Here is a 52,136-nt window from a genome sequence, read left to right as displayed (position 1 = left end):
GCCAGAATAGACGGGTGCACCAATGCGGGCCTGCTGATGAAGATTCTCGTTCCGCTGATGAAGCCCGCTATCGGGACGGTTACGATCATCAATTTTATCGGGGTATGGAACGAATTTTTCTTCCCTATGATTTTTATTCAAAATGAAGCGAAAAAGACGATTCCTCTCGCCATGCAACAGCTGTTCGGAGAATTTACGACCGATTGGAGCGTTCTGTTCGCGGGACTGACGCTGTCATCCTTGCCGATGATTTTGATTTTCGCGTTTTCTTCCCGCCAGTTTATGGACGGTCTTACGGCAGGAGCTGTCAAATAACGACTCATCCAGATTGACGATTAAGGTGGGATCGCTAGTGCACGGAGGACTTGTCACGATTAAAGAGGCGCTTACGCAGCTTAAGCCCCAGGAAAGAATCGTCGCGGAGTACATTTTGGACCATCCAGAGGGAATTGTACGGATGTCCGTTCAGAAGCTGGCGCAAACGACAGGGGTCAGCGAAGCGACGATCGTCCGGCTATCGCGCTCTCTCCAGTTCAAGGGTTATCAGGATCTTAAAATGCGAATCGTAGCCGATCTGGCCCAGACGTCCCGTACCGCGATGGAATTGGACGCCTATCAGGAAATCCAACTGGACGGCAGGGTCTCTACCTTGATCGACTCCATCTCTCATAACAATATGCAATCGATTCAGGATACGTTGTCGGTGTTATCCGCAGAAGAGGTCGAAAGGGCGATCGAGAAGCTAGGCGAAGCGCGACAAATCTGCATCTTTGGAGTAGGAGCTTCGGCCGTCATCGCGGAAGACTTCATGCAGAAGCTGACGCGCGTTGCTCGTTGGTGCACGGCGGCCTATGACTTCAACACACAGGCCACCTATGCGGCACTTCTGAAGGAAGGGGATGTGGCATTCGGCATTTCCTATTCCGGTCAGACGGAGGACGTCATACGTTCGCTCGGCATCGCCAAGGAGAACGGAGCCTGCATCATTTCTTTGACTAAGTTCGGCAGCAATCCGATTTCCGATCTTGCGGATATCCGGCTGTTTACAAGCTCGATGGAAAAAAGCATTCGAAGCGGGGCGATGGCCTCGCGAATCACGCAACTAAACGTCATCGACATTTTATTTGTCGGGATTGCTCAATTGGATTATGACGAGAACGTCAGAATGCTCGAGAAAACGAGAAAAGCCGTAGCCCTATCGAAGCGCAATGCGTGAGCGGACGGATTTATAGGAGGACATACTGTCATGAAAACACTAGAACATCTCGTTACGGAGCAGCGAAATGCGCGAACGCGCGATCTGAGCGAGTTAAGCATAAAAGAAATCGTCGAAATCATGAATGAAGAGGACCAGACCGTCGCCCTGGCGGTGAAAAGGGAGCTTCCGGCCATTGAGCGGGCGATCGCGGCTATCGTGGCCTCGATGGAAAAGGAGGGCAGGCTGGTCTATGTCGGAGCGGGCACGAGCGGGCGCATCGGCGTGATGGACGCCTCCGAATGTCCGCCGACCTTCGGCGTGGACTTCAATACTGTGATCGGACTTATCGCCGGGGGAGAAGGCGCGTTCGTCAAAGCCGTAGAAGGGGCGGAGGACGACGAGGAGCTTGCGGTGAGCGACCTTAAGCGGATCGGTCTGTCCGCGCGCGACGTCGTGGTCGGATTGACGGCCAGCGGCAGAACTCCGTACGTCAAGGGCGCGCTTCAATACGCGCGGGAGGCTGGCGCGACCGCCATCTCGGTATCCTGCAACGCCGAGTCGGTCGTCAGCCGTTACGCTGACCATGCGATCGAGGTTGAAGTCGGCCCCGAGATTCTAACTGGCTCTACCCGGCTGAAGGCGGCGACCGCGCAAAAGATGATTCTGAACATGATGTCGACGACCGCGATGATTCGGCTCGGCAAGGTGTACCAGAACCTGATGATGGACTTGCACGCAAGCAATCAGAAGCTGAAGGAAAGATCGCTTCGAATCGTGATGGAGGCGACGGGGGCCGATTACGAAGCCGCGAGCCGCGCGATGAAGGAAGCCGACAATCATGTCAAGACGGCGATCGTTATGCTTGAGACGGGACGAGATCGCGAGACGGCCGAAGCGGCCCTGGACGAGGCCGGAGGCTTCGTTAAGCGCGCCATTGAAGCCGTTCGGGCGGCTTCCGGGGAATAAGGACGAATGGAATATGTCATTGGAATCGACGGCGGAGGAACGAAGAGCCTGCTGCATATGGCGGACGGCGACGGAAATCCCATTCTGGAGCTGAGCGGAGGGCCGCTTAATCTCAACGCGACCGGCAAACAGGCCGTGGAGGTGGAGTTGAAGAAGCTGCTCTTCCGGGCGGCGGACAATTCCGGGATGCTGCTGACAGATTGCCGGGCGTTCTGTCTGGGGGCCGCGGGAGCCGACAGGAGCGGGGAGCGCGAAATATTCGAGAGCATACTCAGAGGGCTGGGGGTCCGCGGCGCCATTGAGGTGACCAACGATGCCGAGAACGCGCTGGCAGCCGGAAGCGGAAGCCGGGAAGGCGTGGTGGTGATCGCTGGAACAGGATCGCTGGCATTCGGACGAGATGGGTACGGCAACGTCTGTCGGTCCGGAGGCTGGGGCCATCTCGTCGGCGACGAGGGAAGTGGCTATGCGATCGCCTCCCGCGCTGTCGCCGCTTCATTGCGAAGCTTCGACGACCGCGAGCCGTATACGGAGCTGCTGCCCCGGCTAATGGAGGAAACAGGCATCAACAGTCCAGAGCAGTTTATCCCCTTTATTTATCGGCAGGAGGGAAAGCGGCATATCGCCGCGCTGGCCCGGGTCGTGAACGAGGCTTTCCTCGCGGGAGATCGAAAGGCGGAGTTCATTCTGATCGAGGCGGCTGATGAGCTTGCTCTTATGGCGAGAACGGTGATCGGCAAGCTTCGCTTTGATTCTTCGCGGATCCCCCTCGTCTGCAGCGGCGGCGTCTTTTCCAGCATCGATGCTGTATTTGAGCGATTCGTCCGTCAGGTCACGGCAACCGGCTTGCCGATTGAGGTGATCAAGCCCGTGCACAATGCCGCGTACGGCGCGGCGAAGATCGCCCTGCTGATATCCTCCCGCGAGGGGAACGGTTAATCCGTTCTCCTCGTTTTTCGGTTTACCAGTATCCGTTCAATCCGGTCGGCTCCGTGAACTGATAAACACCATGCTGTCGTACCAGTCGTTCCAGTAGTTCAGCGTCTGAAGCAGTCCGATCGTTGGCAGCGACAGCAGCTTAATAATCTGGGCGTGCAGATGTGCAACTCTTCGGGGCCGTCGATTTTGGCCGACTCGATCAGCGAGTCCGGGATCGCATTCGTAACAAACAGAGAAGCGGATATGAGAGTCATCGTAACCTTGGGCTGCACGGAATGCGGCGGCCGCAACTACACGGTATCGAAAAACAAGAGGACGCATCCGTCCCGGGTGGAGCTCTGAAAATATGGCCCGCAGCTCAAGAAGCATACGATCCATCGGGAAGACAGGTAACCGGCGCGGGGCAAGCAGCTGAAGGACAAGATAGCGCCTTGGCGGAACCCGGAGCTGCAGTCGTAGCCCATAACTCATCAACTGTTGCTATCTTTAATCTTCTTCAGATGGTCAATCACCGTCTTCGGATTCTCCTTCGCGTTGGCTCCGTTGATTCTGTAGCTGTTCGCATCCGCTCGGGAGTTGATGCCCCTTCTGACGGTGAAGGAGAGCTGAATGTCGAGCGATTGCAGGACGTCCATGACGGTGTCGTTGAAAGCGCCGTAAGGGAAGGAGAGGATGCTGTCGGCGTTGCCGAGCTCCTCCTTCAGGCGCTCTTCCGCTTTCGCCAGATCCTCGGCAACCCGCCGCTTGGCCTCCTCCGCCGTCTCCTGACGCTTTTCCTCGACCAGATACTTCCGAGCCGTAAGCGCCGGCTTCTTGCCGCCCTGCTCGTCCTCCTCGACATACACGTGCGAATCGTAAGTATGCGAATAGAAGGTCATGCCGTCCTTCTGCATCTCTCGCATTTGGTCCCAGGTTATCTTCGGCGCGCCGATCCGTTCATCGATATACTTGACGATGACGAAGTTGGTCGCGGGATAGCCGTATTCCTTCAGCACCGGGTACGCCAGCTTGTAGAAGCTTTCATATCCGTCGTCGAAAGTCATAAGCACCGCATTGTCGGGCACCGGCCCTTGATTCAGAATATATTCGGAATACTCCTTCATGCCGATCACCTGGAAGCCGTTTCTTTTTAACAGCTCCATCTGTTTTTTGAAATCTTTCACCGAGAGCGCATTTTTCGACGTCTTGCCTTCCGTAAGGTCGTGGTACATCAAGACGGAGACCTGATCGCTATAGTAGACCTTCCCCTCTACAGGCTCGACTTCGGCTTCGGCATTGCTGCAGGCGCTAAGGATCGTGACGGCAAGCCATACCCATACAAGCGCGGCCGTCCAAGGTTTTCCGCTTAAGTTCATTTCTTGAATCTCCTCCTTCTATTCAGAAGGATTATAGAAATGAAAACTTAATGAATTAGAGGGCCGTTCCTTATCAAATGGGTGGAATAGTCCTTAAAGATCTCTTAACAACGTCAATCCGGAAAGCTCGGCCCGATTAAAAAAACGCAAGAGCCTCCGACTATCGGAGACCCTTGCGCAACGAACCTTTCCGCAAGCATGGAAGGCTGGCGGCGAACCTATTCTGCGGTTTTGTTCAATGGAATAAACACGAGGCTGATCGGAAGATTGCTTCCCGACGCGATGACCAGCGTCAGATCGACGGTCTCCTCCGTAGGGCCGGTCCGGTACAAGACGCCCAGCTCGTCGGGGTCCTTCAGAATGCTCTTCTCAACCATCTGCACCACGCGATCATTGACCAGCAGCGCTCCCGCATAATGGCCGCCCCGCGCGTTAAGCCCGATCAACGTATTTGGCGCCACCTTGACGCGTACCTTGTAGCGGACGCCGGTGTTGCCTTTATTCGTTTCAGGCAGGCCGAGCAGCTTGTCTTCGCCCGCAAGGAAGCTGTCGTTATGATCGCCGATCGCGATCCGCTGCTCCTCGTAACCGAGCGTCCCGTCAATCACAAGCGAACGGTCGGCATCCTGGAACGTTCCGCGGACATGACGGCCGTCGCGGTCCAACCGTTTCAGCCCGGGAAGAATCTCGAAGATGCTTTGATCAGGATGCGCCTCCGCGTCTACTGCGGCAACGGTGAACTGCAGCTCGTCGCTGGTCTCGATCTCGGTGTAGGAGGTCATGATCAGGTTCGGCTTCAGCGGCGTTTGGCTGACCTCCGGCAGGACGACCACGGATTCGCCCGGCTTCAGCACGACCTTGTCGCGCGGTTTTCCGTGGGCCGTATCGTCGAGGAAGCGGGCGACGGCGTTTTTCCCGCTCGTGGAAACATAGGTCGCCGGACCGCCCTTGCCGAACGCGTTGATGTTGTAGGCGACGGGATGGCTCTGGTGATTGGTGGCGACCAGATAGATCGTCAGAGCTTTGCCGGAGCGATTGCCGTTATGGATATTGATGCGGAACTTGCCGGAGATGCTGTCCCGATAGGCGATGCCTTCCTCCAGGAAATATTCCGGGCTGTTGCTGCGAATCAGCTGTATCGGCTGGGATTCGATCGTATACGGCACTTGCGCCATCCGAAGCACGGATTGGCCGGCTATCGGGAATTTGTCGCCCGGCGGAGTGAACAGCCGGTTGAACTCCTCCTCGGTGTGCATCGTTTCTTCCGTGATTTCGATTTTCTGCGTGTAGGAGCCGGTCAAGCCGTATGGATTGGTCACCTTCAACGTAATCTCCACGACGCCGGGGCGGAAGAAGGCTCGCTCCTTCCCCGTCCATTCCGTCTTGACGATCCTGCCGTATTCGTCGTAGCTTTCATCGGAGTATTCGATCGGTTCTCCCATTTTGTAGACGGTCTTGTTCGTGATAAACCTTGCGACAGGAGGCACGTCCTTCACTTCTTCGTTCCAGGAAAGAGAGTACGAGGCGCCGTTTACTTCAAATAAGCTGCCGGTAATTTCCGACCAAGTGCGGATCGGCACCATCATGCTGCCTTTCAGGGTGAACAGCTTGCCTACGGCGAGGCGTTTTTCTCCGTTCAAGGTGTAACGAGCCGTGCCCGCCGCAAATCGGATTTCCGCACCGTCCTTCGATACGACCGATTCCTTGGTTGCGGCATCATAAGAGACGCTGTAGCCGTATAATCCGGCGAATGTGCTCAGCGGAATGTAGTTGGTCCCGTCCTTGTAAGTGACCGGCTGGACGGCCTTCGACGTTTGGCCGTTATACTGGATGCTCGCGCTGTTTGGGTTCAGCAGAATCGTGTTCTTGGAGGCGTCTTGCGCGAACGCCGATACGGCGGGAAAAGGGACGGCCAGAAGCATGGAGCCGATGGCGACCTTCAACAGTCGTGTCTGAATGGATTTTCTCATTGTGCAAAGTTCTCCTTATATTGGTTCGATTTAGGTTGTACCCGCTGAATAAGGACACGAACTAATTAACGCAAACGAATGGAAAATGTTGCGTTATTTAGATGAGGGTCGGCTGTCGATCGAGCTCGGGAAGGCGGAAAAAAAGAAGCCGTTCCCGATTCGAGGGAGGGCTTCCATAAGCTTAGGCTATTCCGAATCGCGAGCCATCTCGCGGAACGATTCCTCCGCAGCGTCCAAGGTCGCGTCGATGTCGGCGTCGGAGTGCGCGGTCGTCAGGAACCAGGCCTCGTACTTGGACGGGGCGAGGTAGACGCCGCGCTCCAGCATGAGCCGGAAGAAGCGGCCGAACCGCTCGCCGTCGGACAATTGCGCCTCCTCGTAGTTCGTGACCGGTCCGGCGCAGAAATGCGTCGAGAACGCCCCGACGATCCGGTTGACCGTCAGCGCAACTCCGTGCCTAACCGCCGAAGCTTGCAGGCTGTCGCACAGCCGCGCGGCCTGCGCTTCCATGCGCGCGTAAACTCCAGGCTCTCGCAGCACCTCCAGGCAGGCGATTCCGGCCAGCACCGAAGCCGGGTTGCCGGCCATCGTGCCCGCCTGGTAGGCGGGGCCTAGCGGCGCGATCATCTCCATCAGATCGGCGCGTCCGCCGTAGGCGCCGATCGGCAGGCCTCCGCCGATGATTTTGCCGAGGGCGGTCAGATCCGGCCGGATCGCCTCCTGATCGGCGAATGCCGGGAACGTCTGGGCCGAGCCGTAGTGGAACCGGAACGCGCTGATGACCTCGTCGTAGATGACGAGCGCGCCGGCGTCCCGGGCCATCTTGCACAGCCCCTCCAGGAAGCCCGGCTTCGGCATCACCATGCCGAAGTTGCCGACGATCGGCTCGACCATGACCGCGGCCACCTGGTCGCCCCAATGCTCCAGCGCCGCGCGCAGCCCGTCCAGCTCGTTGAACGGTACGGTAATGACCTCGCTCGCGATGCTGGGCGGAATGCCCGCGCTGTCGGGAATGCCGAGCGTCGACGGCCCGGAGCCGGCGGCGACGAGCACCAGGTCGGCATGGCCGTGGTAGCAGCCGGCGAACTTGATGATTTTGTTGCGGCCGGTGAACGCCCGGGCGACGCGGATCGTCGTCATGACCGCCTCCGTGCCGGAGTTGACGAAGCGAACCTTGTCCATTGACGGGATCGCGGCTTTCAACGCCTCGGCAAGCCGAATCTCATGCTCCGTCGCCGTGCCGTAGAGCGTGCCGTTATGCGCAGCCCGGACGATCGCTTCGGTCACCTTGGGGTGAGCATGTCCCGTAATGATCGGACCGAACGCGGCCAAGTAATCGATGTAACGGTTGCCGTCGACATCCCAGAAATAAGCGCCCTCCGCGCGTTCCATGAACACGGGGGCGCCTCCTCCGACGGCTTTGAAAGAACGGGAGGGGCTGTTGACCCCTCCCGCGATATGGCGCTGAGCTTCCTCGTACAATTGCGCCGAACGTGCTCGCTGATTCATTTTTCTCCAACCCTCCGCATGCGAATGCCCACAAGGGATCTTGGGGCTGTGTTTCGTTGAGATCGTCTTGGCCGGCCGCTAAAGGCTACTGAGCCGCCGCCGCGCTCGAAGAAGCGCCCGGCTCCGGAGTTTCCGGAACCATATCGTCCGCGACCAGCACTTCCTGCACGTATTCCTTCAGCTTGACGCGGTCCCGCACTCCCAGCATGGCCGAGCCGCTCACGTTTTCGTCGAAGACGAGGTCCATCGGGGGAATTTGCGCGGAGCCGGCCTGATGCGAGTTGTACCCCAGGCTGGCCAGCTTCAGCATATCGTTCGAGGACATGTTCGTCTCGATGTACGGAACGACTTCGCTCAGAATGTCCGGCAGCTTGATCAGGTTCCAGCCGTTCTTCAGCTTGGCCGCGACGGCCTTCAGGAACTCGCGCTGGCGCTCGGTCCGGGTGAAGTCGGACAGCTTGTCGTGCCGGAAGCGCACGTACTGCAGAGCCTTCTCTCCGTCCAGATGCTGCTGCCCCTTCTTCAGGTCGATATCGTACCGGTTGCCGTCCGCGTTGTCCGTCCACTTCATATCCTTTTCGACGTAGAAATCGACTCCGCCCAGCGCGTCCACCAGCTTGATGAAGCCCTGGAAATCGGCATAAACATAATATTGGATATCCAGTCCCATCAGATTGCCGATCGTCTTCATCGCCAGATCCGGACCGCCCAGCGTAATAGCCGTATTGGCGCGGTTGTCCTTGTAGCCGGGAATCTCCACGCGGGTGTCGCGCAGCACGGAGAACAGATGAATCTTCTTCGTCACGGGATCGAAGGAAACGACCAGCATCGTGTCCGAGCGAGCGACCTCGTTGTCTCTCAAGCCGCGATCGTCGCCGCCCATCAGCAGCACGTTGACGCGTTCCGAGCCTTCCCATTCCGGAGGCTGGTACTCCGGTTTCTCTTCGAATTGGCCGAATCGAGACTCTTCCTTCGGCTTCTGAGCCTTATCGATCTCGTTGACGCTTGCCCATACCCACCAGCCGACCGCGCACAAAAAAATAAAAGCCAGCCCCAGTATGGAAAACAGCGTAATCTTCCACTTCTTCTTCATTCCGATAGTCCTCTCAGTAGGCAGTATGTTAAAATTATAAAGTTTCAGTTAAGGCATGCGCAAGTTCATGTCAAAATCCTAATGAACTCGACTTGACTACAGGAGGTTCATCATGTTAGCCATAGACGTACATCAGCTGCGGAAACAGTTCAAAGTTCAGAAAAACCGGGAAGGCCTCAAAGGGGCGTTCAAGGATCTGTTCAAGCGGGAGCATACCGAGGTGACCGCGGTCAAAGACATCAGCTTCCAGATTCCCCAAGGCGAAATCTGCGGCTATATCGGCGAGAACGGAGCGGGCAAGTCGACGACGATCAAGATGCTCACCGGCATTCTCGTGCCGACCTCCGGCAAGCTGCTCGTGAACGGCTTCGTTCCTCACAAGGATCGCGAGAAGTTCGTGCAGGGCATCGGCGTCGTGTTCGGGCAGAGAAGCCAGCTGTGGTGGGATATCGGGGTGATCGAATCCTTTCGGCTGCTGAGAAAAGTGTACCGGGTGGACGAGACGGATTTCCGCAAAAGGCTCGACGAGCTGGTGGAGACGCTGCAATTGCAGGAACTGCTCAACCGGCCGGTCCGCAAGCTGAGCCTGGGCCAGCGGATGCGCTGCGAGCTGGTGGCGGCGCTGCTGCACAATCCTTCGATCCTGTTTCTGGACGAGCCGACGATCGGCCTCGACATTGTCGTCAAGACGGAGATCCGCGAGTTTCTGAAGCGGCTCAACCGCGAGCAGGGCACGACGATTCTGCTGACGACGCACGACCTGCAGGACATCGAGGCGCTGTGCTCGCGCGTCATTATGCTGGACGACGGACGGATCATCTACGACGGAGGGCTGGAGGAGCTGAAATCGCGCTGGGGCAAAGGGCGCGAGGTGCAGTTCCAGTTTACCGACCCGGTGACGCTGGCGAAGGTGTCCGAGCTGACCGGAGAGCTCGAAGTTCGCTGGTCGCTGGACAACGACCTAACCGCCAAGGTGTGGATTCCGCGCGAAATGAACGTCTCCGAGGTGCTGTCCCGAGTCGTCGGCCGTCTTGACATTAGCGACATCAAAATTTTCGAGACGAACACGGATGAAATCGTGCGCGAGATTTACCAGTCGGGCAGCGCCGAGGCTCCGCGCGACTTGTCGGCCCTGACCCTCGGGGATGACCCCGATGCCGCCGAGAAGGAACCGGTTCAAGCGGGGGCGGCCAAACGATGATGAGCATGTACCTGGACTTCGTCCGCATCCGTTTCTTGATGATGCTCGCTTACCGGGTCAACTATTACAGCGGCATCGTCATCTATGCGATCAACATCGGGGCGTATTATTTTCTGTGGAAGGCGATTTTCGGCGAGGCGGAGACGCTGCAGGGGTTCACGGTCATCCAGATGTCCACTTATGTGGCTGTATCGTGGATGGCGCGGGCGTTCTATTTTAACAACCTGGACCGGGAAATTTCGAATGAAATCGTGGATGGCAGCGTGGCGATCCAGATCATCCGGCCTTATTCCTATTTACTCGTGAAAATGATGCAGGGCTTCGGCGAAGGGCTGTTCCGCCTGCTGCTGTTCATGATTCCGGGGATGATCGTCGTGTCGTTTATTTTTCCGCTGGAGCTGCCGACCGACCCGATGCAGTGGATCGTTTTCTTCGTGATGATCTGGTTCAGCTTTCTGATCAATACGCAGCTGAACCTGCTGACGGGCCTGGGCGCGTTCTTCTTCGAGAACAATCAGGGCATTATGTCGATGAAAAGAATTATGGTGGACTTGCTGTCCGGCGTCGTCGTTCCGATCGCTTTTTTCCCGGGATGGGCGATATCGATCATGAACTGGCTGCCTTTTCAGGCGATTACGTATTTGCCGGGCTCGGTGTTCACGGGGCGCATCCAGGGGGCCGACGTGTGGAACGCGCTGCTCGTGCAGGTCGCATGGACGATTGTGCTGATCGTGCCGATTCTACTTGTGTGGCGCGCGGCGCGGCGCCGGCTGTTCGTGCAGGGGGGGTGAGAAAATGAGCCGATTCGCGTTTACATTGGGCTTGTACCGGGATTATCTGGCCAACTATATGAAGACGAAGCTGAGCTACCGCGCGGATTTCTGGGTCGAGGTGCTGTCGGATCTGTTGTTTAACGGGCTGAACCTCGTCTTCATCTTCATCGTGTTCCTGCATACGCCGTCTCTCGGCGGCTGGAGCGAGGCGGAGGTCGTGTTCGTCTACGGCTACTTCATGATCGCTTCCGGGGTGTTCTCGACGTTCTTCAGCGCCTGGAATTTCAGCGAGCGGTATATCGTCAAAGGAGAGATGGACCGGGTGCTGACCCGTCCGGCGCATTCCTTGACGCAGGTCATGCTGGAAAACATGGATCCGCCCGCGATGTTCGGAGCCTTGGTCGGCCTCGCCATTCTGATCTCTTCATGGGCGACGCTCGGGCTGCCGTTCCACTGGTACGATCCGCTCGTGCTGATCGTCATGGTGATGGGCTCTTGCTTCATCTATATGGGCATCTATACGGCGATGTCGGCGATCTCGTTCTATTCGGACGCGCCGACGGGGATCGGACCGCTGATCTACAACATTCAGAACTACGGGCGCTATCCGGTGGAAATCTACAATAAAACGATCAAGTTTCTGCTGACGTGGCTGCTCCCGTTCGCGTTTGTGGGCGTGTACCCCGCGTCGTATTTCCTGGGGCGCCTGGAGGAGTGGTGGATGCCGTGGCTAACGCCGGTCGTCGGCCTCGTCTTCCTGACGCTGGGCGTCGCGTTCTGGAACTACGGCGTGAAGCGGTATCGCGGGGCGGGGAGTTAGCGGACCGAGGGAGAGGCGCGGTCCGGGAACAGCCCGAGAATATAGCTTTTCAGGTCGACCAGCCGATGAACGTTGGGGGCGGAATCCGTGCCGTAAATAATCAGGGGCACCACGGATTCCAGGCGATGCAGCGAACCGTGCCCGCCTCCGCCGATATGGGTCGGAGAACCGGCCCCCGACAACTCGTAACCCGGCAGCGAGGTGACGACGAGAAATTTGCCGGGATGCGAATGCAGGGAGGAGAACAAGCGCTGCAGGGCGTCCGGATAATCTCCGAACGTTATCCGCTTTCGTTCCGTCTTCATATCCAAAGCTTCCGGGCTGCCTTGCCAGGACCAGGTCTGGCCGTAAGGATCGGTCCAATCTCCCTGCTTCTTGAATTTCAGTTCCCCGGAGACGCCGCCGCGCTTGACCCGAATCCAATCGTTCTCCTTCCATGCGACGATTCCGATTCGGGGCTCGGCATGAAGACGCTCGGCCAACTCATCCAGAAAGGGGCCCGAATTTAAGGAGTAGACGTAAGCGGCGGTTTCGTTGACGGCGAGGGCGATCTGCTCGCGATCGGTCGCCGTTCGTCCGGGAGGCAGAATGGCGTAGTCCCGCAGCAGTTCCGTCAAGTCGACGACGGGCTGGCTTCCAGCGCGATGAATCTGCGACATCCCGCTGTCTCCCGCAAGGATAATCGTCGCTCGTTTCTTGGCCTCCTCTTCCGAACCGAAAGCCCGGAGCAGCTTCCGAAGCCGACCGTCCAACCGGCGCAAGCCTTCCTGATCGGAGGGCCCTTTTTGGTGCAGCCGTTGATCCAGATCGGGCAAATACACGTAGAGAAAATCCGGCAGGCGATCGTTCTCGACGAGATACTGCACCGTTTCGATCGCGTAATCGTCGCTGAACCCGAGCTTGTTCGCGATTCCGTCGGGAACCTCCTTCATGCCGTCCAACGGGTTGGACAGCAATCCGAACGTAAACAGATCGGGCCCTTTGATCCCGAGAGTTCGCGGCTTGCCGAGCGGCAAGCGGACGGCGGCGGGCAGGGTCAAAGCATGGTCGGTCTTGCCGCGATAGATGAGACCGTTGACGGAACCGGACTTCAGCCCTCGCGCGGCCAAATCCTCATAAATGGTGCGAAGCTCGGCATTCAGATGCTTACCGTTCAGATGGATCAGCAGATCGTCCAGTACTTGGGCGGCCCCCGTGCGCAACACTTCCATCGGTCCGGTTCCGTAATTGACGACCCGTCTCTCCTCGGCGGAGTACCAGGCCAATCCGGGAATCCGGTGCCGGTCCGGTTGGGCTCCCGTCACGATCGTGCTGTCGATCGTAACGGACATCGTCGGAAACGCGCTGACCACGTCTTTAAAATATTGTCCGTTCTCGATTAGATACTTGAAGGTAGGGAGCTGATTGCTCCGAACGCCGAGATCGATAGATTGGTACATCAGCGAATCCGCGACCAGAAGCAGCACCTTCTTCGCCCCTGAAGGCCGGGCCGACCGGGCCCTCAGCATTTCTTGTCCCTTCGGTCCGTCCGCCTTGCCGGAGCAGCCTCCGACGACGACCGCCAAAATCATGGCCGCGAGCCATAAAGCGGCAAATTTCCTCATATCGATCCCCTCACCTTAACGATTTTTGCGATTCGAAAAGTGCATTCCTTCGTCTGTAGCGCCGCCGGTTGAAGGCCAAGAAAGTGCCTTGGCGGAACCGTGCCCGCGGGTCCAAGGCCAAGAAAGTGCCTTGGCGGAGCCGTGGCCGCGGGTCCAAGGCCAAGAAAGTGCCTTGGCGGAGCCGTGCCCGCGGGTCCAAGGCCAAGAAAGTGCCTTGGCGGAGCCGTGCCCGCGGGTCCAAGGCCAAGAAAGTGCCTTGGCGGAACCGTGCCCGCGGGTCCAAGGCCAAGAAAGTGCCTTGGCGGAGCCGTGGCCGCGACCGCGGGATCGTGGATCAACGGAAATGGCAAATCCATATATTGGTTTGTCCTACATCGGCACGAACCATACGCTAGCGGTTACATTGAACATCTGAGCCGCATCGAAAATTTGTTCTTGCAACCCCTTACAACCCGTGCTATGATGACTTCAGAACAAAGATTCCACAATGAACATATGTTCAGAAGGGGAGGGGGCATGGGGCATTGTGATTGAAGCAAGTCAAGAAAAGAAGAGGCTGCTGGTCAAAGTCAGCACGATGTACTATATGGACGGGTTAAACCAGCAGGAAATTTCGGAGCGTCTCGGCATTTCGCGGCCGCAGATCAGCCGGATGCTCGCCGCGGCCAAGTCGGAGGGGATCGTGCAGATCAGCATTCGCAATCCGTACTCGGAGGAGCAGACGTACGAGAGAGCGATCGCGGAGACGTTCGGCATCCATGACGTCATCGTCGTGCACGTGCCGGGCGGGGATCGCCAGACGATCGACCTGCACGTCGCCCGAGCGGCCGCGGCGTTGCTGGAAAGCGCGATCAAGGACCGCGACGTCGTCGGCATCATGGCCGGCCGCACGATCGCGTCCGTCGCCCGCGAAATTCAATTCGTCGGACGCAAGGAAGTGCAGTTCGTGCCGATGATCGGCGGGTTCGGCTCGGACGGGGGAGCTTGGCACGCCAATACGAACGCGAGAGTGTTCGCGGAGCAGTTCAGAGCGCGCCATCTGCTGCTCAATTCTCCGGCCGTCGTTGCCTCTCCGCAAGCCAGGGAGCTGTTTTTGAACGAAGCGGAAATCGCCAAAGTGCTGGAAGCCGCCCAAAAAGTATCGCATGCGCTGATCGGGATCGGACAAGTATCCGACCAGGCCACCATCGTCAAGTCGGGCTACTTCAGCGACGAGGAGATGAACGGAGTCCGGGGGAAAGGCGCTGTGAGCAACATTTCCACCTCGTTCCTGAACGAAACGGGGGAGCGGGTTCACTATAACGGAGAATCTCGCATGATCGGACTGTCCATCGACGAAATCAGAGCGATCCCGAACGTAATCGCCGTCGCGACCGGAGACGATAAAGTCGAAGCGATCGTCGCCGCCCTGCGCGGCAAATGCATGGACGTGCTCGTCACCGACATGGACACCGCCAAGGGACTGCTCGACTGGCAGAAGAAGCATCCCGTCCGCTAAGCGGGCGGGGATGCGGCAATCCATCCATTTTCACCTATACCAAGGGGGAAGTTCACTATGAAAAAAGGATTCTTAATTATGACAGCGCTTCTATTGGCCGTCGCTCTGACGGCTTGCGGAGGCAAATCCGGAGGCAAGGACGGCGCGAAGACGATCTCCATCCTGACGCCGTACCTGTCGTCCGTTACGACAAACGAGATGGTCGAATCGCTCAAGAAGCAGGCGGCGGACAAAGGTTGGAAAGCGAACGTCGTCGACACGAAAGGCGACATGGGCCAGCTGGCCAGCCGGATGGAGGACGTCATCTCTTCCAAGACCAACGCGATCGTGCTTGTCAGCACGGATCCGAACCAATTGAAGAGCCAGATCCAGCGCGCGAAGGACAAGAGCATTCCGGTATTCGGAGCCGACTCTGGCTACATCGAAGGCATGGTCATGAACGCGACGAGCGACAACAAGGAAATGTCCAAGCTGATCTCCGAGCATCTGTTCCAGACGATCGGGGACGCAGGCAAGCTCGTTATTCTGACTCACCGTCCGCACCCGGGCGTGCTCGCCCGCACCGTGCAGTTGGACGATCTGCTGAAAGACAAGCCGAATATCTCCAAAGTAACGGAGCAGCAAGTCGAAGTGCCGGGACCGATCGAGAACGCTCGTAAACAAATGGAAAGCCTGCTGCTCTCCAACAAGGCCGAAGGCTCGATTACCGCAGTATGGGCCGGCTGGGACGAAGCGGCGATCGGCGCGGCGCAAGCGATCGAAGCGGCCGGACGCAAGGACATCGTCGTGACCGGCATCGACGGCAACAGCCAAGCGGTCGACATGATCAAGAAGGGCTCTCCGCTCGTCGCGACGGTGAAGCAGAACTTCACGGGCATGACCGAGCTCGTCGTCAAGCAGATGGAGCTCGTGTTCGCGGGCCAGCCGGCCGAAGGCACGGAGCTGTACGCTCCGGCCAGCCTGATTACGAAAGACAACGGCTAATACCAGAGGCAGAGCGGCGAAAGCCGCTTTGCTCAATTCGTAGAGCAAGGAGGGTTCCCATTGACCCTACTGAAAGTAGCAGGACTCGACAAGGTGTTCGGCCAGCACTACGCGCTCGCCGACGTCAGCTTCGAGATCGAAGCGGGCGAAGTGCATGCGCTCGTCGGAGAGAACGGGGCGGGCAAATCGACGTTCATTAAAATCATGACCGGAGTGTACGCGCTCGATGCCGGCACCGTCGAATGGAAAGGGCGGCAGGTCGACATCCCGGATCCCGGCGCATCCCGCCAAATCGGCATCAACGTCGTGCACCAGGACCGCCACCTCGTTCCTTCTTTTACCGGCTACGAAAATCTGTTTGTCGGACTGGAATACCCGACGAACAAGTCGCGCATCGGCGTCAACTGGAAGCAGATGAAGCGGCGCGCGGAGCAGATTCGCAGCGACTTCGGCGTCGAGATCGACCTGAACAAGACCGCCGACCGGATGTCTCCCCCGGAGAAGACGATGCTGGAAATTTTACGCGCGATGATGCTGGAATGCCAGCTGCTCATTCTCGACGAGCCGACGGCCTCGCTGACCGACCAGGAAGCGGAGAAGCTGTTCGCCCTGATCGGCCGACTGACCGCGCAGGGGACGGCCATTCTGTATGTTTCCCACAGGATGGACGAAATTTTCCGTCTGTCCGACCGGATCACCGTATTCCGCAACGGTCAACGGGTCGACACGCTCCGCACCGCGGAGACGGACAAGGAGCGGTTGATCCGTCTTATGAGCAACGCCGAGGTGAAGAAGGGACACAAGAGATCGGGAAACCGGGCGTCGGGAGAAAAAGTGCTCGAGCTGAGCGGACTTTCGACGAAGGACGGCAAGGTGAAGGAAACGAGTCTGAACGTGCGAAAGGGCGAGATCGTCGGCCTATTCGGACTGGCGGGAGCCGGACGGACGGAACTGCTGGAGACGATCTATGGACTCCGGGAGTCGGCGGGCGGCAGCATCGCCGTAGCGGGCAAGACGATCGCTTCTGCTACCCCGAGACGTTCGCTGGACAACGGCGTCGTGCTGATTCCAGAGGAGCGCAAGCGCGACGCGCTGGTGCTGGGCATGTCGATTCGCGAGAATATGACGCTGCCCGTGCTGAAGCGTTTCTCGGGATGGCTGAAGCTGCGCTCGCGCAAGGAGCGGTCGACAGTCGGCTCCTGGATGCAGGAAATGAACGTCAAGGCGGCGGGCTCGGAGCAGGCGGTCGGGCAGCTCAGCGGCGGCAACCAGCAGAAGGTCGTGTTCGCCAAGGCGCTGCTGTCGGACCCGGTGCTGTTCCTGTGCGACGAGCCGACGCAGGCCGTCGACGTCATGACGCGCGAGGAGATTCACCGCCTGCTCAAGGCGCAGGCAGACAAAGGCTGCGGCGTCCTGTTCGTCTCTTCCGACTTGCAGGAGGTGCTGGACATCGCCGACCGCTTGTACGTCCTGCACGACAGCCGCATCGTAGCCGAATTGGACAACGACGGCGTAACGTCCGAGCAGGTGCTCGGATATTGCTACAGTCACGGAAAAGGAAGTGAACCCCATGGTTGAAACGCGTTCCGGCATTTCTTACGTGCGACTGATTCGCACTTACGGCACGGTCGCAGCGGGACTACTGATTATTCTGGCATTTTCCGCGTTGAGTCCGGAGTCGTTCATGACGATCGACAACGCGATCAATATTAGCCGGCAAATTTCCTTCCTGGTCATTATCGCCCTGGGAGCTACGCTGGTCATGGCCGTAGGCGAGTTCGACCTGTCAGTCGGCGCGGTCGCCAGCTTCGGCGGCGTGTTCGCCGCGCAGATGGCGGTCGCGGGCTACCCGATCTGGCTGGCGTTCGTGGCCCCGATGGCAGTCGCGTTCGTCATCGGCTTCATTAACGGCTGGATCGTGACGCGCTTCCGCGTCCTCTCCTTCATTACGACGCTGGCGATGGGGACGATCCTCGGAGGGCTTAACTTCCGGCTGACCGGAGGCGCCACCGTATTCGAGAACATTCCGGACGGCTTCCGTTATCTCGGACAGACCGAATGGGCCGGTATTCCGGTGTTATCCTTTATTATGATTCTGGTCGCCGTTCTGTTCTGGTACGTGATGTCCCATATGTCTTTCGGTCGCAAGCTTTACGCGATCGGCGGCAACGAATCCGCTTCCCGCGTGGCGGGCGTGCGCGTCGCCTGGAACAAAAACCTGGCGTTCGCGCTGTGCGGCATGCTGGCCGCCCTGACCGGCATCCTGATGGCATCCCGGCTCGGGTCCGCGCATCCGACGGGAGGGGATGGTTTGTTCCTGTCCGCTTACGCGGCGGCATTCCTGGGCATGACTTCCTTTAAAGAAGGCGTGCCGAACATCTGGGGCACCTTCGTCGGCGCGGCCATTATCGGCATCTTGGCCAACGGGCTGACGATTCTCCAAGTGCCTACGTTTATGCAGGACGTCATTACGGGATGCATCGTCATCGCGGCCGTTCTAATGCAGAAGCTGGGACGTGGAAAATCATGATTCGAACTCTGAAATTGCACAGCCCATTCAACGTAGAGGCTTACCGCACAGCCAAGGAGAGGGAAGAAGCGCTGCTTCTCGGGTACTTGGTAGCGGGCGACCCGGCAATCGAGGAGTCTTACGAAATGATTCAAGCCAGCGCTTTGGCCGGCATGGACATCATCGAGTTGGGCGTGCCGAGCCCCGACCCGTTTATCGACGGCGAAGTGATCAAGCGCGCGCATAAGCGAGCGCTTGATGCGGGAGCCGCAGCCTCGGAAGGCCTGATGGACCTGTGGCGGAGAGTCCGCCGCGACGTGTCCCGGCCGATCTGGGCGATGGGTTACCGCAACGAGCTCGTCGAAGAGGGGCTGTACCGCCGGTTGATCGAAGAGAAGCTGATCGACGCGCTGGTGCTGCCGGATTGCTCGCTGGAGGAGCAAATCCGCATTCAGGAGGAAGTCGCTGCGGCCGGAGTCGACGTGATCCGGTTTATCAACAGCGGCATGGACGAGGCGACGATTCGCGAAGTGTGCGACGGGGCGACGATCATCTACGCCCAATCGTACTCCGGGACGACGGGAGATCCGATGGCCAGCGTTCAAGGCTTGGCCGCGCTGTGCGACCGGATTCGTCCGCATCTGACTCGCGGTCTTGTCGTCGCCGGGTTCGGTCTTCGTTCGCCGGAGTTGGTCGGGCAGGCGATTCGGGGCGGCTTCGACGGGGCGGTCGTCGGCTCCGTTCTCGTCAGCCGCAGCGAGAACAGGGAGAAGGACTATTTGTACCGGCTGGTGGCGGAGATGAAACTGGAGACGTTGGGCTCCTCGACAAGGGGATGAGCAGATGAGATACATGGCTTCGTTCGATATCGGCACGACGAACGTGAAGGGCATTTTGGTCACCGACGATGCCGGCATTTTTCTCGAAAAAAACATAGAGCTTAAGGTGATTCGCCACGGAGATTACGTGGAGCAGGACCCGGAGCAGTGGTACGACGCGGTCAAGCAGATCGCGGCCTCGTGGTTCAAGGTCGGCATCAAGGCCAAGGACATCGGGCTGCTGACATTCAGCGGGCAGATGCAGGACTGCATTCCGGTCGGGGAAGAGCTCCGTCCGCTGCGTCCCGCCATCCTGTATTCGGACGGCCGGGCTTCCGTGCAGTCGGACAGGCTGCTGTCGGAGCTGGGGGAGCAGGCGATTCACGAGCGGACGATGAACCATATGGACGGATCGCTCACTTTCCCGAAGATTCTGTGGCTGAAGGAGCGGGAAGAGGAGACGTTTCGGTCGGCGCGCAGCTTCTTGGTCAGCTCCAAAGATTACGTGATCGCGCGCCTGACGGGAGAGTGCGTGACGGATCCGACGTCCGCCGCGACGACGGGCTGCATGGATGCGCGCGCTCGCAGCTGGGTCGGCGATTGGTTGGAACGCTACGGCGTGGACGCCGGCAAAATGCCCCGGATCGCGCCTTCGGACAGCATCGTTGGGAATATCGGGGCGCAGGGAGCGGCTGAAACGGGGTTTGCCGAGGGCACTCCGGTGCTGTGCGGCATCGGAGACGCCGGCGCGGCCACGCTGGGAGCAGGGGTATACGAGGAAGGCGAAGTGTACGCCTACGTCGGCACGACCGGTTGGGTCGCCGGCGCTTCCTCGGGCTACATCGACGTGGAGAGCGGCGCGTTTAACCTCGCTTACGTAGAGGAAGGAAGGCAGATCGCGATCGCTCCCCTGTCCAACGCGGGGAGCGCCCATCAGTGGGCGGTCGGCGCGTTCGGCTCCGGAAGCGGCCGTACGGGCGATCTGATGTCCTACCAGATGTTCGACCGCGGCGTGGAGCAGACGGAGCGCGGCAAGGACGATGTGCTGTTCCTGCCGTATCTGAACGGCGAGCGTTGCCCCGTGCAGGACGCGAACGCTTCCGGCTGCTTTATCGGCCTGAAGCCGACGACGACGCGCGAGCGGATGGGCGCGGCCGTGCTGGAGGGCGTGGCGTTTTCGATGCGTCAGGTGCTGGAGTTGGTGACGCCGAAGGAGTCCGGCGGCGGCCGGCGCGTGACGCTGATCGGCGGCGGCGCCAAGAGCAAGGCTTGGTGCCGGATCATGGCCGACGTGTTCGGCTGCGAGCTGGCCGTTCCGAAGGACTCACAATTTTTGCCCTCCCTTGGCGCGGCCGCGCTCGGCTTCCGCCATGCGGGCTGGAGCGGGGACTACTCGTCGCTCGGGCAGATTTTCAAGGGCTTGAAGGAAGCGGTCGTATACGCGCCCGACGAAACGCTGCGCGCCTATTACGACCGCCAATACAAGAAGTACGAGCGGATTTATCCGGCGGTCTCTCCTTTGTTCGTGGAGTGAGGCTTAGCCGCGGATTCAGCCCGGAGCACAGCCGGTCCCATCGGGGCTGCCGGCTTGGCCCGGGCTGTTCGGCGTGCGGCTCCGCGCGCGGGTCTCGGGCCCAAGGCTTCGTCGGGGCGGAGGCGTAATGCCAAGGCCAATTGTTGGCCCCGGGATCTCTCGAAGACTGCTGCGCACGTCGCAGCAAATTCGCCCGTACTGGTTCCGTATACTATAATAGAAAGGATAAGTTGTCGCGAAGGAGCTTGAAATATGACGAAACAACAGCAGCAAATGGAGCAGAAGCAGCCCAAACAGCAGCAAAAGCAGAAGCTGCAGGAACAGACGCAGCCACAGTACGCGCAATCGCAGCTCGGGAAGCTGGCCCCGGACTTCGAGCTTCCCGCCACGAACGGAGGCTCGATCAGACTAAGCGATTATCGCGGCCGCAAGGTCGTGCTTTATTTTTACCCGAAGGATATGACGCAGGCCTGTACGCAGCAAGCGTGCGATTTCCGGGACGCTGCATCCGAGTATGAAGGCTTGAACGCCGTCGTTCTCGGCATTAGCACGGACGAGCTCAAGAGGCACTACAAGTTTACGGAGAAGTACGAGCTTCCGTTCCTGCTGCTGTCGGACCCGGAGCATCGCGTCTGCGAGCTGTACGGGGTATGGCAGGAGAAGCAGCTGTACGGCAGAACCTATATGGGAATCGTACGTTCTACGTTTCTGATCGACGAACAGGGCAAGCTGGCGCAGGAATGGCGCAATCTTCGAGTCAAAGGACACGCGGATAACGTGAAGCGGGCTCTTGCGGGAGAGTAAGGCTTCGAAATTTAACGGTAGCCGGCGGAGACGCCATGTGATAGAATCCTCTTAACAGGAGATGATCAGATGAATTTGAGGTCGAAGGTTTCATTTCGGACCTTAAACCGCACGAAGCTCGTGGATGACGTCGTCGCTCAGCTTCAGAAGAAAATTTCCGGAGGAGAGCTGAAGGAAGGGGATAAAATCCCGACTGAGCCGGAACTGATGGAGCAGTTCGGGGTGGGCCGATCCACGATTCGCGAAGCCGTGCGCGTACTCGTTCACGCCGGGCTGCTCGAGAAGAAGCAGGGCTTCGGCACCTACCTGAAGCGTGTCGCCGCGATTCAGGAGCCGTTGGACAGCAGGCTGCGAAGAGCGGAGATCATAGAAGTGTACGAGGTTCGGCAGATGATGGAGCTGGAGATTGCCAGGCTTGCCTCGGAGCGCCGGGACGAGGACGATCTCGCGGCGATCAAGGAGCATTTGGACACGCGAAATCACGCTTTGGCGAACGACGACATCCAGACGTATATCGAGGCCGACATCCGTTTTCATATCGCGGTAGCCATCGCAAGCAAAAACGCGGTCGTCATCGATCTGTACAAAACCTTCTCCGTATTCATTCGCGAGACGCTGGCTACGATTTTCGCCAACCCCGAAGGGCATAATCCGCAGACGGAGGCGCATATCCGGCTGTATGAAAGCATTCGCGACCGCGATGCGGCGGCGGCGGTAGCAAGCGCGTCCCGCTATTTGAAGGGCACGCTGGAAGAACTGTTTGGCGAGACGAACTAACCTCGTCTCGTGGTTTGTCATTAAACATCAGATGATAAGATGTTTAGTTCAAAGATAAACGTAAGGATGATGCCAAAATGAGCTCCACGACAGCAAGCGCCGGGCAGCAAGCCCGACACATGACCGTATTTTCCGTCCTGTTCATGATTAGTTCCGTGCACTTATTGAATGATGCGATCCAGTCCGTCGTACCCGCCATGTTCCCGATTCTGCACGAGTCGCTTAACTTGTCGTTTTCGCAGATCGGCTTGATCGGCTTTGCGCTGAACATGACCGCTTCGATTCTGCAGCCGTTGATCGGCCTGTATACCGATACGAGGCCGAAGCCGTATCTGCTGCCTATCGGCATTTTGTTCACCTTGGCGGGGGTTGTCGGGCTTGCATTTGCGCCGTCCTTCCTCTTTATCATGCTTGCCGTTACCTTGATCGGGATCGGCTCGTCGGTGCTCCATCCGGAATCGTCGCGGGTCGCTTATTTGGCCGCGGGCACCAGGCGCGGACTGGCGCAATCGATTTTTCAGGTCGGCGGCAATATGGGGCAGGCGCTTGCGCCGGTGATGACCGCATTGATTTTCGTCCCGCTCGGGCAAAAAGGCATCGCCTGGTTCGCGATCGCGGCAATCGTCGCCTTGATCATTCAGACGAAGGTCGCTCATTGGTATAAGGCCAATCTAATCGCTCGCCCGAAGCCAGCCAAGGAGGAAGCGGCATCCGGTCCTGTCGGCGCAAGAGGGGCGATCGTAGGCGTCTCACTGATTATTTTGCTGATGCTGCTGTTCTCCAAATTCGTATATGTCGCCAGCATGACGGGCTTCTATTCGTTCTATGCGATCGATCGTTTCGGCATCTCGGTCGATCAGGCGCAGCTGATTTTGTTCGCTCTGCTGTTCGCCGGCATGGCGGGGACGTTTTTCGGCGGGCCGCTGGCCGACAGGCTGGGACGGCGCAACATGATTTGGTTCTCGATCCTGGGCACGGCTCCGTTCTCTCTGCTGCTTCCTTATGTCCACAGCGTGCTTTGGGCGGTCGTTTTGTGCATCTTTATCGGATTTATTTTAATGTCTGGCTTCTCGGTCATCGTCGTCTACGCACAGGAGCTGCTGCCGAATAAAGTCGGCACGGTCTCCGGGCTTGTTTTCGGAGTGTCGTTCGGACTTGGCGGAGTCGGCTCGGCCGTGCTCGGGAAGGTAGCGGACGCGTCCGGCATCGACCTGGTCATTCAAGTGTGCGCTTATTTGCCGCTGCTCGGCTTGCTGGCCGCATTCCTGCCTACGGATCGCAAGCTTCGCGCGCTGTCCGCCCCATCCGATCCGTCGCCGTCGGTTGCCAAAGCATAAAAATCCGGAGCGCTTGCCCGCTGCAAGGAGCGGTGTTGATGAAGGGGGAACGACAAATGAAGAAGGTCATCGAAGTCGATAACCTGTCGTGGCGAAGAGACCAGAAGACGCTGCTTCATAACGTCGACTGGACGGTGAACAAAGGGGAGCATTGGGCGATTCTGGGGCTGAACGGCTCCGGCAAAACAACGCTGCTCAACATGATCAACGGCTATCTATGGCCAACTAAAGGAAAGGTCAGCGTCTTCGAAAATCAATTCGGCACCATCGATCTGCGCGAGCTGCGCAGGTCCATCGGCTGGGTCAGCTCTTCTCTGCAGGAAAGGCTGTCCGCCGGCGACAAGGCGCAGTCGGTCGTGCTGAGCGGCAAGTTCGCCTCAATCGGGCTGTACGATAAGCCGACGAAGGAAGACGAGGAATACGCGATCGAGCTCATGGGACAGCTGCGCTGCTCGCATCTGATCGACCGGGCGTATCAGACCTGCTCGCAGGGAGAGAAGCAGAAGCTGCTCATTGCCAGAGCGCTTATGGCGTCGCCGAAGCTGCTTATTCTGGACGAGCCCTGCAACGGACTCGATTTCATGTCTCGGGAGCAGCTGCTCCTTAGCATCGAGCGGCTTGCGCGGCGGCCCGACGCGCCGACCCTCGTTTACGTTACGCATCATACGGAGGAAATCGTGCCGATCTTCGGCCACTGTCTGCTGATGCGCAGAGGGGAAGTATTCCGCGCGGGCAAGACGAAGGACGTGCTGACGGAAACGATTTTGACCGAATTTTTCGAAACCGGCATTTCCGTGCATTGGCATAACGAACGCGCGATCCTGACATGGACGGGACAGGAGCCCCATCGTGAGCTCGATTAACGAACAAACGTCGATCCATCGGCAGCTTCGGAAGCGAGCCCCCTTCTCCTTGACGCTGTCTAAGCCGCAAAGCTATAATAGCTTCAATTGATTGAGAGGGGCTCGGTTTAACCAGTGACTAACAACCAGCATGAAATGATCGTCGTACTCGATTTCGGCGGACAGTACAACCAATTGATCGCCAGACGTATTCGCGACCTGGGCGTTTACAGCGAATTGCTTCCTTTTAATACTCCGGCGGACAAGCTTCGCGAGCTTGCCCCTAAGGGGATCGTTTTCTCGGGGGGACCGGCCAGTGTGTACGCGGAAGGAGCTCCCATGGTCGACCCTGCGGTATACGAGCTTGGAGTGCCGATTTTCGGCATCTGCTACGGCATGCAGCTCATCACGCATCAGCAAGGCGGCAAAGTCGAGCCGGCCCACAAACGCGAGTACGGAAAATCGGACATCGATTTCGCGGAGGGCTCGGCGCTCGTGCAAGGGCTGGACGGCCGTCAGACCGTATGGATGAGCCACGGGGACCACGTGACGGAGCTTCCCGCCGGCTTCCGCGTCGACGCCAGCACGGAGCACGCTCCCGTAGCGGCGATGAGCGACCCGGACCGCAAGTTCTTCGCCGTTCAGTTCCACCCGGAGGTTCGCCACTCCGTGCACGGCAATGAGATGATTCGCAACTTCCTGTTCGGCGTCTGCGGCTGCCGCGGCGATTGGACGATGGGGTCGTTCATTGACGATATGGTACGCGATATTCGCGCCGAAGTCGGCGACAAGAAGGTGCTGTGCGCGCTGTCCGGCGGCGTAGACTCCTCGGTCGTCGCCGTGCTGATTCACAAGGCGATCGGCGACCAGCTCACCTGCATGTTCATCGACCACGGTTTGCTGCGCAAAGGCGAAGCCGAGAGCGTCATGGAGACGTTCGTCGGCAAGTTCGGCATGAACGTCGTGAAGATCGATGCCAGCGAACGGTTCCTCGGCAATCTGAAGGGCGTGGAAGATCCGGAGAAAAAACGCAAAATCATCGGCAACGACTTCATTCGCGTCTTCGAGGAGGAGTCGGCGCAGTTCGACGACTTCACGTTCCTGGCGCAAGGCACGCTGTACACCGACATCGTCGAGAGCGGCACGGCGACGGCGCAGACGATCAAGTCGCACCACAACGTCGGCGGCCTGCCGGAGGATATGAAGTTTAAGCTGATCGAGCCGCTGAAGACGCTGTTTAAGGACGAGGTGCGCAGAGTCGGCGCGGAATGCGGCTTGCCGGAAGCGATCGTCATGCGTCAGCCGTTCCCGGGTCCGGGGCTTGCGATCCGCGTCCTCGGCGAAGTGACGCCGGAGAAGCTGGAAATTGTCCGCGAGTCCGACGCGATCCTGCGCGACGAGATCGCCAAGGCCGGATTGGACCGCGAGATCTGGCAGTATTTCACGGCGCTCCCGAACATGATGAGCGTCGGGGTGATGGGCGACGGACGCACCTACTCCCACACCGTCGGCATCCGCGCCGTCACGTCGATCGACGGGATGACCGCCGACTGGGCACGCATTCCGTTCGACGTGCTGGAGAAAATCTCCAACCGCATCGTCAACGAAGTGCAGAACGTCAACCGGATCGTCTACGATATTACGTCCAAGCCTCCTGCTACGATTGAGTGGGAGTAAGTTGAATAAATTTTACTGAAATAGAGAACATTTCCCTCCGAAAATCGTCTGAATAATATCAGACGGATTTCCGGAGGTTTTGTTATGATGACAATTTCTAAAGAAAAATGGTTGAAATGGTTCGTGCTTGCATTGGGATGCGCAGCTATCTTGTTCGCATTAACACAAATCGGCTACGCAGGAACTGAACGCGATTCTTATCAAGAACGCGTGAAAGAAAGCAAACTCTATTACAATGTTCATCCTTCCTTTGCTGATGAGCAGAAAATGTATCCGGAGGTGGCTGAGAAGCTGCTCAGTAGTTGGAACGGGGTTGCCGATAAGCTGAGCGACATTATTCCTGTAAAGGATTGGAAGTTGGTCAGCAGCGGAGATCTCGACCTGGAAGTAACGAACGGCTTGCCGGATCAAGAAGTGTCGACCTTTAACGAAGCGCTTTTCAGCGATCAGAGGAAGTCGGAATTGCAGAAGGGCGATCTTTATCCCGGCGCTTTGATCAGTCCATCCGAAGATCGTGTCATTCTATTCTGGGAGAAATTTGACGGCAGCGCGGTATATCTGCACATCGATTCGAAGACGGATTCCGACGGAACGCGAACATGGTTTTTGAACGGTGAAGTCAATCGGATTGCCAAATAGTCGCATTGCCCAAAACTGAATTTATGATGTAAAAGCAACTGATCCCCGGAATTGGCTCGGGAATCTTTACAAACAAGGCACCTAACCGAAAAATCGGTTAAGGTGTCTTGTTTTTTTCTAAAGCTGAACAATTCAATACATGAGAGGGGAGTCTTTTTAGATTAAAATCAAGGCCGAATTGTTGCTCGGGGCTGCAATTTTACGATATGATGAGGTTATATCAAGAGATTCGGACACACATCAAAGCAATAGGAAAAATAACGGATTGGAGGGGAGAGAACATCGAGGAATTAAAAGCGCTGCTCGAAGGATTGCATGGAGAGTTTGGCAAGGTGAATGAGCGTCTTGACGGATTTCAAAAAGAGTTCGGTAAGGTAAACGAGCGTCTTGATCGTCTTGAGGGGTTGGAAGGGAAATTCGGAGAGCTGAGCGCGGAGTTTGGAAAGATGAATAAACGCCTTGACGGGTTGGACGTGAAGGTTGAAAAGATGGACAAGCGTCTTGACGGGTTGGACGTGAAAGTTGAAAAGATGGACAAGCGTCTTGACGGGTTGGACGTGAAAGTTGAAAAGATGGATAAGCGTCTTGGCGGGTTGGACGGGAAAGTTGAGAAGATGGATAAGCGTCTTGGCGGGTTGGACGGGAAAGTTGAGAAGATGGACAAGCGTCTTGACGGGTTGGACGGGAAAGTTGAGAAGATGGATAAGCGTCTTGATCATCTCGAGGGGCTGCCGGGGAAATTCGGAAAGATGAGCGAACGTCTTGACGGATTTCAAAAAGAGTTCGGAAAGATGGATGAACGTTTTGATCGTCTCGAAGGCTTGACCAGGCAAAGCAATGAAATCGGTACGCAATTAATTGCCAAAGTAGCGAACGTTAAAAACGATGTTGAAGATGTAAAATCAGATACAAGAAAGATGAAAGAAGAGTTTCCGGTCATCAAGCAAATTATCAATAGCCATGATAATTACATCACATTCCATAAGTTTGGCGGTTAAGCGCTAATCATCTGCTGGACAATTGAGGGGGGAGAAAATGGAGTCGGTTCAAGCGCAAATTGATGAATTGAAGCGTACAACAGAACAAACAGGAGAAATGACAACGCAACTTCTCCAAAAGAACGGAAAAGCAATTTCTGCAATCGAGGAAGTAAGGGAAGAAGTTAAGGAATTGCGGCAGGAAATGAGATCAGGATTTCAGGCGATAGATGCAAAATTCGATTCGATGGATGCCAAGTTCGAAGCGATGGATGCGAAATTCGATTCGATGGATGCAAAATTCGATTCGATAGATGCGAAATTCGAAGCCATCAATGCGAATTTCGAACGACTGTTCAACGAATTGAACAAGGTAAAAAATGATTCGGACGTTAAAAACAAAAAGTGGAAATTGGTAGCAATTGAATAAACTTCATTTGAAGAGAGCCGCGATAAAGCGGAAAATCCACCTTAATTCTACAAAATGAGCGAAAATGAGCGATTTAAGAAGGAAAACCGGGCTTATTTTTTCAGAATAAGCGATTTTACGGAATTAAAGCGGATTACCCGCCTTATTCGCCCCGAAAAAAGTGCAGCAGCACTTTTAACGCGGTTTTTCCGCCTTAGACTAGTAAGTCGTCTACGGCACTGAGCGGATCGAGCCGAATCCGCTTTGCCCAAAATCCGATATACGCACTGCCTCCAGCCGCTGGAGGTTTTTTTGTGTTCCGGAATCAGGAGGACGGAAACGAAATAAAAGTTCGGTTTACACGGGGCTGATTCAGCGGTAACAAAGGGGCGCTACGATGGTAAATGGTGGTTCGTCCACTGCAATCATCAGCTTTGGATAATCAGAGGAGCGTGAAGGTCAGTGAAGTCGCAAAGTCGCTTGTTCGTTAAATTATTCGCCGTTATGTTGTCGTTGGCCATGCTTGCGCCGTATATGCCGCAAGCCGTCATCGGATCGGGTACGGCTTATGCGGAGCCGGTTCCTTCCGGCATTATTCTGTTGGAGGATTTCGAGAACGGCCTGGGCAAAGTCCGGCTGGAGATGAAGCGGGTGTATGACGGCAGCCTGTCGCTGGAGTCGAACCCGAAATACGTTCGCAGCGGCTCCTACTCTGCGCGCCTGGATTACGACATGATCGGGATCGTGGACAATCCGTCCCAGATTTCGATCGGAGCCGTTCCCAATACGATGCCGATCCAAGGCTATCCGAAAAAAATCGGCATGTGGGTGTACGGAAACAACGACGGCCATCTGTTGACGACCAAGTTCCGCGACGGAAAAAACAAGTCGTTCGAGATGGAGCATTATGCGGACGAGAGCGTCGGCATCGATTGGACGGGCTGGCGTTATCTCGAAGTGGATATCGAGCAGGGAAAGCCCGCTCCGCTCGTGCTGGAGCTGTTCCTGCAGATGAAGCAAAGGGATATCGGCAAGAAAAACAAAGGCTCGATCTGGGTCGACGATATCCGGCTCATCTACGATCCGACGGACGAGGACATGACGGTGCCGACTCTTACGGCCCTCTACCCCGCGCCAGACCAGACGGTTAACGCGCCGGTGTCGGAGGTTTCGCTGACGGCTTCCGACCTTGGAACCGGCATCGATCCGGCGTCTTTGCGGCTGACGATCGACGGCCGGCCTTTCGCTCCGACATCGTACGAGAACGGCATCGGCGTCTTCCAGTTCGGGGCGGCGCTTGGCGGAGGCTACCATGAGGCGGTGGCGGAGGTTCGGGATTACGCAGGCAATCCGGCACGGATCGACTATTCGTTCCAGATTGAGCACGGGGAGCGTCTGGCGTTGTCCGCTCCCCCGGAAGCGATGAGCGGAGTGCCTTATCTCGTCCAATTGTATGCGCGGGACATCAGCGTCGCGGACAGCGTCTACGCGACGCTGCAGTTCGACCCCGCAACGCTCCAGGCCCGGAACGTGGTTCCACGGGAGGAGCTGACCGGCGTTCAGGCGAACATCGACAATGACGGGGGATTCGTAGAGTTTAAGGCTTCCGGACTGGCCGGCGCTTCGGTCCATCCGCTGGCGAGCCTCGAATTCGAAGTCAACCCCGGCGCCAAGATGGAGCGCGGCGAAACGTTCAAGAAGCTCCGGATGACCGAAGGCGGCTTCGGCTACGGAGACGGCTCGTCCGTCGCCGCGTATGCCGCCCCGGTGAACTATCGGGTCACGTTCGCCTACGAGCTGGGTATCGAAGGCACATCGCTGGGAACGGAAAGCGTCATTACGGTGAAGGATCGGTCGGGAGCGCCCGTAGCGGGAGCCCGCATCGAGTTTACGGACCCGGACGGTCCCCAGGCTTACGCCTCCGTGACCTCTGCGCAAACGACGGTTTACGCGAACCCGGACGCGGCGTCGGCAGCTAAAGCTCAATTGCGGCAAGGCCAGCGGTTGTTCGCGGCGTCGGGGGCGGCGTCCGGATACGTGAAAGTCTTCCTGCCCGACGGCGCCGGAACGGGGTGGGTAAACGAAACCCACGTTGAGCTGCACGATCTGACGCAGGGGCTGGGGTTGACGGACGGAAACGGTCGGATCCGCACGGCGCTTGCCACCCTCGGCATCGGGACGTGGTCCGTTCAAGCGGCGAAGGGCAACGCGATCAGCGAACGGATGAAGTGGACCGTCGTTCCCCAATTGGGCGGGAACGAGCCGGAGTACGTGCATGCTTACGTAAGCGTGGATATGAGAACGATGATGAACGTCGGCTGGCAGACGGCCCCGGGAGTTCTGCAGACCTCGATTCAATACGTGAAAGGCGAACAACCGCCTGCGGAGAACGTCGCGCCGAAGGAACAAGCGGCCGCTTCGCAGCTGCAATTGGCCAGCAAGAAGGAGAACGGCGAATTGGGCGAGATCCGTTTTCACAAAGCGTTCGTAAGCGGACTGGAGCCGGGAACGACTTATCAGTACCGGGTCGGCCATGAAGGATATTGGAGCCCTTGGTATGCTTACAAGACGGCCGACGCTCCGGAAAACCGGACGGTCGCGTTTGCCTTCGTCACCGACTCGCACACCAAGGAAGACAACGGTCTGGAAATCTACCGGAAGCTGATGAACAACGCCTTCGCGACTTATCCGAACCTGCAATTCGTTCTGCACGGGGGCGATCTGGTCGACAACGGCGGAGCGTTGAACGAGTGGAACCGCTTCTGGGAAGCGGCGTCCGGTTACGGCGCCTCCGTGCCTTCGGGCTACGCGATGGGGAACCATGACGTGAAGAACGGGGGAAGGTATATTTTCGATAAGGCGATGGCTCATCCGGACAACGGGCCCGAAGGCCACAAGGCGTTCGCCTATTCGTTCGACGCCGGGAACGCCCATTTTATCTCCCTTAATTCCGAGGCGACCGAAGAGGAGATGGCCAAGCAAGCGGAGTGGCTGACAGAGGATCTGCAGAAGAACCGCAAGAAGTGGACGATCGCGATGTTTCACAAGCCGGCCTACCATATCGAGGACGGACGGGGCAATACGATCGAGTATACGCGAACCTATTTCGCGCCGATCCTGGAGGAAATGGGCGTCGATCTCGTTCTGGTCGGACACGACCATGTATACGCGCATACCTATCCGATGAAGCAGGGCAAGCCGCAGGCGGCCGGGGAAAAGGGCACGGTCTATCTGGGCGGAGGAGCTGCGGGCTGGAAGTTCTATGACGGCGCGCTGTACGATTATTTGGATTTCATGTATGACGACGACGTCGCCGTGTACTCCGCGATCGAAGTGAAGCGCGACGAGATTCGCATTCAAGCCCGTACGGAGAACGGCGAGCTGGTGGACGACTACGTCATTGTGAAGAGAGACGCTTCGACCGACAATCCGTCGTCCCCGGGCGGCCCTTCGGGAGGAGATACGCCGGCGGCGAAGCCGGATGCTTCCGCCGGCGAGTCCGGGTTGCCCGTTCGCGTGCCGACGGAAGCCGAATGGACGAAAGCGCGCCAAGAAGGGACGCTTACGATCGCGATCGGGAACGGAGGAAACGAGGTTCGATTGCCGGCGAACGCGGGAGACGTGCTCTCGTCGGGAGGACTCGCGCTGAATGTTGGCGGTTCAACGGTGCTTAAGCTAAGCCCCGAGCAGCTTCGCGCCGCGGCCGCGGGGCTCGGGGGCAAGGACGAGCTCGCGTTGGAAGTCAAAGTCGAAAGCGCGGACTCCTCTTCCGAGCTCGCGCGCAAAGCCCAGGCGAAGGAAAAGGCGAAGCTTAGTCCGGCCGGGGCGGCATTCCGGGTCGAAGTATCAATCGTGAAGGAAGACGGCAAGCGCTCGAAGGCGACCGCTCCTGCGAGCTTCACCCTGACTTTGCCGAAAGCGAGCAAGCTGACGGGCTTGTACGAGATGCTTGCCGACGGAACGGCTTCGTACGTGAAGGGCAAGAGAACGCCTGACGGAACGGTGGTGCCGTTCGTCAGCGGACGCGCCTACATGCTGCTCGACTACCGGATGAGCTACGTCGATCTGCCGGCTCGGCACTGGGCTTACGAGTACGTGGCGCAGTTGTCCGCCAGCCGGGGCGTCGAAGGCGTCGACGGGGAGCGTTTCGCGCCGAACCGCGAGGTGACGCGCGCCGAATTCGCGGCGATGCTCGTCCGGGAGCTGGGGCTTCAAGCCGCGAGCCCGGCCGGTTTTGCCGACGTGGCCCAGGGCGCGTGGTATGCGGAAGCGGTAGCCGCCGCGAAGGAATCCGGTCTCGTAACCGGCTCGTCCGACGGCACCTTCCGGCCGGCCGCGAAAATTACCCGCCAGGAGATGGCGGTCATGATCGTGAGAGCCTACGAGACGCTGCATGGCAAAGCTGTCAAGAGCACGGGTGAGAATCCGTTCTCCGATATGCGCGGCGCGCAGGCGTGGGCGAAGGAGGCCGTGGCGAAAGCGCACGAGCTGGGGCTTGCGAGCGGCAGCGGGAACGGCAAGTTCCGTCCGCTGGCGAACGGAACCCGCGCGGAAGCGGTCAAGCTGATCGTCGCCTTATTCGAATCGTAAACGCCTAGCGTATCCAGGGGCTGTCCCTAAGCCATCTGAACAGACTCCTGCAAAATTGTCGATCAATAAAACTAGAGTGCATGTATCTCCTGCCGATAGCTGTACGGTCCTGAAATCCGAACGGGCAGACCCGTCAAGGTGTGATTTCAGGGCCGTATGAGGCGATCTCCGGGTGACGCATGCTCTCTTTTTCTATCTTCGGCTTTGCGTTTCTGCGACGGACCAATGAACGCACATGAGCACACACCCAATGGAATGGTCTTCGCAAGGCGAATTCCCTTGCGGTCTGTCGGACCGTTAAGCGAGTGAATCGGAGCGGATGAATGCCCCTAACGGTCTGCCAGACCGTTAAGCGAGTGAATCGGAGCGGATGAATGCCCCTAACGGTCTGCCAGACCGTTAAGCGAGGGAATCGGAGCGGATGAATGCCCCTAACGGTCTGCCAGACCGTTAAGCGAGTGAATCGGAGCGGATGAATGCCCCTAACGTCTGTCGGACCGTTAAGCGAGGGAATCGGAGCGGATGAATGCCCCTAACGGTCTGCCAGACCGTTAGGCGAGGGAATCGGAGCAAATGACTGCTACTAACGGTCTGCCAGACCGTTAAGCGAGTGAATCGGAGCGGATGACCGCCACTTACGGTCTGTCGGACCGTTAAGCGAGTGAATCGGAGCAAATGACTGCCCCTAACGGTCTGTCGGACCGTTACGCGAGTGAATCGGAGCAAATGACTGCCCCTAACGGTCTGTCGGACCGTTACGCGAGCAACTTCGATGGGCAAGCCGTGACGAAAAAAACAATCTCTATTTTCGTACATTCTTTACTCCGAGAGACTCCAGTAATCCGATGGATGTCAATGGGTCAGACGTAGTTTTTTGCCCAGTGTTTGTTTTGTTTTCGTTTTCAATGGAAGATTCGACGTTGTTCGGGCGGAAAAGAATGTAAATCCCGAACATTGCATCCGCTTACTGTCGCCAATTATACGTAAATAATCGTTGACAGGGGAGGGCTTTCGACCTAGAATATGGAATGGACAAACAACTGAATAATCTTTTCGTATAATCCCGGGAATCGGCTCGGGAGTCTCTACGAGGTCACCGCAAATGATCTGTCTACGAAAAGGGAAAACAAGCCGGAGGGCGGAGCTCGTCCTTTGGAATGCTTTTCCCGGTTGTGCGGAACCTAGAAGGGAAGTCTTCTAGGTTTTTTGTATGTTTAGTTTGGTTCCAATTCATTCAAATTTTGAAGGGAGAGTTTATGGAGACATGGAAAGTTTCTTTAAGCTGAAGGAACTGGGAACGAACGTACGCACGGAGATCATGGCAGGGATTACGACCTTCATGACGATGGCTTACATTCTAGTCGTTAACCCAGGCATTTTATCGGGAGCGGGACTGAGCTTCACGTCCGTCTTCCTCGCGACCGCTCTGGCGGCCGGTATTTTCACGATTGCGATGGGCTTGTTCGTCAACTTCCCTGTCGCGCTCGCTCCGGGCATGGGGCTTAACGCCTTCTTCGCGACGACGATCGTGACATCCCAGGCAACGGGAAGTCCGATCACCCCCGAGATGGGTTTGGCGGCTGTATTTATTTCGGGTATTATCTTCTTCATACTTACGGTCACGCAGATCAGGCAAATCTTAATCGTGGCCATTCCGGACGCGCTTAAGCATGCGATTACGGTCGGTATCGGCTTGTTCATTGCGATCGTCGGCATGAAAAACAGCGGCCTGATGTCGATCATCACGTTCGAAGACGGCGGCACGCTGCTGACGATGGGACATCTGGAAAATCCGAGCGTATGGCTGACGATCGTCGGTCTCGGCATCATCGGTCTGCTCATGGTGCTGCGCGTCAAAGGCGCGATTCTGATCGGTATGCTGATCATCACGCTGATCGGGGCGATTCCGGGCGTCGGTCTGGTCGACTTCGGCACGCTTAAGGGCGCTAGCTGGGCTCCGGACTTCGGCGAGCTGAACTTCTGGCATATGGATTTCACCGATCTGCTGACGACGGGCTTGCTGACGGCGATCGCGACGTTTACTTTCGTTGAGTTGTTCGATACTTTCGGAACTTTGGTCGGTACGGCCAACAGAGCCGGATTTTTCAAAAATAAAGAAGAAGGCAACAAAAAAGTCGGCAAAGCGATGTTCGTGGATTCCATTGCGGTCAGCGGCGGCGCGATGCTCGGCACGAGTACGGTAACGGCCTACGTGGAAAGCTCCGCGGGCATCGCCGAAGGCGGACGTTCCGGTCTCACCGCCGTTACGACGGGCGTATTCTTCCTGCTGGCGCTATTCCTGCTTCCGATCGCGCTGCTCATTCCCGGTCCGGCAACGAGCGCGGCGCTCATCATCGTCGGCGTACTCATGGTTCAATCGGTTAAGGAAATCGACTTCACGGATCTCGTGGTCGGCATTCCAGCATTCTTGACGATTACGATCATGCCGTTCACTTACAACATCGCGAACGGGATCTCGTTCGGAATCGTTGCTTACGTGCTGCTGGCGTTCGTAGCGAACCTGGCCGGCGACAAAAAGCACAAAATCCACTGGCTCATGTGGGTGCTGTTCTTCATCGTTATCGCGCGCTACGTATTCGTAGGCGGAGAATAATCGCGTTTGTGGGCCGCTCGCGGCTCATGACATAGACCAACCCCGCTTCACTTCCGAACCGACGGAGGTGGGGCGGGGTTTTAATTGGATCGATTTGGACTAAAACACGAACATTAATATTATTTCTCTATGACAGCGTTCGTCTTTGTTTGACAGTTCCCCCTGCTCTGGGGTAAACTTAGAAGCGTCAAGAAGCGAAATGACTTGCCGGTTACAAGGCAAGACGCCAAGCGCGTATATGTCGGGAATCGGCCCGAACGTCTCTACCTGGAAACCCTAATTTCCGGACTACGCGGCAATCGCAGGCGGCATGAAATAGAAGCGCGGACCAAACGAGGTTCGGGCTTTGTCTTGTCGTCGCTGCGCGTTGTTGCGAAGAACGTAGAGAACGAAGGTCGATTGGGGAATACTGAGGGTATTCCTATCGATCTTTTTTTCATTTCGGGTGGAAAATGATCAGAACGCAACCGGGGAAGGGTGGAATCATGTCGTCACTTGTCGGCGTCATCATGGGCAGCACGTCGGATTGGGAAACGATGAAGAAAGCGTGCGAGATTCTTGAGGAGTTGAACATTCCCTACGAGAAAAAAGTCGTCTCCGCGCATCGGACGCCGGACTTGATGTTCGAATATGCGGAATCCGCGGTATCCCGCGGCTTGAAAGTGATTATCGCCGGCGCCGGAGGCGCCGCTCATCTGCCGGGCATGGTCGCGGCGAAGACCGTCCTGCCCGTTATCGGAGTGCCCGTTCAATCGAAAGCGTTGAACGGGCTGGACTCGTTGCTCTCCATCGTGCAGATGCCGGGAGGCATTCCGGTGGCGACGGTAGCGATCGGCGCGGCAGGCGCGACGAACGCGGGCTTGCTCGCGGCGCAGATCGTCGGCGCGTTCGATCCGGACGTGCAGGCTCGCGTAGCCTCAAGGCGCGATCGCATTACGCGCGATGTGCTGGACAACGCGGAGCTGCCTTCATGAGCGGAGGGGATAACGTGAACAAGCTCGTCAATTTGTTCGACGGAGAGGGCATGGCGTGCGACGAGTTCGGCTGTGCCGTTCCGGGCGCGTCAGGCGAAACTCCTGAGAGCGGTGGAGCGGCAAGCGAAACCCTGGAGAGTACGGCGGAAGAAACGCTGAAAAGCGCCAGTTCGGCCGGAGGGCCGGTCTCGTCCAAGCGGCAGATTGTGCCGGGATCGACGATCGGCGTCCTCGGCGGCGGCCAGCTCGGCCGGATGCTGGCGCACGCCGGCAGCCGCCTCGGCTACCGGTTCGTGACGCTCGATCCGACGCCGGACAGCCCTTGCGGGCAGACAGCCGTGCAGATCACGGCAGCGTACGACGACCGGGAGGCGGCGCGGGAATTGGCGCGGCGTTCGGACGTCATCACGTACGAGTTCGAGAACGTGGACGCCGGCGTGGCGGAGATGTTGGAGCGGGACTCCTACGTGCCCCAAGGCAGCAAGCTGCTGTATACGACGCAGCATCGGCTGCGCGAGAAGCAGGCGGTCGAAGCGGCGGGGGCGCAGGTTGCGCCTTACGCCGAGATCGAGAGCCTGAACGGTTTGCGCGAAGCGGCCGAGAGGCTCGGACTTCCGGCGGTGCTGAAGACGGCGACCGGCGGCTACGACGGCAAAGGCCAGTGGGTGCTGCGGAGCGAGGAAGAGCTGGCTCCGGCCTGGGAACAGGCGGAGCGAAGCGGTACGCAGCTTGTGTTGGAGAAGTTTATTACGTTTGAGAAGGAAATTTCCGTGATCGCGGCGAGAAGCCCTTCGGGAGAAGTGAAGACGTTCCCGCCCGCGGAAAACATCCACGTTCATAATATATTGCATCTATCTATCGTGCCGGCGCGCATCGGAGACGAGACGAGACGGGAAGCCGAGAAGCTGGCCGTATCGATCGCCGAGACGCTCGGCGTCGTAGGGCTGATCGCCGTCGAGATGTTCCTGACGGCGGACGGACAGCTGTACGTCAACGAGCTGGCGCCAAGACCGCACAATTCCGGACATTACACGATGGAAGCGTGCCGCACGTCGCAATTCGAGCAGCACGTCCGGGCGATCTGCGATCTGCCGCTCGGGGACCCGTCGCTGCTGACGCCGGTCGTCATGGCGAACATTCTCGGCGAGCATATGGAGCCGCTTCTGGCCTGGGTGGGCGAGAAGGACCCGGCTGCCGAGAAGCTAGGCGTCGAGGTCAAAGTTCATCTGTACGGCAAGGCGGAAGCGAAACACAAGCGCAAGATGGGTCATCTGAACGTGCTTGCCCCGAACGTAGAGGCGGCGTTGGAATGGATATCCCAATCGAACATATGGAGGGTTTAATCACACATGTTAGAACGTTATAGCCGTCCCGAGATGCGGGCGATCTGGACCGAACAGAACAAGTTCCAAGCCTGGCTGGAAGTAGAACTGTGCGCGTGCGAGGCATGGGCCGAGCTCGGACACATTCCGCGCGAAGACACGGTGGAGCTGCGCAAAAACGCGAAGTTCGACATCGACCGTATTTACGAGATCGAGCTGGAAACCCGCCACGACGTTATCGCCTTTACCCGTGCGGTATCCGAGAGTCTGGGAGCGGAGCGCAAATGGGTGCACTACGGCCTCACTTCGACGGACGTCGTCGATACGGCGATGGGCTATCTGCTTCGCCAAGCGAACGAGATTTTGCGCAAAGATATCGAGAACTTCATCGCCATCCTTCGCGATCAGGCGATTAAATATAAGAACACGCCAATGATGGGCCGGACGCACGGCGTTCACGCGGAGCCGACGACGTTCGGGCTGAAGCTGGCGCTGTGGCATGAGGAAATGAAGCGGAATCTGGAACGGTTCGAGCATGCGGCGGACGGCGTTCAATTCGGCAAAATGTCCGGAGCGGTCGGCACTTACGCCAACATCGATCCGTTCGTCGAGCAGTTCGTCTGCGACAAGCTCGGCATCAAGGCGGCGCCGATCTCGACCCAGACGCTGCAGCGCGACCGTCACGCGGAATATATGGCGACGCTGGCGCTGATCGCGACGTCGATCGACAAGTTCGCGACGGAAATCCGCGGCTTGCAGAAGAGCGAGTTCCGCGAAGTCGAGGAGCCGTTCGGCAAAGGGCAGAAAGGCTCGTCGGCGATGCCGCACAAGCGCAACCCGATCGGCTGCGAGAACATGAGCGGACTGTCCCGCGTCATTCGCGGCCATATGCTGACCGCCTATGAGAACGTGCCGCTGTGGCACGAGCGCGATATCTCGCACTCCTCGGCGGAGCGCGTCATTTTGCCGGACGCGACGATGCTGCTCAACTACATGCTGAACCGCTTCGGCAACATCGTGAAGAACTTGACCGTATTCCCGGAAAATATGAAGCGCAACATGTCCCGCACGTACAACGTGCCGTTCTCCGGCCGGGTCATGACGAAGCTGATCGACAAGGGCTTCGCCCGCGAGCAGGCGTACGACACCGTGCAGCCGCGCGCGATGCAGGCATGGGAGGAGCAGCGCGATTTCCGCGATATCGTGGCGTCGACGAAGGAAATTACCGACGTGCTGTCCGCGGAGGAAATTGCCGACTGCTTCGATCCGACGTGGCATCTGAAGCATGTGGAGACGATTTTCGACCGGTTGGGCCTCGTCGCGCAATAAAATACCTCTAGTTTCGTGACGAGCCCTTGGGCTTGAAATAATACGCGCGCTTGCAGGCGCCGCTAGGAGGCAGCAATGACTACCCAAGCTTTGGCTACGGCCGAAGGGCTCGTGAACGCCCCGCTCATTCACAAGGGCAAAGTCCGGGAGCTGTACGATCTCGGCGAGCACTTATTAATTGTAGTAACGGATCGCATCTCGGCGTTCGACTATGTGCTGGACCCTCCGGTTCCCGGAAAAGGCAGCGTCTTGAACGGGCTGAGCGCGCATTGGTTCGAGCAGACCGCGAGCTTTCAGCCTAACCATGTCGTTCATACGGACGCGGCGCTGCTCGGGGACATCGTGAAGGAGCCGGAGAAGCTGGCCGGACGCATCATGGTCAGCCGCAAGGCGAAGCGGGTCGATATCGAGTGCGTCGTGCGCGGCTATATTACGGGCGGCGGCTGGCGGCAGTATCAGTCTTCGGGCGAGGTTAACGGAATTAAGCTGCCGGAAGGGCTGCGCAAAAACTCGAAGCTGGAGCAGCCGATCTTCACGCCGGCCGGCAAGAACGACGTCGGCCACGACGAGGACATCCCGTTCGAGGAGATGGCCCGCCGCGTCGGCCAGGAGCTGTCGGAAGCGCTGCGCGACCGCAGCCTCAAGCTGTACGAGTTCGGCCGCGACTATTGCGCCGCGCGGGGCATCATCCTCGCCGACTGCAAGTTCGAGTTCGGCCTGATCGACGGGGAGATCATCCTTATCGACGAGTTGTTTACGCCTGACTCCTCGCGCTTCTGGGCGGAGGAGAACTACAAGCTCGACGTCGAGATCGACAGCATGGACAAGGAGCCGGTGCGCGCCTATCTGGCCGGATCGGATTGGGACATGATCAGCCCGCCGCCATCGCTGCCCGCCGAAGTCGTCCAGGCGACGACGGCTCGCTATCGCGACATTGCCCGAAGGCTGACGGAATAGCTGTCCGCCGGACCGTTAACGTCGGCCGAAGCGGCCCCCGGGAGGGAATAACGGTCCGCCAGACCGTTAACGTCGGCCGAAGCGGCCCTCGGGAGGGAATAACGGTCTGCCGGACCGTTAACGGGATGCGGAAACGGCCCGCGGGAGGGAATAACGGTCTGCCAGACCGTTAACGTCGGCGGAAGCGGCCCGCGGGAGGGAATAGCGGTCCGCCGGACCGTTAACGTCGGCGGAAGCGGCCCGCGGGAGGGAATAACGGTCCATCGAACCGCTAACCTGCGCCAACGCCTGACGCACCGCCCAACGGATCCGCCGTATCGCACCCGCAGAAGGGTTTACTTTTCACAAGCCAGACGTTCTTATAAATTCAACATCCACATCAACCTACAAATCAGGAGGAACCTCCCCATGAAAGCAAAGGTTTACGTGACGATCAAGCAGAACGTGCTCGACCCGCAAGGGAACGCGGTGCAGGGCGCGCTGCATACGCTCGGATTCAATGAAGTCGGCAAGGTGAGAATCGGCAAATACCTCGAACTGGATCTGGACACGAACGATCGCGCGCAAGCGGAGGAACAACTCAAAGTCATGTGCGAGAAGCTGCTGGCGAACACGGTTGTCGAAGACTATCGTTTCGAATTGGAGGGCTGAGGCGCTCATGAAATTCGCTGTTCTTGTTTTTCCGGGTTCCAACTGCGATATCGACTGTTACAAAGCGGTAGAAGACACGGTCGGCGAGCAAGTCGATTACGTGTTCCACACGGCGACCGATCTGTCCGCGTATGACGCGATTCTCGTTCCGGGCGGTTTCTCCTACGGGGACTATCTGCGCTGCGGAGCCATCGCGCAATTCGCGCCGGTCATGGCCGAAGTGAAGAAAGCCGCCGAAGAGGGCAAGTTCATTCTCGGCATCTGCAACGGGTTCCAGATCCTGACGGAAGCGGGTCTCCTGCCGGGAGCGCTCATTCGCAACAACTCGCTGAAATTCCGCTGCCACCAAGTCGGCCTCACGGTCGAGAACGCCAAGACGGGCTTCACCAACGATTTTGCGCAAGGCGAAGTCATCACGATTCCGATTGCCCATGGCGAAGGCAGCTACTATGTGGACGACGAGACGCTGGCGGCGCTGAAGGCGAACGATCAGATCGTGTTCCGCTACGCGGGCGATAACCCGAACGGCTCCGTCGACAATATCGCCGGCGTGTGCAACGAAGCGGGCAATGTCGTGGGCATGATGCCTCACCCGGAGCGCGCGGTGAAAGAAATTCTCGGCTCCGCCGACGGCGCGCGGATGTTTACGTCAGTACTTAACGCTTGGAGGGAACGCAATGGCGCAGCAAGTATCCGCTAAGGAACCAACTGTCGAGCAAATCGCGGAGCAGAAAATATATAAGCAATTCGGCGTTTCGGACAAGGAGTACGAGTTGATCTGCGACTTTATGGGACGCAAGCCGAACTATACGGAGATCGGCGTGTTCAGCGTCATGTGGTCGGAGCATTGCGCTTATAAGAACTCGAAGCCGTTGTTGAAGCGGTTCCCGATTACCGGCCCTCGCGTCCTGATGGGACCGGGCGAAGGAGCGGGCATCGTCGACATCGGCGACAACCAGGCGGTCGTGTTCAAAATCGAATCGCACAACCATCCGTCCGCGGTTGAGCCTTATCAGGGCGCGGCTACAGGCGTGGGCGGCATTATTCGGGATATTTTCTCGATGGGCGCGCGGCCGGTGGCGTTGCTGAACTCTTTGCGGTTCGGCCGGTTGGAGAACGAGCGCGTGCGCTACTTGTTCGAGCACGTTGTCAGCGGTATTGCAGGATACGGAAACTGTATCGGCATCCCGACGGTCGCGGGCGAGATCATGTTCGACGAAGCGTACGAAGGCAACCCGCTCGTCAACGCGATGTGCGTAGGGCTGATCGATCACGATAAAATCCAGCGCGGCGTAGCCAAAGGCATCGGCAACCCGGTGTTCTACGTCGGACCTGCGACGGGACGCGACGGCATCCACGGGGCGACTTTCGCATCCGAGGATCTGACGGCCGAGTCCGAAGCGAAGCGTTCGGCGGTACAGGTCGGCGATCCGTTCATGGAGAAGCTCGTCATGGAAGCGACGCTTGAGCTGATCGACTCCGGCATCGTGCTCGGCATCCAGGATATGGGTGCAGCGGGCCTCACCTGCTCCAGCGCGGAGATGGCGAGCAAGGCGGGCAACGGCATGGAATTGTACCTGGACGAAGTGCCGCAGCGCGAAGAAGGCATGACGGCATACGAGATGATGCTGTCCGAGTCGCAGGAGCGGATGCTGTTCGTCTGCGAGCCTCAGCACGAGGAGCAGGCTAAGGCGATTTTCGCCCGTTGGGGATTGCACTGCGCGAAGGTCGGCAAAGTGTCCGACGACGGCCGTCTGAAGCTGTTCCACAAAGGCGAGCTGGTCGGCGATATGCCGGTCAAGGCGCTCGTGGACGACTGTCCGATCTACGAGAAGCCTTCCGCCGTGCCGGAGTATTATTTGAAGAACGGTTCCGTGGATACGAACCGTTACGAGCAAGTGCTGGACTTGAACGACGCTTTGCTGAAGGTGCTCGGTTCGCCGTCGCTGGCCAGCAAAGAGTGGGTATATAATCAGTACGACTACATGGTGCGCACGGAAACGGCGGTTCGTCCGGGTTCGGACGCGGCGGTCGTCACCATTCGCGGCACGCGCAAAGGGCTCGCGATGACGACGGACTGCAACGGCCGTTACGTGTACCTGGATCCGGAAGTCGGCGGACGCATTGCGGTGGCCGAGGCTGGCCGGAATATCGTATGCTCGGGCGCAGAGCCGCTGGCGATTACGGACAACCTGAACTTCGGAAGCCCGGAGAAGCCGGAAATTTTCTGGCAGATGGAGAAGGCGGTCGACGGCATGGCGGAAGCTTGCCGGTTCCTGGATACGCCGGTTATCGGGGGCAACGTGTCGTTGTACAACGAAAATACGCGCGGAGCGATCTATCCGACGCCGGTCGTCGGCATGGTCGGACTCGTGCATGACGTCGATCATATTACGACGCAAGAGTTCAAGGCGGAAGGCGACGTGATCTTCCTGCTCGGCGAGACGAAGGCGGAGATCGGCGGCAGCGAATTCCAATATGCCGTTCACGGCGTAACGGAAGGCCGCCCTCCGGAGCTGGATCTGGCGGTCGAGAAGCTGCTGCAGCAGACGGTGTTGACGGCAATTCAAGACGGTCTGGTCGCTTCGGCGCACGACTTGTCCGAGGGCGGACTGGCGGCGGCGCTGGCGGAAGCCGGCTTCGGACGCGGCTTGGGCGCGGACGTTGCGTTCGAGACGAATCTGCGCCCGGACCTGGCTCTGTTCAGCGAATCGCAGTCGCGGATTTTGGTGACGGTTAAGCCGGAAGTGGAGATGAAATTCGCGCTTCAAGCGACGAAAGCGGGCGTGCCTCTTAAGCGTCTGGGAACGGTTGGCGGCGATCGGTTGAAGGTAAGCGTTGGCGGACACGACGCGATCGACGCTTCCGTAGCGGAGCTGCGCGCGGCATGGTCGCAGGCGATTCCGAACCACATGAGCGGTAAGAACGCATGACATCTAGCGTTGCGAACGGGGGGACAGAAGTGACGCGGCTCTGGACCGGGGATTATTACAACGAGGGCAACAGCAGCAAGGAATCCATTTTCGATAAGGTGCGGGAGGAGTGCGGCGTGTTCGGGGTGTACGGTCATCCCGACGCGGCCAATCTTTCCTATTACGGTCTGCACGCGTTGCAGCACCGCGGCGAGGAGAGCTGCGGCATCTGCGCGTCGGATGAAGGCACGTTCCATTACCACCGGGGCATGGGGCTCGTCAAGGAAGTGTTCGACCGCGACCGGATGGAGTCGCTGAAGGGTAATCAAGCGATCGGCCATGTGCGGTATTCCACTTCCGGCTCCAGCCATCTGGGGAACGCGCAGCCTCTCGTGTTTAAGTATCGCGGCGGCGATCTGGCCGTCTGCACGAACGGAAACCTGGTCAACGAGCCGGTCATCCGCAAGGAACTGGAGGAATCGGGCTCGATCTTCCAGACGACAAGCGACACGGAGGTCATCGCGCATCTGATCGCGCGTTCTTCCAAGGATCTGGTTGAAGCGGTCAAGGACGCTTTCCTGCGTCTGATCGGGGGCTACGCGTTCCTGATCCAGACGAAGGATTACCTGATCGCGGCGTGCGATCCTCATGGCCTTCGTCCGCTTGTGATGGGGCGGCTCGGCGAGGCTTATATCTTCGCTTCGGAGTCGTGCGCTCTGGAGACGATCGGGGCGGAGTACGTACGCGACGTTCAGCCGGGCGAGCTGCTCGTGCTGAGCAAGGACGGGCTGCGCGAGGAACGGTTCGCACCGATGAAGCGACGGGCGATTTGCTCGATGGAGTACATCTACTTCGCGCGTCCGGACAGCGACATTTACGGGGCCAACCTGCATTCTTCGCGGAAGCGGATGGGCCAGATTCTGGCGCAGGAATCGTTCGTGGACGCGGACATCGTGACCGGGGTGCCGGATTCGAGCATCTCGGCGGCGATCGGTTACGCGGAGCAGACGGGCATCCCTTACGAGCTGGGCCTGATCAAAAACAAATATACCGGACGAACGTTTATCCAGCCTTCCCAGGAGCTTCGCGAGAAGGGCGTCAAGATGAAGCTGTCCGCCGTTCGCAAAGTCGTCGAAGGCAGACGAGTCGTCATGATCGACGACTCGATCGTGCGCGGCACGACGTCGCTGCGGATCGTGAACATGCTTCGCGAAGCCGGCGCGCTGGAGGTTCATGTGCGGATTACTTCGCCGCCATTCATGAATCCCTGCTATTACGGCATCGATACGCCGAATCCGGGCGATCTGATCGCCTCCAGCAAGTCGGTCGAGGAAATTCGGCGGGCGATCAACGCGGATTCCTTGTACTTCCTGACGGAGAAAGGGCTGCGCGACGCCGTCGGCATCCACCCGGACGAGTACAACAACGGGCTGTGCATGGCTTGCTTTAATAATGATTACCCGACTCCGGTTCGTTTCGAGGACGCTAAGCTGACTTCTTGCAGCTGCGATTGATCGCGGTCGGGGCACGGCGGAGGCCATGGCGGGACGGGAGCACGGAGGCGTGCCTGGACGGGAGGGCGCGACGCGCACGATAACCCGAGTTTACAAGTATAAAAGGAGCTGAAATCATTGTCCGAGGCGTACAAACAGGCCGGAGTCGATATCGCGGCCGGCAACGAAGCGGTCGAACGGATGAAGAAGCACGTCAAGCGGACGTTCCGTCCGGAGGTGTTAACCGGTCTTGGCGGGTTCGGCGGCTTGTTCGGCCTGAACAAAGACAAGTATGAGGAGCCGGTGCTCGTCAGCGGCACGGACGGCGTCGGCACGAAGCTGAAGCTGGCGTTCGCGATGGACAAGCACGATACGATCGGCATCGACGCGGTGGCGATGTGCGTTAACGATGTCATCGTGACCGGAGCCGAGCCGCTGTTTTTCCTCGACTATCTCGCTTGCGACAAAGTCATTCCCGAGAAGATCGAAGCGATTGTCAAAGGCATCGCCGACGGCTGCGAGCAAGCCGGCTGCGCGTTGATCGGCGGAGAGACAGCCGAGATGCCGGGCATGTACTCCGAAGGCGAGTACGACATCGCCGGCTTTACGGTCGGTATCGTGGATCGTCCGAAAGCGATCGACGGCTCGACGATCCAAGCCGGGGACGCGGTCATCGGGTTCGCGTCGAGCGGCATTCATTCGAACGGCTTCTCGCTCGTTCGCCGTCTGCTGCTGGAGCAAAAAGGCTATTCGCTTACAGACAAGCCAGCCGAGCTTGAAGGCCGTACGCTGGGCGACGTGCTGATCGAACCGACTCGCATCTACGTCAAGCAAATTCTGAAGCTGCTCGAATCGGTCTCCGTCAAGGGCATGGCTCATATTACGGGCGGCGGCTTCATCGAGAACATTCCGCGCGTGCTGCCGGAAGGCGTCAACGTCGACATCAACCGCGGCTCGTGGCCGGTGCTTCCGATTTTCGGCCTGCTGCAGCAATCCGGCAACATCACCGACCGCGACATGTACACGACGTTCAACATGGGCATCGGCATGGTGCTGGTCGTGCCTGCGGGTCAAGCCGAGCAGGCGCTGGAAATCGCAAAGGCGAACGGCGAGCAAGCTTATCGCATCGGAACGGTGACAGAAGGCTCCAAAATCGTGACGTTCGAAGGCGCGGAGCTGCCATGACGGCTGGTCGCGACTCGGCAGCGGACATGGAAAAGCCCGCGAGTTCGCAGCCATCGCCGACGATTTTGCCGAATTCGGCTCGACAACCGGCCGCTTCGACATCGCAGCGGCAGACGACGCAGCCCCTGAAAATCGCGGTATTCGCGTCCGGAAGCGGGAGTAATTTTCAGGCGCTCGTCGAGGCGATCCGGGAGCAAGCGATTCCCGCTGAAGTGTCGCTGCTCGTGTGCGACAAGCCGGCGGCGAGAGTTGTGCAGCGGGCGGAAGCGCTGGGCGTGCCGACCTTCCTGTTCGATCCCAAAGCATACGCGTCGAGGGAAGCCTACGAAGAGGAGATCGTCGGACGTCTTCGCGAGGAAAACGTGGAGTTGATCGTGCTGGCCGGCTACATGAGGCTGATTACCGCGACGCTGGTCGATCCTTACTACGGGCGGATGATCAACATTCATCCGGCGTTGCTGCCGTCCTTCCCGGGCGTGCGTGCGATTCGTCAGGCGCTGGAGTACGGAGTCAAGCAGACGGGCGTGACCGTGCACTTCGTAGACGGCGGAATGGATTCCGGACCGATTATCGCGCAGCGGACCATCGAGGTCCGGGACGACGATACGGAAGATTCGTTGGCCGAGCGCGTGCATGCGGTCGAGCATGAATTGCTGCCGCAAACGGTGCGTTGGATCTCGGAAGGCCGAGTGACGTTGAACGATCGGAAAGTGACTATCCGTCTCGGCGATTAACGCCGGACGACGAGCCGAATCAGGAAAGGACGAAAATTATTCATGAGCGAGATCCACGAAATTGCTTTACGCTACGGCATGAACCCGCATCAGAAAGAAGCGAAGCTGTTCAGCGCAGACGGCAAGCCGTTGCCGCTGACCGTGCTGAACGGCGACCCGGGCTTCATCAATCTGCTCGACGCGCTGAACGCGTTCCAGCTCGTGCGCGAGCTTCGCCAGGCGACCGGTCTTCCGGCTGCGGCTTCCTTCAAGCACGTCAGCCCGGCGGGCGCGGCCGTCTATTCGCCGCTGTCTCCGGAACTGGCGAAAGCTTATTTCGTCGAAGCTGAAGGGCTGTCGCAGCTGGCGACCGCTTACGCCCGCGCGCGCGGTGCCGACCGCATGTCCTCCTTCGGAGACGCGGCAGCGCTGAGCGACGTCGTGGACGCATCGACGGCGACGCTGCTCAAGCGCGAGGTGTCCGATCTGGTTGTGGCTCCGGGTTATACGCCCGAGGCGCTCGACATTTTGAAGCAGAAGAAGGGCGGCAAGTACCTCATTCTGCAGATCGATCCGGATTACGTGCCGAACCCGATCGAGACCCGTACATTGTTCGGTCTGAAGCTCCAGCAGGAACGCAACAGCGCCGTGCCGGACGCTTCCGTGTTCGACCTTGCGAATGTTATCACCGCGAACAAGGAGATCCCGGACAGCGCCAAGCGCGACATGCTCGTGGCGCTCATCACGCTCAAATATACGCAGTCCAATTCCATCTGCTACACGCTGGACGGCCAGACGATCGGCATCGGCGCAGGCCAGCAATCGCGCATTCACTGTACGCGCCTTGCCGGCGACAAGGCGGACCGCTGGTACCTCCGGCAGCATCCGGCCGCGCTGAACATGAAGTTCCGCGAAGGCTTGGCGCGCGCCGAGCAGAACAACGCCATCGACCTGTGGCTCGAGGACGAAGTTACGCCGATCGAGCAAGCGGCATGGGAAAGCTGCTTTGAGGTCGTTCCGGCCCGTCTGACGCGCGAAGAGAAGCGCGAATGGCTGAACGGCTTGCAGGGCGTCTCCTACGGTTCCGACGCTTTCCTCCCGTTCCGCGACAACCTTGACCGGGCCAGCCGCAGCGGCGTGAAATACGTCATTCAAGCCGGCAAGTCGCTGCGCGACGAAGAAGTCGTGCAAGCCGCCAACGACTATAACATGGTGATGGTCTACTCCGGCGTACGCCTGTTCCATCACTAATAGCGGAAGTTCGAAAAGTCCGATTTTGATCACGAAGCTGACTTTCTGAACTCCCATTCGAACGTATACACGAAGACGAAAGGGGCGGCAACCATGTCCGCAAAATGGCAAGAGCTGGCGGATCGCACCGTCCAGCAGTTGAAGACGAACGCTTACCCGGGCCGCGGAATCGTGATCGGCCTTACGCCGGACGCTTCGCGGTTCGTGCAGGTCTACTGGATCATGGGCCGGAGCGAGAACAGCCGCAATCGCATTTTCGTGCCGGAGGAGAACGGTTTCTTGCGTACGGAAGCGCGCGATCCGGCCAAGCTGTCCGATCCGTCGCTCATCATCTATTATCCGCTTCGTCATGAAGGCGGCGCTCATATCGTGACGAACGGCGACCAGACCGATACGATCTGGGAATCCCTGCGGAGCGGCGGCAGCTTCGAGCAGGCGCTGGCGCAGCGCACTTACGAGCCGGACCCGCCGAACTTTACGCCTCGCATCTCGGGCATCGTCGATCTGAACGACAAGCAGAATGCTTATAAGCTGTCGATCCTCAAGTCGAACGAGAACGACGAGTCCCAGACGAAGCGTCAATTTTTCCACTATGAAAAAGCGATCCCAGGATACGGACACTTCATCTCGACGTACGTAGGGGACGGCAACCCGCTGCCTTCTTTCGCCGGCGAGCCTCAACTCGCTCCGCTGTTCGACGACGAACAGGAGACGGCGCAGTTCTACTGGAACCTGCTCAACGACGACAACAAAATCTCCTTGCTCGTGAAAACGATCCGCATCTCCGACGGCGAAGTTTCCTTGAAGGTCGTCAACAAGGATTCCGAAGGAGGGGTGTAAGGTGCGCATTCTGGTTATCGGACGCGGCGGGCGCGAGCACGCGATCGTCTGGGCGCTGAAGAAGAGCCCCAAAGTCGAGAAAATCTATTGCGCTCCCGGCAACGCCGGAATCGCCGGACTGGCGGAGAACGTGGACATCGGAGAGATGGAATTCGCCCGTCTCGTCGGCTTCGCCAAAGAGCAGTCGATCGACCTCGTCGTCGTCGGTCCGGACGATCCGCTGGCGGCGGGCATCGTGGACGAGTTCGAGGCGGCTTCGATTCCGGTGTACGGTCCTCGCAAAAACGCGGCGGAAATCGAAGGTAGCAAAATTTTCATGAAAAATCTGCTGCGCAAGTACGACATCCCGACCGCGAAATACGAGACGTTCACCGACTACGAGTCGGCTAAAGCTTATCTGGCTCAGCAGCCGATGCCGATCGTCATCAAGGCGGACGGTCTGGCCGCGGGCAAAGGCGTAACGGTATGCTTCACGCGCGAGGAAGCGGACAAGGCGCTGGAGGAGACGATGGTGAGCAAGTCGTTCGGCGCGGCCGGCGACAAGGTTGTCATCGAGGAATTCCTCGAAGGTCAGGAAATGTCCATTCTTGCGTTCGTGGACGGCAATACGGTGCGGGCGATGTCTCCTGCGCAGGACCATAAGCAGGTATTCGACAACGACAAAGGGCCGAATACCGGCGGCATGGGCACGTATTCTCCGCTTCCGCACATCGACCAGGCGATTATCGAGGATGCGATCGAGAACATCGTCAAGCCGACGGCGCGCGCGATGGTATCGGAAGGGCGTCCGTTCCGCGGCGTTCTGTTCGCAGGACTCATGATCACGAAGGACGGTCCCAAAACGATCGAATTCAACGCCCGTTTCGGCGATCCGGAGACGCAGGTCGTTCTTCCTCGTCTGGAAACGGACCTGCTGGACATTTTCTTGGCTTCGATCGACGGCACGTTGGCGGATATGGACATTCGATGGAGCGATGAGGCGGCGGTGTGCGTCGTGCTTGCTTCGGGCGGCTACCCGGGCTCTTACCCGAAAGGCTTCCCGATCGACGGTCTGGACGGCGTAAACGTTCCCGGCGCTCTCGTCTTCCATGCGGGAACGGCGCTGAAGGACGGACGGGTCGTCACTAATGGAGGACGCGTGCTCGGCGTCGTCGGACGCGGCGCGGGCATCGCCGAAGCGCGGGCCAACGCGTATGCGGCGGCGGCCGGCATTACGTTCGAAGGCAAACAAAATCGCAAGGACATTGCGGCCAAGGCGCTCGTGTAACGAATCGTACGAGACGCGAGACACGCGGACATTGCGGTCAAAGCGCACGGACGAGATGAACGGGCATCTCCGCGGCCCAGGTCACGGCATAACCAGCATGAGCCTCCGGCTCGGGAAGCTTGCGCAAGCGGGCGGACCGGACCGGGGGCTTATTCTTTGTAGAACAGCGATTTGCGACGAGTCAGAACGAAGGCGACCGCATAAATGACGCCGAGGATAAGCAGTACGGTCAAGACGTGGGACGACACCCACCGAAAGAAGCTTTCCATGGCTATACATCTCCCGTGTGAAAAATTGTCCGCCGCTTGAGGGGAGCGACAGGTTACGTTGTAGGATTCCCCAATCCCGCGGAATAATGAGTCTTTCTTTGTGACGGTCCGAACTATGGCTCCCTTCGCTGGGGACATGGTAATATAAGAGCACACCACGAATTCGACGCACGGTTCCTTAGGTCGCCAAGACGAAAAAGGGAAGGGCGAATATTCGTATGGCCAGAGGCTTCATTACGAGCATCGAACGGTTTAAGCCGCATACTTTTCAGGCCGAGCAGGGAGAAGGCCTGTTCATGTCCCATTCGCACGAATACGACGAGTTGACCTTGATTTTGGGCGGGGGAGGCTATTACAGCTCTTACGAACAAAATATCAAAGTATCGGCGGGAGATCTGATCCTGATTCCTTCCGGCCTGCATCATGGTTTCGTCTGCACCGAGCCATGGACGGGGCTGTCCGTCCATTTTCTCTATGCCAAAGTTCCGGCTTTCTGCCAATACTTGTTCCTGAGCGCTTACCAGAAGCCGCACCGGCTCTGGAGCGCGCATCTGGACGAGGGGGACAGGCAGTGGGCGGAGATGAGCCTGACCCGGCTGGAGAGGGAGTGGCACTCCGAGGAACGAGGCGACTATTCCTACGATCTGATGAGGATCGCTTTCGAAACGGTGCTGCTGCTGTTCCATCGCAACGTAACCGTCACCCCCGACACCGAGGCTCACGGGGACAAGCGGATCGTGCAAGAGGTGCTGAAGGAGATTCACAGAAACTACAATACGCCGATTACGATTCACGATATCGCCGCTCGCCATTACTTATCGGAGAGCATTCTTCGTAAAAGGTTTTCGGAAGCGGTAGGCGTCTCTCCCAAGCAGTACGTCATCAACCTGCGGATTGAGGAAGCCAAGAGACTGCTGAGCCAGACGGGCAAAGCGATCGAGTTCATTTCGTCGGAGGTCGGCTTTACGAGCTCCAGCCGTTTTTACGAGCAGTTCGTCAAATCCGTCGGGGTCACTCCGCTCGAATGGCGAAAACAAAATCAGCAGTCCGCCGGACGGTAACGTCCGCCACCCCGTCGACCTCGCCCCGTTAACGGTCTGCGGGACCGTTAACCTGCGCCACCCCGCCGACCTCGCCCCGTTAACGGTCTGCGAGACCGTAAGCCTGCGCCAATCCGCCAACCTCGCCCCGTTAACGGTCCGCGAGGCCGTTAGCGTGCGCAAATCCCCCCAACTCGCCCCGTTAACGGTCTGCGGGACCGTTAGCGTGCGCAAATCCCCCCAACTCGCCCCGTTAACGGTCCGCGAGGCCGTTAGCCTGCGCCAATCCGCCAACCTCGCCCCGTTAACGGTCTGCGAGACCGTTAGCGTGCGCCAATCCGCCCAACTCGCCCCGTTAACGGTCTGCGAGGCCGTTAGCGTGCGCCAATCCGCCCAACTCGCCCCGTTAACGGTCCGCGAGGCCGTTAACCTGCGCCAATCCGCCAACCTCGCCCCGTTAACGGTCTGCGGGACCGTTAACCTGCGCAAATCCCCC

44 protein-coding genes, 1 pseudogene and 2 riboswitches are annotated in these 52,136 nt (G+C 58.4%); of the genes and pseudogenes, 39 read left to right on the top strand and 6 right to left on the bottom strand.

From position 1 onward, the window contains the following. The 5 genes and pseudogenes from ACESLM_RS15390 to rpmG form a co-directional block, all read left to right on the top strand. On the top strand, positions 1–315 hold a 315-nt coding region (locus ACESLM_RS15390), incomplete at its 5' end, for a carbohydrate ABC transporter permease (protein ID WP_372632462.1). A 37-nt stretch (positions 316–352) separates the two neighbouring features. After that, the gene (locus tag ACESLM_RS15385) at positions 353–1,216 is read left to right on the top strand and encodes a MurR/RpiR family transcriptional regulator (RefSeq protein ID WP_372632461.1); all 864 of its coding nucleotides are present in this window, start codon (positions 353–355) and stop codon (positions 1,214–1,216) included. Positions 1,217–1,246: 30 nt separating this feature from the next. After that, positions 1,247–2,164: an N-acetylmuramic acid 6-phosphate etherase gene (gene murQ, locus ACESLM_RS15380; protein WP_372632460.1), complete on the top strand. Its 918-nt coding sequence runs from the start codon at positions 1,247–1,249 to the stop codon at positions 2,162–2,164. Between the two features lie 6 nt (positions 2,165–2,170). Then, the gene (locus tag ACESLM_RS15375; RefSeq protein ID WP_372632459.1) at positions 2,171–3,103 is read left to right on the top strand and encodes a BadF/BadG/BcrA/BcrD ATPase family protein; all 933 of its coding nucleotides are present in this window, start codon (positions 2,171–2,173) and stop codon (positions 3,101–3,103) included. A 243-nt stretch (positions 3,104–3,346) separates the two neighbouring features. After that, a pseudogene (rpmG, locus tag ACESLM_RS15370) lies at positions 3,347–3,442 on the top strand (50S ribosomal protein L33); the annotation flags it as partial. Between the two features lie 131 nt (positions 3,443–3,573). Here rpmG and ACESLM_RS15365 read toward each other — a convergent pair. The 4 genes from ACESLM_RS15365 to ACESLM_RS15350 all read right to left on the bottom strand — a co-directional run bounded on the left by ACESLM_RS15365 (position 3,574) and on the right by ACESLM_RS15350 (position 9,030). After that, on the bottom strand, positions 3,574–4,458 hold the full coding sequence (locus tag ACESLM_RS15365; protein WP_372632458.1) for a polysaccharide deacetylase family protein: 885 nt from the start codon (positions 4,456–4,458) through the stop codon (positions 3,574–3,576). Positions 4,459–4,676: 218 nt separating this feature from the next. Further along, positions 4,677–6,428, bottom strand: a complete 1,752-nt coding sequence (locus ACESLM_RS15360; protein WP_372632457.1) for a copper amine oxidase N-terminal domain-containing protein — start codon at positions 6,426–6,428, stop codon at positions 4,677–4,679. 186 nt (positions 6,429–6,614) lie between these two features. Next, positions 6,615–7,937 carry a glutamate-1-semialdehyde 2,1-aminomutase gene (locus ACESLM_RS15355; protein WP_372632456.1) on the bottom strand — a complete coding sequence of 441 codons (1,323 nt, stop codon included), beginning with the start codon at positions 7,935–7,937 and terminating at the stop codon, positions 6,615–6,617. Between the two features lie 85 nt (positions 7,938–8,022). Further along, positions 8,023–9,030 carry an LCP family protein gene (locus tag ACESLM_RS15350; RefSeq protein ID WP_372632455.1) on the bottom strand — a complete coding sequence of 336 codons (1,008 nt, stop codon included), beginning with the start codon at positions 9,028–9,030 and terminating at the stop codon, positions 8,023–8,025. A 112-nt stretch (positions 9,031–9,142) separates the two neighbouring features. Here ACESLM_RS15350 and ACESLM_RS15345 point away from each other — a divergent pair, with 112 nt between their 5' ends. Genes ACESLM_RS15345 through ACESLM_RS15335 form a run of 3 tightly spaced genes read left to right on the top strand, consistent with a single transcriptional unit; the run spans position 9,143 to position 11,824 of the window. Continuing rightward, on the top strand, positions 9,143–10,231 hold the full coding sequence (locus ACESLM_RS15345; RefSeq protein WP_372632454.1) for an ABC transporter ATP-binding protein: 1,089 nt from the start codon (positions 9,143–9,145) through the stop codon (positions 10,229–10,231). After that, a complete protein-coding gene (locus ACESLM_RS15340; protein WP_372632453.1) occupies positions 10,228–11,022 on the top strand; it encodes an ABC transporter permease in 795 nt (264 codons plus the stop codon). Before ACESLM_RS15345 ends, ACESLM_RS15340 begins: the two co-directional genes overlap by 4 nt. 4 nt (positions 11,023–11,026) lie before the next feature. Beyond that, positions 11,027–11,824, top strand: coding sequence for an ABC transporter permease (locus tag ACESLM_RS15335; protein WP_372632452.1), 798 nt, complete (start codon positions 11,027–11,029; stop codon positions 11,822–11,824). Here ACESLM_RS15335 and ACESLM_RS15330 read toward each other — a convergent pair. After that, positions 11,821–13,428 (bottom strand): alkaline phosphatase family protein, encoded by a 1,608-nt coding sequence (locus ACESLM_RS15330; RefSeq protein ID WP_372632451.1) that lies wholly within the window; start codon positions 13,426–13,428, stop codon positions 11,821–11,823. The two genes, ACESLM_RS15335 and ACESLM_RS15330, sit on opposite strands and share 4 nt — an antisense overlap. 526 nt (positions 13,429–13,954) lie before the next feature. Here ACESLM_RS15330 and ACESLM_RS15325 point away from each other — a divergent pair. The 20 genes from ACESLM_RS15325 (at position 13,955) to ACESLM_RS15230 (ending at position 40,019) form a co-directional block, all read left to right on the top strand. Beyond that, positions 13,955–14,926 (top strand): sugar-binding transcriptional regulator, encoded by a 972-nt coding sequence (locus tag ACESLM_RS15325; protein WP_372632450.1) that lies wholly within the window; start codon positions 13,955–13,957, stop codon positions 14,924–14,926. Between the two features lie 57 nt (positions 14,927–14,983). Continuing rightward, positions 14,984–15,910, top strand: coding sequence for a sugar ABC transporter substrate-binding protein (locus ACESLM_RS15320; protein ID WP_372632449.1), 927 nt, complete (start codon positions 14,984–14,986; stop codon positions 15,908–15,910). 60 nt (positions 15,911–15,970) lie between these two features. After that, positions 15,971–17,488 (top strand): sugar ABC transporter ATP-binding protein, encoded by a 1,518-nt coding sequence (locus ACESLM_RS15315; protein ID WP_372632448.1) that lies wholly within the window; start codon positions 15,971–15,973, stop codon positions 17,486–17,488. Further along, positions 17,481–18,440: an ABC transporter permease gene (locus tag ACESLM_RS15310; protein ID WP_372632447.1), complete on the top strand. Its 960-nt coding sequence runs from the start codon at positions 17,481–17,483 to the stop codon at positions 18,438–18,440. The genes ACESLM_RS15315 and ACESLM_RS15310 overlap by 8 nt, the downstream gene beginning before the upstream one ends. Beyond that, the gene (trpA, locus tag ACESLM_RS15305; protein WP_372632446.1) at positions 18,437–19,258 is read left to right on the top strand and encodes a tryptophan synthase subunit alpha; all 822 of its coding nucleotides are present in this window, start codon (positions 18,437–18,439) and stop codon (positions 19,256–19,258) included. Before ACESLM_RS15310 ends, trpA begins: the two co-directional genes overlap by 4 nt. 4 nt (positions 19,259–19,262) lie before the next feature. Then, positions 19,263–20,771 (top strand): xylulokinase, encoded by a 1,509-nt coding sequence (locus ACESLM_RS15300; protein WP_372632445.1) that lies wholly within the window; start codon positions 19,263–19,265, stop codon positions 20,769–20,771. A gap of 252 nt (positions 20,772–21,023) precedes the next feature. Then, positions 21,024–21,575, top strand: coding sequence for a thioredoxin-dependent thiol peroxidase (bcp, locus tag ACESLM_RS15295; protein WP_372632444.1), 552 nt, complete (start codon positions 21,024–21,026; stop codon positions 21,573–21,575). A gap of 69 nt (positions 21,576–21,644) precedes the next feature. Further along, positions 21,645–22,352: a FadR/GntR family transcriptional regulator gene (locus ACESLM_RS15290; protein ID WP_372632443.1), complete on the top strand. Its 708-nt coding sequence runs from the start codon at positions 21,645–21,647 to the stop codon at positions 22,350–22,352. A gap of 77 nt (positions 22,353–22,429) precedes the next feature. Further along, positions 22,430–23,689, top strand: coding sequence for an MFS transporter (locus ACESLM_RS15285; protein WP_372632442.1), 1,260 nt, complete (start codon positions 22,430–22,432; stop codon positions 23,687–23,689). 56 nt (positions 23,690–23,745) lie between these two features. Continuing rightward, positions 23,746–24,552 (top strand): ABC transporter ATP-binding protein, encoded by an 807-nt coding sequence (locus ACESLM_RS15280; protein ID WP_372632441.1) that lies wholly within the window; start codon positions 23,746–23,748, stop codon positions 24,550–24,552. A gap of 135 nt (positions 24,553–24,687) precedes the next feature. Next, complete coding sequence (gene guaA / locus ACESLM_RS15275) at positions 24,688–26,208, top strand: glutamine-hydrolyzing GMP synthase (RefSeq protein WP_372632463.1); 1,521 nt, start codon at positions 24,688–24,690, stop codon at positions 26,206–26,208. A gap of 84 nt (positions 26,209–26,292) precedes the next feature. After that, positions 26,293–26,847, top strand: coding sequence for a hypothetical protein (locus ACESLM_RS15270; RefSeq protein WP_372632440.1), 555 nt, complete (start codon positions 26,293–26,295; stop codon positions 26,845–26,847). 206 nt (positions 26,848–27,053) lie between these two features. Continuing rightward, positions 27,054–27,845: a hypothetical protein gene (locus ACESLM_RS15265; RefSeq protein WP_372632439.1), complete on the top strand. Its 792-nt coding sequence runs from the start codon at positions 27,054–27,056 to the stop codon at positions 27,843–27,845. Positions 27,846–27,882: 37 nt separating this feature from the next. Continuing rightward, entirely contained in the window at positions 27,883–28,254 is a 372-nt protein-coding gene (locus ACESLM_RS15260; RefSeq protein ID WP_372632438.1) for a hypothetical protein, read from the top strand. A gap of 441 nt (positions 28,255–28,695) precedes the next feature. After that, positions 28,696–32,823 carry an S-layer homology domain-containing protein gene (locus ACESLM_RS15255; protein WP_372632437.1) on the top strand — a complete coding sequence of 1,376 codons (4,128 nt, stop codon included), beginning with the start codon at positions 28,696–28,698 and terminating at the stop codon, positions 32,821–32,823. A 1,033-nt stretch (positions 32,824–33,856) separates the two neighbouring features. Continuing rightward, positions 33,857–33,957: riboswitch (purine riboswitch) on the top strand. A 130-nt stretch (positions 33,958–34,087) separates the two neighbouring features. After that, positions 34,088–35,437 carry an NCS2 family permease gene (locus tag ACESLM_RS15250; protein WP_372632436.1) on the top strand — a complete coding sequence of 450 codons (1,350 nt, stop codon included), beginning with the start codon at positions 34,088–34,090 and terminating at the stop codon, positions 35,435–35,437. Between the two features lie 212 nt (positions 35,438–35,649). After that, positions 35,650–35,748, top strand: a riboswitch (purine riboswitch). 174 nt (positions 35,749–35,922) lie between these two features. Further along, a complete protein-coding gene (purE, locus tag ACESLM_RS15245) occupies positions 35,923–36,411 on the top strand; it encodes a 5-(carboxyamino)imidazole ribonucleotide mutase (protein ID WP_372632435.1) in 489 nt (162 codons plus the stop codon). After that, positions 36,408–37,754 carry a 5-(carboxyamino)imidazole ribonucleotide synthase gene (gene purK / locus ACESLM_RS15240; protein WP_372632434.1) on the top strand — a complete coding sequence of 449 codons (1,347 nt, stop codon included), beginning with the start codon at positions 36,408–36,410 and terminating at the stop codon, positions 37,752–37,754. The genes purE and purK overlap by 4 nt, the downstream gene beginning before the upstream one ends. A 6-nt stretch (positions 37,755–37,760) precedes the next feature. Continuing rightward, complete coding sequence (gene purB, locus ACESLM_RS15235) at positions 37,761–39,062, top strand: adenylosuccinate lyase (RefSeq protein WP_372632433.1); 1,302 nt, start codon at positions 37,761–37,763, stop codon at positions 39,060–39,062. A gap of 75 nt (positions 39,063–39,137) precedes the next feature. Further along, on the top strand, positions 39,138–40,019 hold the full coding sequence (locus ACESLM_RS15230) for a phosphoribosylaminoimidazolesuccinocarboxamide synthase (protein WP_372632432.1): 882 nt from the start codon (positions 39,138–39,140) through the stop codon (positions 40,017–40,019). A 117-nt stretch (positions 40,020–40,136) separates the two neighbouring features. Here the strand turns inward: ACESLM_RS15230 and ACESLM_RS15225 are convergent, their stop codons facing one another. After that, positions 40,137–40,316, bottom strand: a complete 180-nt coding sequence (locus ACESLM_RS15225) for a hypothetical protein (RefSeq protein ID WP_372632431.1) — start codon at positions 40,314–40,316, stop codon at positions 40,137–40,139. Positions 40,317–40,427: 111 nt separating this feature from the next. Between ACESLM_RS15225 and purS the strand changes: the two genes are divergently transcribed. The 11 genes from purS to ACESLM_RS15170 all read left to right on the top strand — a co-directional run. Then, positions 40,428–40,670 (top strand): phosphoribosylformylglycinamidine synthase subunit PurS, encoded by a 243-nt coding sequence (gene purS / locus ACESLM_RS15220; RefSeq protein WP_372632430.1) that lies wholly within the window; start codon positions 40,428–40,430, stop codon positions 40,668–40,670. Between the two features lie 7 nt (positions 40,671–40,677). Next, the gene (gene purQ, locus ACESLM_RS15215) at positions 40,678–41,370 is read left to right on the top strand and encodes a phosphoribosylformylglycinamidine synthase subunit PurQ (RefSeq protein ID WP_372632429.1); all 693 of its coding nucleotides are present in this window, start codon (positions 40,678–40,680) and stop codon (positions 41,368–41,370) included. After that, positions 41,348–43,603: a phosphoribosylformylglycinamidine synthase subunit PurL gene (purL, locus tag ACESLM_RS15210; RefSeq protein WP_372632428.1), complete on the top strand. Its 2,256-nt coding sequence runs from the start codon at positions 41,348–41,350 to the stop codon at positions 43,601–43,603. Before purQ ends, purL begins: the two co-directional genes overlap by 23 nt. Then, entirely contained in the window at positions 43,600–45,096 is a 1,497-nt protein-coding gene (purF, locus tag ACESLM_RS15205; RefSeq protein ID WP_372632427.1) for an amidophosphoribosyltransferase, read from the top strand. Before purL ends, purF begins: the two co-directional genes overlap by 4 nt. Before the next feature lie 117 nt (positions 45,097–45,213). Further along, positions 45,214–46,260: a phosphoribosylformylglycinamidine cyclo-ligase gene (purM, locus tag ACESLM_RS15200; RefSeq protein ID WP_372632426.1), complete on the top strand. Its 1,047-nt coding sequence runs from the start codon at positions 45,214–45,216 to the stop codon at positions 46,258–46,260. After that, positions 46,257–46,994, top strand: coding sequence for a phosphoribosylglycinamide formyltransferase (gene purN / locus ACESLM_RS15195; RefSeq protein WP_372632425.1), 738 nt, complete (start codon positions 46,257–46,259; stop codon positions 46,992–46,994). Before purM ends, purN begins: the two co-directional genes overlap by 4 nt. Before the next feature lie 42 nt (positions 46,995–47,036). Continuing rightward, entirely contained in the window at positions 47,037–48,224 is a 1,188-nt protein-coding gene (locus ACESLM_RS15190) for a phosphoribosylaminoimidazolecarboxamide formyltransferase (protein WP_372632424.1), read from the top strand. Between the two features lie 93 nt (positions 48,225–48,317). Then, positions 48,318–49,064, top strand: a complete 747-nt coding sequence (locus ACESLM_RS15185; protein WP_372632423.1) for an IMP cyclohydrolase — start codon at positions 48,318–48,320, stop codon at positions 49,062–49,064. Between the two features lies 1 nt (position 49,065). Next, positions 49,066–50,331: a phosphoribosylamine--glycine ligase gene (gene purD, locus ACESLM_RS15180; protein ID WP_372632422.1), complete on the top strand. Its 1,266-nt coding sequence runs from the start codon at positions 49,066–49,068 to the stop codon at positions 50,329–50,331. A gap of 487 nt (positions 50,332–50,818) precedes the next feature. Continuing rightward, entirely contained in the window at positions 50,819–51,661 is an 843-nt protein-coding gene (locus tag ACESLM_RS15175; RefSeq protein ID WP_372632421.1) for an AraC family transcriptional regulator, read from the top strand. Between the two features lie 154 nt (positions 51,662–51,815). After that, the coding region (locus ACESLM_RS15170) for a hypothetical protein (RefSeq protein ID WP_372632420.1) at positions 51,816–52,136 on the top strand (321 nt) is incomplete at its 3' end.

This window comes from Cohnella sp., from assembly GCF_041641335.1.
In the GTDB taxonomy this organism is placed as follows: domain Bacteria; phylum Bacillota; class Bacilli; order Paenibacillales; family Paenibacillaceae; genus Cohnella.
The sequence above is the reverse complement of the archived record's forward strand: the minus strand, read 5'-3'. Positions and strand labels throughout refer to the sequence as shown.

Excerpts from the sequence above, each read along its gene's own strand:
- ACESLM_RS15335 (WP_372632452.1), top strand. The coding sequence starts at position 11,027 with ATGAGCCGATTCGCGTTTACATTGGGCTTGTACCGGGATTATCTGGCC.
- ACESLM_RS15285 (WP_372632442.1), top strand. The coding sequence starts at position 22,430 with ATGAGCTCCACGACAGCAAGCGCCGGGCAGCAAGCCCGACACATGACC.
- purF (WP_372632427.1), top strand. The coding sequence starts at position 43,600 with ATGACATCTAGCGTTGCGAACGGGGGGACAGAAGTGACGCGGCTCTGG.
- ACESLM_RS15175 (WP_372632421.1), top strand. The coding sequence starts at position 50,819 with ATGGCCAGAGGCTTCATTACGAGCATCGAACGGTTTAAGCCGCATACT.
- murQ (WP_372632460.1), top strand. The coding sequence starts at position 1,247 with ATGAAAACACTAGAACATCTCGTTACGGAGCAGCGAAATGCGCGAACG.
- trpA (WP_372632446.1), top strand. The coding sequence starts at position 18,437 with ATGATTCGAACTCTGAAATTGCACAGCCCATTCAACGTAGAGGCTTAC.
- ACESLM_RS15340 (WP_372632453.1), top strand. The coding sequence starts at position 10,228 with ATGATGAGCATGTACCTGGACTTCGTCCGCATCCGTTTCTTGATGATG.
- purK (WP_372632434.1), top strand. The coding sequence starts at position 36,408 with ATGAGCGGAGGGGATAACGTGAACAAGCTCGTCAATTTGTTCGACGGA.
- ACESLM_RS15350 (WP_372632455.1), bottom strand. The coding sequence starts at position 9,030 with ATGAAGAAGAAGTGGAAGATTACGCTGTTTTCCATACTGGGGCTGGCT.
- ACESLM_RS15345 (WP_372632454.1), top strand. The coding sequence starts at position 9,143 with ATGTTAGCCATAGACGTACATCAGCTGCGGAAACAGTTCAAAGTTCAG.
- ACESLM_RS15310 (WP_372632447.1), top strand. The coding sequence starts at position 17,481 with ATGGTTGAAACGCGTTCCGGCATTTCTTACGTGCGACTGATTCGCACT.
- ACESLM_RS15270 (WP_372632440.1), top strand. The coding sequence starts at position 26,293 with ATGATGACAATTTCTAAAGAAAAATGGTTGAAATGGTTCGTGCTTGCA.
- guaA (WP_372632463.1), top strand. The coding sequence starts at position 24,688 with ATGATCGTCGTACTCGATTTCGGCGGACAGTACAACCAATTGATCGCC.
- ACESLM_RS15330 (WP_372632451.1), bottom strand. The coding sequence starts at position 13,428 with ATGAGGAAATTTGCCGCTTTATGGCTCGCGGCCATGATTTTGGCGGTC.
- purL (WP_372632428.1), top strand. The coding sequence starts at position 41,348 with ATGGCGCAGCAAGTATCCGCTAAGGAACCAACTGTCGAGCAAATCGCG.
- ACESLM_RS15360 (WP_372632457.1), bottom strand. The coding sequence starts at position 6,428 with ATGAGAAAATCCATTCAGACACGACTGTTGAAGGTCGCCATCGGCTCC.
- ACESLM_RS15355 (WP_372632456.1), bottom strand. The coding sequence starts at position 7,937 with ATGAATCAGCGAGCACGTTCGGCGCAATTGTACGAGGAAGCTCAGCGC.
- ACESLM_RS15280 (WP_372632441.1), top strand. The coding sequence starts at position 23,746 with ATGAAGAAGGTCATCGAAGTCGATAACCTGTCGTGGCGAAGAGACCAG.
- ACESLM_RS15365 (WP_372632458.1), bottom strand. The coding sequence starts at position 4,458 with ATGAACTTAAGCGGAAAACCTTGGACGGCCGCGCTTGTATGGGTATGG.
- ACESLM_RS15230 (WP_372632432.1), top strand. The coding sequence starts at position 39,138 with ATGACTACCCAAGCTTTGGCTACGGCCGAAGGGCTCGTGAACGCCCCG.
- purN (WP_372632425.1), top strand. The coding sequence starts at position 46,257 with ATGACGGCTGGTCGCGACTCGGCAGCGGACATGGAAAAGCCCGCGAGT.
- ACESLM_RS15260 (WP_372632438.1), top strand. The coding sequence starts at position 27,883 with ATGGAGTCGGTTCAAGCGCAAATTGATGAATTGAAGCGTACAACAGAA.
- ACESLM_RS15265 (WP_372632439.1), top strand. The coding sequence starts at position 27,054 with ATGATGAGGTTATATCAAGAGATTCGGACACACATCAAAGCAATAGGA.
- purQ (WP_372632429.1), top strand. The coding sequence starts at position 40,678 with ATGAAATTCGCTGTTCTTGTTTTTCCGGGTTCCAACTGCGATATCGAC.
- ACESLM_RS15250 (WP_372632436.1), top strand. The coding sequence starts at position 34,088 with ATGGAAAGTTTCTTTAAGCTGAAGGAACTGGGAACGAACGTACGCACG.
- ACESLM_RS15375 (WP_372632459.1), top strand. The coding sequence starts at position 2,171 with ATGGAATATGTCATTGGAATCGACGGCGGAGGAACGAAGAGCCTGCTG.
- purB (WP_372632433.1), top strand. The coding sequence starts at position 37,761 with ATGTTAGAACGTTATAGCCGTCCCGAGATGCGGGCGATCTGGACCGAA.
- ACESLM_RS15190 (WP_372632424.1), top strand. The coding sequence starts at position 47,037 with ATGAGCGAGATCCACGAAATTGCTTTACGCTACGGCATGAACCCGCAT.
- ACESLM_RS15290 (WP_372632443.1), top strand. The coding sequence starts at position 21,645 with ATGAATTTGAGGTCGAAGGTTTCATTTCGGACCTTAAACCGCACGAAG.
- purS (WP_372632430.1), top strand. The coding sequence starts at position 40,428 with ATGAAAGCAAAGGTTTACGTGACGATCAAGCAGAACGTGCTCGACCCG.
- ACESLM_RS15300 (WP_372632445.1), top strand. The coding sequence starts at position 19,263 with ATGAGATACATGGCTTCGTTCGATATCGGCACGACGAACGTGAAGGGC.
- ACESLM_RS15320 (WP_372632449.1), top strand. The coding sequence starts at position 14,984 with ATGAAAAAAGGATTCTTAATTATGACAGCGCTTCTATTGGCCGTCGCT.
- ACESLM_RS15185 (WP_372632423.1), top strand. The coding sequence starts at position 48,318 with ATGTCCGCAAAATGGCAAGAGCTGGCGGATCGCACCGTCCAGCAGTTG.
- bcp (WP_372632444.1), top strand. The coding sequence starts at position 21,024 with ATGACGAAACAACAGCAGCAAATGGAGCAGAAGCAGCCCAAACAGCAG.
- purE (WP_372632435.1), top strand. The coding sequence starts at position 35,923 with ATGTCGTCACTTGTCGGCGTCATCATGGGCAGCACGTCGGATTGGGAA.